The following is a 55,713-nucleotide window of genomic DNA, read 5'->3' as shown; positions in this document are numbered from 1 at the left end:
GCCGTGCACCGCCTCGGCGATGGCCACCACGTCGCGCTCGAACAGCCCGCAGGTGTTGGGATTGGTCAGCATCAGCGCCGCCACCTCCGGGCCGAGCGCGGATTTCACCGCCTCCGGATCCACCGTGCCGTCGGCGCGGGCGGGGATGGAGCGCACCTGATAGCCGATGAGGGCGGCGGTGGCGGGATTGGTACCGTGGGCGCTCTCCGGCACCAGCACCACGTGACGGGTGGCGCCATCGCCGCGGGCGGCATGGGCGGCCTTGATGGCCATCATGCCGCACAGTTCGCCGTGGGCGCCGGCCTTGGGAGTGAGCGCCACCGCCTGCATGCCGGTCAATTCCAGCAGATAGCGCGACAGCTCCGCCATCAGGCCCAGCGCGCCCTTCACCGTGGATTGCGGCTGCAGCGGATGGATGTCGGCAAAGCCCGGCAGCCGCGCCATCTTCTCGTTGAGGCGCGGATTGTGCTTCATGGTGCACGAGCCGAGCGGGAACAGGCCGCTGTCGATGCCGTAGTTCATGCGCGACAGGCGCACGTAATGGCGCATAGCCTCCGGCTCGCTGAGGCCGGGCAGGTCCAGCGGCGCGGTACGCGCCTGTGTGCCGAGGCGCTCGCGGAACGGCGCGGGCTCGGGAATGTCGACGCCTGTCACCTCGGTGCGGCCGATCTCGAAGATCAGCCCTTCCTCCAGGTCGAGCGCGCGGTTGCCGGTGAAGGTCTGCGGGCCGGTGAGGGCAATGGAATGCGGCGTGGTGGCGCCGCGGCCTTCGCGGTTCATCACAGCACCTCCTTCAGGGCGGCGGCATAGGCGGCGCGGTCGTCCTCGGTGGTCGTCTCGGTGGCGGCGACGAGGATGAGGTCGTCGAGGCCCGATTTCGGCGCGAGGCGGGAATAGGGCACGCCGGCGAGGATGCCTTTCGCCGCCAGCTTCTCCACCACGTCCGCCGCCGGGCCGGGCACGCGCAGGGTGAATTCGTTGAAGAAGGTGTCGTTGACGACGCTCGCCCCCTTCACCGCCGCCAGCCGGTCCGCGAGGTCACAGGCGGCCGCATGGTTGGCGCGGGCGAGGCGGGTGAGACCGGTCTTGCCCAGCAGGCTCATGTGGATGGTGAAGGCCAGCGCGCAGAGGCCAGAATTGGTGCAGATGTTGGAGGTGGCCTTCTCGCGGCGGATGTGCTGCTCGCGGGTGGAGAGGGTCAGCACGAAGCCGCGCCGGCCTTCCGCGTCCACCGTCTCGCCGGCAAGGCGCCCCGGCATCTGGCGCACGAATTTCTGCCGCGTGGCGAACAGGCCCACATAAGGCCCGCCGAAATTCAGCGCATTGCCGATGGACTGGCCCTCGCCCACCACGATGTCGGCGCCCTGCGCCCCCGGCGGCTCGATGAGGCCCAGCGCCACCGCTTCCGTGAACACCGCCACCAGCAGCGCGCCGGCCTTGTGGGCGGCCTCGGCGATGGGCTTCAGGTCGACGAGATTGCCGAACACGTCCGGCGACTGCACCACCACGCAGGACACCGTGTCGTCGATGGGGGTGATGAGGTCTTCCTCGCCGAACGGGGCGGGAGGCAGCGCCACTACCTCGTCGGCGGCATAGCGCGAGACGGTCTCGATGGTCGAGCGATAGTGCGGATGCAGGTTGCCCGCCAGCACCGCCTTGCGGCGCCTGGTGACGCGATGGGCCATCAGCACCGCCTCGGCGGCGGCGGTGGAGCCGTCATACATGGAGGCGTTGGCCACCTCCATGGCGGTGAGCTCGGCCACCTGGGTCTGGAACTCGAACAGATATTGCAGCGTGCCCTGGGCGATCTCGGGCTGGTACGGCGTGTAGGAGGTGAGGAATTCCGAGCGCTGGATCAGATGGTCGACGGTGGCCGGCACATGGTGGCGATAGGCCCCGGCGCCCACGAAGAAGGGCACCGAGCCCGCCGGCACGTTCTGCCCGGCGAGGCGGGCAAGCGTGCGCTCCACCTCCAGCTCGCTCTTGTGGAGGGCGAGGCGCGGCAGCGCGGTCTCGCGCTTGTCGGCGGGGATGTCGACGAACAGCTCATCCACGCTGGCTACGCCGATCCGCGCCAGCATCTCGGCGCGGTCCTCGGGGGTGAGGGGGAGATAGCGCATGGGAATCCCGGGTCAGGCGGTGGTGAAGCGCGGCGTGATGACGATCTCCGCGCGCACGGAATGGGCGATGAAGCACTCCTCGTGCGCCCGGTGGTGGATGGCCTCCACATCCGCCTCGGAGGGCAGCTTGTCGCCGGAGAAGACCATTACGGGCGTGAGGGTGATGCGGGAGATGAAGAGCTTGCCCTTCTCGTTGGGCGTCATCTCGCCCACGGCCGCATCCTCGTAGCTGTCCACGCGGAAGCCGCCGCGGCGGGCAAAATCCAGCGCGAACAGCATGTGGCAGCTGGCGGCCGAGGCCACCAGCGCCTCTTCCGGGTCCACCGCGTCCTCGCGGGAGAGCGGCACGCGCACGGAGGACGGCGCCGACGAGCCGGGCACTTCGAGGCCGTCGAACGCCCAGACATGGGCGCGGGCGTAGCGCCCATCGGTGAAGACGGCGTCGCCCCGCGCCCAGCGGATGGTGGCCTTGTGGTCGCTTGCCATGGTCAGGCCAACGTGTCCAGAAAGTCCTTGTAGGCGTGCTCATTCAAAAGCTCGTCCAGCTCGGCGGGGTTGGAGAGCTTCAGCTTCATGAACCAGCCCTTGCCTTCCGGAGCCTCGTTGACGAGGCCGGGGGCGCCTTCCAGCTCGCTGTTCACCTCCACCACCTCGCCGGAGAGCGGGGCGTAGACCTCGCTCGCCGCCTTCACGCTCTCCACCACGGCGGCCTCGCCGCCCTTGGTCACGACCTTGCCGATCTCCGGCAGCTCGACGAACACCACGTCACCCAGCTGCTGCTGGGCATAGTCGGAGATGCCCACCACGGCCACGTCGCCTTCGACGCGCACATATTCGTGGTCCTTCGTGTAGCGCACGCTCGTCATGGATCAGGCCCCAGCTTTAGGTTTGCGCGCATAGCGCGTCGGCACGAACGGGAGGGATGCGACAGTGGCCGCCAAAGCCTTGCCGCGCACCAGAACGTCGAGGCGGGTGCCGGGCGCCGACAGGGCCGGCGGTACGTAGCCCATGGCGATGGGGGCACCGAGCGTCGGCGCGAAGCCGCCGGAGGTGACGCGCCCCACCACGGCGCCATCGGATGCGATCTCGGCCCCCTCGCGGGCCGGCGCGCGGCCTTCCAGCCTCAGTCCTACCCGGACGCGGGCCGGGCCTTGCGCCAGCTCGTCCCGAATGCGCGCGGCGCCGGGAAAGCCGCCCTCCGTCCGCCGCCGCTTCTGGATGGACCAGTTGAGCGCCGCCTCGATGGGGGACGTGGACAGATCGATATCGTGGCCATAGAGGCAGAGCCCGGCCTCAAGGCGGAGGCTGTCGCGGGCGCCGAGGCCGATGGCCTTCACCTCCGGCTCGGCGAGCAGGGCGGCCCACAGAAGGGGCGCGCTTTCGTTCTCGACCGAGATTTCAAAGCCGTCCTCGCCGGTGTAGCCGGAGCGGGAGACCTCCACCGGGATGCCGTCGAATTCAGTCGGGATGGCCGCCATGAAGTCCAGCGTCGCCGCCTCAGGGCAATGGCGGGCCATGACGGCTGCGGCTTCCGGCCCCTGCAGGGCGAGCAGCGCGCGCTCCGGGCGCTCGACGAGGGCGACGCCCTCCGGTAGGTGGGCGGCGATGTGGGCGAAGTCGCGGGCCTTGCAGGCGGCGTTGACCACGAGGATGAGGGTGCCGTCCGCCTCCGGCGCCAGCGGCCGCGTCACCATGAAGTCGTCGATGATGCCGCCATCCTCGGCCAGCAGCTGGGAATAGCGCTGGCGGCCGGGCGCGAGATTCAGGAAATCCGCCGGGGCGAGGGCTTCGAGGGTGCGGGCGGTGGTGGCGTGGTCGGGCCCCTTCAGCAGGGCCTGGCCCATGTGGGAGACATCGAACAGGCCGGCACGGGTGCGGGTCCAGCCGTGCTCCGCGAGGATGCCTTCGGGATATTGCACCGGCATCTGGTAGCCGGCGAACGGCACCATGCGTGCGCCGAGGGCGCGATGGGCGGAGAACAGCGGGGTTTCGAGCAGAGGCTCGGAATGATCCAAGGGGGGGGCTCCCGGACGACAGCGCCAATTTCCGGACCTGTCCCTCGCGCGACGACACAAAAGGTCGTCACGACGCAAGACGCAGGTCCGCGCGGCGCCCCCTCTGTCTTAGGACCTGAGAGATTTCACCGCGCCTCGTGGAAGGGCACGGCTTACTCCTTCGGTGAGGGCCGAAGATGCGCGTTGCCGCGCAGCACCGGCGCTGCTTTCCAGAGATTCGTCCCCCTGCGGTCCTTGGGCCTGAGCGGTTCCGGGGCGGTTGCGCCTTCGGCGCCGGCGTACCTTGCGGCCGCCGGTCTCTCCCGCAGGGATCGTCCGATCACGCCCAAGCCGAGGCCTGGGCGCGCGTGCAGCATAAGCCAATGGCGCCGTGCGTCAACGCGGCCTGCTTCAACGGACCCTGCTTCAGCGCGGGGGCGGCGAGAAGGTGCTGGTGGACGGCGGCGCCTCGAAGCCGCCGGTGGAGGGCGCCGGCGTCAGGGTGCCGCTGCTGCCGGGCGGCGGGCCGAACACATCGCCCTGGGGCGCGCCGCCGCTGGAGGCCGGCTTCTGCGTCGCTGCCGGCTTCTTGGCGGCGGGAGCTTCAGAGGTGTCAGCCGCGGGCTTGGGCCTCGGCTTCGGCTTGGCGGCGGGGGCGGGCTTGCGCTCCTTCGCCTCGGTGCCTTGCGGGTCGAAGCCCACATAGATCACGTGGCGCTCCATCTCCGCCGGCTTCAGCAGGGGAAAGGCGATCTGCTCCTCCACCACGGTGAAGGCGGCGTGGCCCGGATCGGCAGGCACGTCCACGGCCACGTTGAAGAATTTGGTGGTGATGTTCTTGGGGGAAGGCCCCTCCTGCACCACAGCGATGCGGATCGGTACCTTGACCTGGCCGGGTGTGCCCTTCTCGCCCATCAGGATGCGGCCCTCGATGCCGACGCGGACCATCATGGTGCCGCCGGAGATGGAGCATTCCCGCGCGAGGCGGCCAAGCGTGCCCTGATAACGCAGGCCGCCGCCGGCGGTGACCTGCCAGGAGCCGGCGCCGGTGCGCACGGTGACCGGCGGGCAGTCATAGGTGACCGCGTCGGGGCCTGTGCCCACCACCAGGGCGCCGGTGGTGGCACTGTTGACCACGCCGGCGGAGGTGCCGCCGGTGCGGGCCACGCCGGTGTCCTGCGCGCCGAACGCGCCGTCCAGCCCTTCGCCCCCGGCGCAGCCGGCAAGCGCCATGGCGAGCAGTGCCGGCAGGGTGAGCCGAGGAACTGCGAGCAAAGGCAGGCGCGACAGGCGGCGGGCGCGCGTGCCATCCGCCGCGCGAGTATCCGCAGCCGTTCCAAATGCACCGGCCTGTTGTGCGCGCACCATGTCCATCAACTCCGTGAGCGCCCCCGATCCGAGTGCCTTATAGCAAAGGGGGCAAGGGCTCGGGAACCGCCCCCGGCGTTTGAAGGGGGCGAGACCGGTTCTCGTGCGGATTAAGGTTACCCAACGCAACCATGCGCCTCGGCCGAGGCCGGGGCTGTCTGGTCCGGGAGAGGCCTAGGTGCCAGGGCTAGCCGCCCAGGCCCGCCGGCTTGCCCACCACCACCACCAGGGCGTCGCGGGCGGTGGCGAGGCGCGCCGCCACGTGCTTCAGGTCGTCGAGGGTGACGGCGGCAATCAGCGCGTTGCGCCGGTCCACATAGTCGATGCCCAGCTCGTCCAGCTGGATCTGGAGCAGTTGGCCGGCGACCTTGGAGGAGGTGTCGAAGCGCAGGGCGTAGCTGCCCATGAGATAGCTCTTGGCTTCGTCCAGCTCGGTCTGGCTCGGCCCGTCCTTCAGGATCTTGCGGAACTCGTCGGTGATGATGGCGATGGATTCCCCCGCCCGCTCGTTCTTGGTGGCGGTGCCGGCGAACCACAGGCCGGTGTGGCCGAGGGCCACCTGGTAGGAATAGACCGAATAGGCCAGCCCGCGAGCCTCGCGCACTTCCTTGAACAGGCGCGAGGAAAACGCGCTGCCGCCGAGGATGTGGTTGAGCACGAAGGCGGGGATGAAGTCCGGATCACGCCGCTCCAGGCCGCCGGTGCCCATCACCACCACCGACTGGGGCACGTCGAGGGGAATGACATCCACGGTGCCGATCTTCTGCGGCTCCACATGGGGTACGGGGACCAGGGTGGCGGTGGCCGGCAGGATGCCGAACACGGCGTCGAGCCGTTTGCCCAGTTCCTCGGCGCTGATGTCGCCCACCACCGCCACCCGCAGGTTGGAGCGGGCGATGGCGCGCTTGGCGAAGCCGGCGATGTCGTCGCGGCTGATGCGGGCGACCGTCTCCAGCGTGCCGTCCACCGGCCGGCCATAGGGGTGGTTCGGGAAGGCGAGGGCGAACCAGCGGTCGTTGGCGAGGGCGTTGGGCTCGGTGGAGCGGCGGCGCAGCATGGCGAGCTGGGAGGCGCGGATGCGTTCCACCGCCTCGGTGTCGAAGCGTGGCTCGGTCACCGCGAGGCGCAACAGGTCGAACGCGGTCTCCCGGTTCTCCGAGAGGGTGCGCAGGGAGCCGCGGATCTCGTCGCGCCCGGCATCGAAATGCAGCTCCACCGCATGGTCGGCCAGCGCGCTTTGGAAGGCGTGGGCGTCCAGGCCGCCGGCCCCCTCGTCGAGCAGCGAGGCGGTGAGGTTGGCGAGGCCGGGCAGGTCCTTGCCGTCCTGGGAGGCGCCGCCGAGGAAGGCGAACTCCACGGCGATCAGGGGCAGGGTGGTGTCATGCACCAGCCACGCCTTGATGCCGCCGGGGCTGGTCACCTCGGTGATGCGGCTGGACTGGGACTGGGCCGCGGTTGCGGAAAGAAGGGAAAGGGCCATGGTTACCATCGCAAAGAGGAGACGACCGGCGCGCAGGGCGCTGCCGGTCTGGTCGAAAAGGGGGGCGGGGCCAGCCCTCACGAGCGGTCGTCCTTCTTGATTTCAGCTTTCGGAGCGGCGTCCTTTTTCGGCTCCGACTGCTTCAGGTAGCCGGTGACGGCGCGATTGGTGACAAGGTACCGGCGCGCCACGTCCTTCACCTGCTCGGCGGTCACCGCCTTGATGCGGTCAGGCCAGGCCCGCACATCGTCGGCCGACATGCCGGTGGCCCAGGAGGCGCCGTAGATGCGGGCGAGGGTGGCCTGGTTGTCCTGCGAATAGATGGTGTCGGCGGTAAGCCGGGTCTTGGCGCGGGCCAGCTCCAGGTCGTCCACGCCCTTTTCCTGCAGCTCGGCGATCACCGCGTCCACGGCCGCCTCAAGGTCCTCCAGGCTCACGCCCGGGCGGGGCGAAGCATAGGTGACGAAGCGGGTGGCATCATATGCGGTGCTCTGATACCAGGATCCGGAACCGGCGGCGATGCCCTTCTCGGCCACCAGGGTACGGTAGAGGCGGCTGGTCTGGCCGCCGCCGAGGATCTGGCCGAGCACTTCCAGCGCCTCGGCCTCGCCCGGCTGGGCGGTGCGGGAGGAGGGCACCAGATAGGAGCGCTGCAGGCTCGGCTGGGCCACGCGCGGGTCGGACAGCGCCACCCGGCGGTGGGCCTGGGGCTCGGGTTCCTGCGGGCGGTTGCGGGGCGGGGTGTCGGCGCGGGCCACCTTGCCGTAGGTCTTCTCGGCGAGGGTGCGGACCGTCTCCGGGTCCACGTCGCCGGCCACCACGAGCAGCGCGTTGTTGGGCGCGTAATAACGGCGGTAGAAGGCGAGGGCATCCTCGCGGTTCAGCCCCTTGATCTCGTGCTCCCAGCCGATGATGGGGTGCTGATAGGGGTGGTTGACGTAGGTCGTGGCCTGCAGCACCTCGGAGAGGCGCGCGCCGGGGTCGTTGTCGGTACGCATGCGGCGCTCTTCCAGCACCACGTCGCGCTCGGGCAGCACCACCTCGTCGGAGAGCTTGAGGCCGGTCATGCGGTCGGCTTCGAAGCCCATCACCTTTTCCAGGTGCTCCTTGGCGACGCGCTGGAAATAGGCGGTGTAGTCCTGCGAGGTGAAGGCGTTCTCCTGGCCGCCGAGACGCGCCACCTCGGCCGAGAACTGGCCCTGCGGGTGGGCGTCGGTGCCCTTGAACATCAGGTGCTCGAGGAAATGGGCAATGCCGGACTTGCCGGCCTGCTCGTCGGCCGATCCCACCTTGTACCACACCATGTGGGTGACCACCGGCGTGCGGTGGTCCGGGATGACCATGACCTGAAGGCCGTTGTCGAGCTGGAACTGGGTAACGTCCGGCCCCGCCGCGTCAGCAATGCGGGGGGCGGCTGTGGCCGCGGTGGCGGCGAGAATAGCAATCATGGTGAGGCGGCTCATGAACACGTGGCGATCTTCCGTCATTCGACGCGCCGAACGACGGGCACGTCAAGGAAAGATAGGAAGCCGGGCGCGGAAGCAAAGGTTGCGCCCGTCAACATCGCCCCGCCCGGTGGATTAACTTTTCGAAATGGAGGGGCCTGTCCGCTTCGAAAAATTAATCCACCGGATCAAAGAGTTCTGCTCCGCCCGTCACTGCCGGTCGAACAGGGTCGGGAACTTGAAGGTCTCTTTCTTCGGCTCCACCACGCCATAGGGGGCATTGGGGGCCGGGGTCTGGTAGCCCGGCGGGGGCTGGATCAGGTTCTCGCGCTCCGGCTCGCCGTTGAAGGAGAGCTGCTCCTGCTTGCCGGTCAGGCCGCTCATCCAGCTGGTGAAGCCGAGCTGGTCGGGCAGCAGCACGTCACGCTTGGATTCCGCGCCGACGGGCTCGGTGGGGGCGGTGGAGTTGCCGAGGTTCTTGCGCTTGCCGCCCTTGAGTTCCGAGGGTAGCAGCGGCCGGCCGGGATCGTCGCGCACGATGGGCGTCTTGGAGGCCTCCGCCTCGCGCTTGCGGCGCTGGATATCCGGGTCCTTTGGCCAGTTGGGATTGGCGTCCGCCGCGCTCGCCTGCGGCGGGGGCAGGGTCTCCGGCACCTTGGGAGGCACCACCAGCGGGGCGCGCTCGCGATAGTCGATCTCTGGCTTGGGTTCCTCGTCCTTCAGGCCCAGGAGCTGCATGGTGCTTTCCATGAGGCTCGAGGACCCGTCGAAGGTTTGCGCCGCCGCCGGGCGCGGGGCCGCTGTCGCGAGGAGGCCGGCGCCCACAAGGGCCGCAGCCAGAAGGCGGGAGTGCCGCAGCGTCATCGCGGAACCACCCGAAAGAGAGACGGCGGAAAGATCGTCTGCGGCCCGCTCGGCGGCGACGCCGCGTGAAAAGTTCGAGCTCACGCGCATGGTTCCTGTTTCCCCGACGTCTGGTTTCCCTGAGGCCTTTGGGCAGCCCTTCAGAGCTCGCGCTCAGCTTCGCTCACGCTCAGCTTCGGATTTCGCCGCCATTGGCGGGACCGAGGGCGGCAATTTTGAGGCGCGACCTAAAAACGCATCATAAAGAAGCAGCCCCACCCCCACAACCACGGCCACATCGGCCACGTTGAACACGTACCAGCGGTAGCCCATGGCGTGGAGCGAGACGAAGTCGAACACCGCGCCATAGACCACCCGGTCCACCGCATTGCCGATGGCGCCGCCGATGAGGAGGCCGAGGGAGAAGGCTTCCAGCCGCCCCCGCGATCGCGTCAGCCAGACGGTGAAGAGCAGGGCGGCGGCCACCTTGATGGCCACCAGCACCCAGCGCCCGGTCTCGCCCTGCGGGAACAGGCCATAGCTGATGCCACTGTTCCACAGCGCCACGAAATCCAGCCCCGGCGCCACGGTGTGAAGCGGATCCACCCACTGGCGCGACCATGCGAGGACGAGGCTCTTGGTCGCCTGGTCCGCCACCAGGACGAGGACCGCGACGAAAAGGCCGAAGAGGATGTGGCGTCGGCCCATCGTCACCTCACTGCGCCGCCGTCTGCGCGGCGAAAAATTCCCGCAAGGCGTCCGCGTCGCGCGGGGTCACGTCCGGGAACTGCGGATCGGTGCCTACCTCGGCGGAGATCTTCCAGGAGCGGGCGCATTTGCGGCCCTCGGCGCGCACCGGAACCACCGCCACGCCCGGCACGTCGGGCAGGCGGAAGGCCTCCGCCGGCCCCTCGGACCGGATGAGGGTGGCGGCGCTGGTGATGGTGATTTCCGCAAGGTCCAGCCCGTCGAGGGCATCGGCCAGCGCGCTTTCAGAGACATAGACCTCCGGCGCGGCCTCCAGGGAGGAGCCCATGCGCTTGGCGGCGCGCTCCACCTCCAGCGCCCCCAGGACCACCCTGCGGATGACGCGCACCTGGCGCCACTTCTCCGCCAGCGCATCGTCGCGCCAGTCGGCCGGGGTGTCCGGGAAGCCGAGGAGGTGCACGGAGCCTTCCTCATCGCCGGTGCGGGCGATGTAGGCCTCCTCGCAGGTGAAGGGCAGGATGGGCGCCAGCCACGTGATGAGCCGCGCGAACACCGCGTCCAGCACGGTGAGGCAGGCCCGCCGCGTCACCGAGGACAGGGGATCGCAATAGAGCGCGTCCTTGCGGATGTCGAAATAGAAGGCCGACAGCTCGATGTTCATGAACTGGGTGAGCGCCGCGTTGACCTTCTTGTAGTCGAAGGCGCGGTAGGCGGCGCGGATCTCGCCGTCCAGCTCGACGAGGCGGTGGAGGATGTAGCGCTCCAGCGCCGGCATGTCGGCGAAGGCCACGTGCTCTTCCGGCCGGTCGTGGTGCAGGGAGCCCAGCAGCCAGCGGATGGTGTTGCGCAGCTTGCGGTAGGTGTCGGCCGTCGTCTTCAGGATCTCCGGGCCGATGCGCAGGTCATCCGCATAGTCGGAGGCGCACACCCACAGGCGCAGGATATCGGCGCCGGACTGCTTGATTACGTCCTGCGGGGAGGTGACGTTGCCCAGCGACTTGGACATCTTGCGTCCGTCCTCGTCGAGGACGAAGCCGTGGGTCAAAACCACATCATAGGGCGGGCGGCCGCGCGTGCCGCAGCTTTCCAAAAGCGAGGAATGGAACCAGCCGCGATGCTGGTCCGAGCCTTCCAGATACATCACCCGGTCGTTGCCCTCGGGCGGGCGTGCCGCCTTCAGGTCCGGCCGCACCTCGAGGGTGAAGGCGTGGGTGGAACCACTGTCGAACCACACGTCGAGCACGTCCCGAACCATTTCCCAATGGTCGGGCTTCTCAACGAGGCCCGAGAGGAAGCGCTCCTTTGCGCCCTCCTTGAACCAGGCGTCTGCGCCCTCGGCGGCAAAGGCCTCGGCGATGCGCGCGTTGACTGCTGCGTCCTTGAGGATCTCGACGGTGCCGTCGCCCTTGTCCTTCACGAACACGGCGATGGGCACGCCCCAGGCGCGCTGGCGCGAGACCACCCAGTCCGGCCGATTGGCGATCATGCCGGTGATGCGGTTCTCGCCCGCCGCCGGCACCCATTCCACCGTCTTGATGCCGGCGAGCGCGCGCTCGCGCAGGGTGTCGGGCGCGTTGCCGGCGAGCGTCGCCGGGCGCGGCGCGGCGGTGCCGTCCGCAGTGCGGATGTCCTGGTCCATGGCGATGAACCATTGCGGCGTGTTGCGGAAGATGACCGGCTTCTTGGAGCGCCAGGAGTGCGGATACTGGTGCTTCACCCGGCCCCGGGCGAGCAGGTTGCCCGCCGCGATCAGCGCGTCGATGACAGCCGGGTTGGCGTCGCCCTTCTCGCCTTTCTCGGTGATGACGCGCCGGCCTTCGAAGCCGGGCGCCTGCGCGGTGTAGAACGAGTCCGCGTCCACCGTGTAGGGGATGGCGGGGCTGATGCCCCGCTCTTCCAGCCAGCGGCGGTGGTGGGTCCAGATCTCGAAATCCTCGCGGCCGTGGCCAGGCGCGGTATGCACGAAGCCGGTGCCGGCATCGTCGGTCACATGGTCGCCGTCGAGCAGGGGGACCTGGAAGCTGTAGCCGAGGGCGGCGAGAGGGTGGGCGGTGATGAGGCGCCCGAGCACGTCCGCCGGCACGTCGCCACGCCGCTCGAACGTGGTCACGCGGGCCTGCTTGAACACATCTTCCGCCAGCTTGTCGGCGAGGATGAGCTTGTCGCCGGCCTTGGCCCAGTTGTCGGCGGGAGCTTCCGTGACCTCGTAAAGACCATAGGAGATCTTGGACGAATAGGAGATGGCGCGGTTGCCAGGCAGCGTCCACGGGGTGGTGGTCCAGATGACGACCGTCGCACCCTTCAGCTCACCTTCAGAGGCCACCGGAAACTTCACCCACACCGTGTCGCTGGTGAAATCCTGATACTCCACCTCGGCTTCGGCCAGCGCCGTCTTCTCCACCACCGACCACATCACCGGCTTGGAGCCACGGTACAACAGCCCGTTCTCGGCGAACTTCATGATCTCGCGGGCGATCTGGGCTTCGGCGGCGAATGCCATGGTGGTGTAGGGGTGGTCCCAGTCGCCTTCCACGCCCAGGCGCTTGAATTCCTTGCGCTGCTCGGAAAGCCAGTGCTCGGCATAGGCGCGGCATTCCTGGCGGAAGGCCACCATGGCGGCGGCGTCGGTGAAGTCGGGCTTGGTCTTGCCCTTCTTGCGGTAATTGTCTTCCTCGATCTTCCACTCGATGGGCAGGCCGTGGCAGTCCCAGCCGGGCACGTAGTTCGAGTCATAGCCCAGCATCTGCTGGGAGCGCGTCACCACGTCCTTCAGGATCTTGTTGAGCGCGTGGCCGATATGGATGTTGCCGTTGGCATAGGGCGGGCCGTCGTGAAGCACGAAGCGGGCGCGGCCGCGACCCTGCTCGCGCAGGCGGCCGTAGAGGTCGGTGCGGGCCCAGCGGGCGAGCAGCTCCGGCTCCAGCTTCGGCAGGCCCGCGCGCATGGGGAACGCCGTCTGCGGCAGCAGCAGGGTCTTGGAATAGTCCGGGGTGGCGGACGCCTCAGCCGTGGCAGTGTCGGGTGCGGAAGAGTCAGGTGCGGTCATGGAATGCTCGGGGCATGAAATGTCGGATCAGGCGAAACAAACCCGGCGGCCCCCGCGCGCTCAGGCGCGCCGGCGGGGGGCCGGGCCGATAATTCGCGCCACGCGGGGCGTGCCGGGGCGGGGGAGCGCCCCACCGCACTGAAAAGATCCGCACATGGCCCGGCTTCTAGCAGGCGCCCCGCGCCGCGAAAAGCCCGCAGATGAGCGCAGCGGGAGCCGGCGAAGGGGCACGGCCTAAGTGGCACCCGGTCCGGTCCGCCTTTACGGCCAAGAAAAAAGCCCCGGCACCAAGGTGCCGAGGCTCTTCTTCGTTCCCCTCTTTTTATACCAGCGGGGCGGCGCAGCCGAAGGCGCGTCGCCCCGGAAAGATCACGAGTGGTAGGCGCGCTCGCCGTGCTCGTTGATGTCGAGGCCCTCGCGCTCCACGTCGGTGGTGGGACGCAGGCCGACGACCACGGAGATGATGAACAGGATCACCGCGGTGCCGACACCCGACCACACGACGGTGACGCCGACGGCCTTGAGCTGGGCAATGACCTGGGTGGCCATGTCGTAGGGGGCCACGGCGCCGGTGGTGTAGTCGAAGATGCCGGTGCCGCCGAGGGCCGGGCTCACCAGGACGCCGGTGGCGATGGCGCCGACGATGCCGCCCACGCCATGCACGCCGAACACGTCGAGCGCGTCGTCATAGCCGAACGCGTTCTTGATGGCCGTGCAGAAGATGAAGCAGATGGGGCTGACGATGAGGCCCAGCACCAGCGAGCCCATGATGCCGGCGAAGCCCGACGGCGGCGTGACGGCCACGAGGCCGGCGACGATGCCCGAGGCGAGGCCCAGCATGGAGGGCTTACCCTTCACCAGCCATTCCACGAACATCCAGGAGATGGCTGCGGCGCAGGTGGCGATGAAGGTGTTCATCATGGCGAGCGCGGTGACCGCATTGGCCTCGAGGTTGGAGCCGGCGTTGAAGCCGAACCAGCCGACCCACAGGAGGGAGGCGCCGACCATGGTGAGCGTCAGCGAGTGGGGCGAGAGCGCCTCCTTGCCGTAGCCCAGGCGCTTGCCGACCATGAGGCAGGCGACGAGGCCGGCGATACCGGCGTTGATGTGCACCACGGTGCCGCCGGCGAAGTCGATGGCGCCGAGCGAGAAGATGTAGCCGGCGTCGGCCAGCACGCTGTCGAGAGCGGCCTGGGCGGCGGTCTTGGCGGCGCCGTCAGCGGCGGCAGCCACGGCCTTGGCGGCGGCGTCGATGGCATCCGGGCCGGCCCAGTACCAGACCATGTGCGCGACCGGGAAGTACACGAAGGTCACCCACAGCGGCACGAACAGCACCACGGCGGTGAACTTGGTGCGCTCCGCGAACGCGCCGAAGATCAGCGCGGGGGTGATCATCGCGAAGGTCATCTGGAAGGCGATGTAGACCAGCTCGGGAATGGCCACGCCCACCGAGAAGGTGGCGGCCAGCGATTCGCCGGTCACGCCCGACAGGAACGCCTTGGAGAAGCCGCCGATGAAGGGCGAGCCGCCGGTAAAGGCGAGGGAGTAGCCGTACAGCACCCAGATGAGGCCGACGATGGCCACGCAGTAGCCGACCTGCATGAGCATGGACAGCATGTTCTTGGCGCGCAGGAGGCCGCCGTAGAACAGGAACAGGCCGGGCACCGACATCATGAGCACGAGCAGCGAGGACGTGAGCATCCACGCCACGTCGCCCTTGTTCACGGTGGGGGCCGCCGCGGCGGCTGCGGCGGTCGTGGTGGCATCGGCGGCAGGTGCGGCCGTCTGGGCCAGCACCGGCAAGGCGAACGCCGTTGCCAGGAGAAGCGCGGGAATCCCCACGCGGGACCACGTCTTGGACGTCATGGATGAAAGCTCCGTCGAATGAGAAAGGCTCAAAGCGCGTCGGCGTCGGTCTCGCCCGTGCGGATGCGCACGGCGTGCTCGATCGGAAGGACGAAAATCTTTCCGTCGCCGATCTGGCCGGTCTTGGCGGAAGCGGTGATGGCTTCCACCACCTTGGAGACCTGGTCGGCGGACACCGCGACCTCGATCTTCAGCTTCGGCAGGAAGCTCACGGCGTATTCCGCGCCGCGGTAGATCTCGGTGTGGCCCTTCTGACGGCCGTATCCCTTCACCTCGGTCACGGTCAGACCGTGCACACCGATACCGGTGAGGGCGTCGCGCACCTCCTCCAGCTTGAATGGCTTGATGATGGCCATGACGATCTTCATGGATCGGTCCCTGTTCCCTGTTGCCGATGCGCCGCAAATGACGCGTGTCGGCTGTTTTCTCGCGGCGGCTTCGCTGAGCGGGTCGGGTGGATCCACGCCGCGGCTGGCAAGCCTGCGCAGGAGGGAATCAAGTACCGTGCCAAGTCATAAGGATGGAGATTCGGCGTGCCTATTTTTAGGCCACGCAACGTAAGGCCGTCGCTTTGCCGCCGACTCGCCGCTTTTTTTGCCTATTTATTATCCATCACGCCCAATAGATCGGCACTACGACTTCGCAGTCGCGAGATGGAGTGTTGACGTACCTTTTCGGCCGCTTCAGCGGGGGGTAATCGGGCGCATCAGGCCCTCCTGTGCCGCCGAAGCCACCAGCGTGCCGTCGCGGGTGAAGATTTCACCCCGGCAGAATCCGCGTGCGCCAGCAGCCGTGGGGCTCTCCTGGGTGTAGAGCAGCCAGTCGTCGGACCGGAACGGGCGGTGGAACCACAGGGCATGGTCGAGGCTCGCCACCTGCATGTCGCGGTCGAAGACCGACTTGCCGTGCGGCAAAAGGGCCGCCTGGAGCAGCGCGAGGTCCGAAGCGTAGGCAAGCACCGCCTGATGTGTGGGCAGATCGTCCGGCAGCGGGCCGCGGGTGCGCAGCCACATGCTGGGCCGGGCGCCGGGCGCGCCGAGATAGGCGGGGTCGAGGCTGGTGGGCTTCACCTCCAACGGCCGCAGCGCCATCCAGTCGCGCTTGGCGGCGGCGGGAAAACGCGCCATCAGCTTTTCGCGCCAGGCATCGTCGGAGGGCAGGTCCTCCGGCGCCGGCACGTCCGGCATGGCGCCCTGGTGGTGCAGCCCTTCTTCCACCACCTGGAACGACACCGCCATGCTGAAGATGGCCTGGCCGTGCTGGATCGCCACCACGCGGCGGGTGGTGAAGGAGCGCCCATCGCGGATGCGGTCCACATCGTAGATGATGGGCACGCGGGGATCACCGCCCAGCAGGAAATAGCCGTGCAGCGAATGGGTGACGCGCTCGGCCTCCACCGTGCGCCGCGCCGCCACCAGCGCCTGCGCTACCACCTGCCCGCCGAACACCCGGCCCCCGTCCGGGGTGACGGTGCGACCGCGGAACAGGTTGATTTCAAGGGGTTCGAGGTCGAGGATGCCCAAAAGCGTATCCACGTCGGACGGTGATCCGGTCATAGGGCTTGGCTCGCTGAAAACGCCGGCGCGCAGTGCGCTCCGGAGGGAAGGGATGGGGTCCGAACACGCCATGCTCGCGCGGATTGCGTCAAGTCCCTTTGCGTCAGCCGCCTTCCCTTTAGGGCGGGACGAAGCGCGGCGGAACGGATACAGGATCGGCGCCGGCCGCCGGGCCCGCCGGGAAACAGGTTCGAGGGAGTGAAGCGATGACCGGGCTGACCATGTCCGAGCCTCAGGCCGAGATGCCGCACGCCGGAGTCGGCTTTGCCGCCACCGCGGCCGCGCCGCGTGCGGACGTGGCCATCGTCGGTGGCGGGCTCGCCGGCCTCAGCCTTGCGCTCGCCCTGCGCCAGGGGCTGGGACCTGATGCCGACATCGTGCTTTTCGACCCCTATTTGTCCCACGCCACGGTGGATGACGGCCGCTGCTCGGCCATCGCCGCCGGTGCGCGGCGCATGCTCACCACCCTCGGTGTGTGGCAGCACGTGGGTGCCAAGGCCCAGCCCATCCAGGCCATGGTGGTCACCGACAGCCGCACCAAGGACGTGGCGCGCCCCACCTTCCTGACGTTCGACGGCGATGTGGAGCCGGGCGAGGCCTTCGCCCACATGGTGCCCAACGCCGACCTGCAGTACGCCCTCATCGATGCAGCGCGCTCCGCCGGCATCGACCTGCGCGCCCAGTCCGTGGACGATTTCACCGCCGACCGTTCCGGCGTGAGCCTTTCCGCCGCCGGCGCGCCGGCGCTTCGGGCCCAGCTTCTGGTGGCCTGCGATGGCGCCAAGTCGCGCATCCGCGGCATGGCCGGCATCGCCAATGTGGCCTGGGGCTATGGCCAGAGCGGCATCACCTTCGCGGTGGAGCACGAACGGCCCCACGAGGGCCGGGCGGAAGAGCATTTTTTGCCCCCCGGCCCGTTCGCCATCCTGCCCTTGCCAGGCAACCGCTCCTCCATCGTGTGGACCGAGCGCACGGAGGATGCCGAGCGCATCGTGGGACTGCCGTCCATCGTCTTCCAGGAAGAGCTGGAGCAGCGATTCGGCCACCGGCTCGGCTGGGTGAAGCCGGTGACCAAGCCGCGTGCCTATCCTTTGGGCTTCGCCATGGCGCGCAGCTTCATCAGCGAGCGCCTCGCTTTGGTGGGGGATGCGGCCCATCTCATCCACCCCATTGCCGGGCAGGGGCTCAACATGGGCCTGCGCGACGTGGCGGCACTGGCCGAGGCGGTGACGGACGCCGCGCGGGTGGGCCTCGATTTCGCCGGCCCGGCGGTGCTGGAGCGCTATCAGCGCTGGCGGCGGTTCGACACCTTGGCCATGGGCGTCGCGACAGACGGGCTGAACCGGCTGTTCTCGAACCGCTCCGACGCCCTGCGCGCGGTGCGCGACCTCGGTCTCGGCCTCGTGGACCGGATGCCGCGCCTCAAGGGCCTGTTCATCCGCGACGCAGCGGGCCTCACCGGGCAGGTGCCGAAGCTGCTGCGGGGCGAGGCGCTTTAGAGAGCCGCTCCCCGCTCAGGGGGCAGGGCGCGGATGCCCTGTCCTCAGCGAGAGAGTTCGCTCTCGTCGAGCTTGCGGGCCTCGTCGGCCAGCATGATCGGGATGCCGTCGCGGATGGGATAGGCGAGGCGCGCGGCGCGGGAGACCAGCTCCTGGCGCTCGCGGTCATATTCCAGCGGCGCCTTGGTGAGAGGGCACACCAGGATTTCGAGCAGCTTGGGGTCCACGTCGTGGCCGGGGCGCTGGGCTTGGATCATCGCAACACTCGTCAGGGCGTTTTCAGGCGCGGCGCAGACCGGCTCGCGTGCTGAAAACGCATTGGACACCAGCCGGCGCGGGCCGGCGTCATGAAGAAACGCGAGGCTGCGCCGGATCGCCCCGCTGCGGGGCGGCGCCACCATAGCGGGGGCGGGCGGGCGTTTCACCCCCAATCTGGTTCGATCCATCAGGCCCGCTGATGCAGGCATCAGCCGGATTCGTTATCGCCGGGGCCGCCGGTCCCCTAAGCAGCGGGGGCCACCACCGGCAGCACGCGTTACAAGGCACCCATGGACCGCCGCCCGAATCGCCAATCGCCCCTTGGGCTTGTCCTCGGCCTCGTCGCCGTCGTCATGTTCGGCGCGACGCTGCCCATGACGCGGCTCGCCCTGCACGACCTCAGCCCCTGGTTCATCAGCTTCGGCCGCGCGGCGCTGGCCGGCTTCTGCGCGCTCGCGGTGGTGCTCGTGCTGCGCCGGCCGTGGCCGTTCGGCGCGCGCGAGACCCGGCGCGACTTGCTTCTGGCTACCCTAGCCCTGGTGTTCGGCTTTCCCATCCTCATCGGGGTCGCGACCCAGACTGTCCCGGCGGCCCATGGCGGCATCGTGCTCGGCCTCCTGCCGCTGTGCACCGCCATCGCCGCCACGGTGCTCGCGGGAGAGCGTCCCGGCCTCGGCCTGTTCGCGGCCAGCGCGGCGGGGGCGGGGCTGGTGGCCGCCTTCGCCCTGCGCAACGGCGCCACGGGCGGGTTCGGCTATGGCGACATGCTGCTCTTCCTCGCCGTGGTGATCTGCGCCGCCGGCTATGCCGTTTCCGGGCGTCTCGCCCGCCGCATGGCGGGTTGGGAGGTGATCGCCTTCATGCTCATCCTCGCCCTGCCGGTCACGGTACCGGCGGCGCTCCTGACCTTTCCGTGGGGGCGGGCGGTGACGGGCGAATCGTGGGCGGCGCTGGTCTATCTCGGCCTTTTCAGCCAGTTCATCGGCTTCTTCTTCTGGAATGCCGGGCTGGCGCTGGGCGGCATCGCGCGTGTGGGGCAGATGCAGTTGCTCCAGACCTTCGTCACGGTGGGCCTCGCTTGGCCCATCAACGGCGAGCGGCCCGATGCGGAGACCCTGCTGTTCGCCCTTGCCGTGGCCGTGGTGGTGGCGCTGGCCCAGCGGGCGGGGCGGCGGCGGCCGGTGGCCTCTGCCGTCGATCCGGCGGGACCTGCCTGAGGCCCCAAACGAAAACGGCCCTCCAAGAGGGCCGTTCACAGTCTTCAGGGAAAGCGCAGGCGCCCTCAGGCCGCCTTGCTGCGGGCAGTGATGAGCTTGCGGTTCACCAGCACCTCGGCGATCTGCACCGCGTTGAGGGCTGCGCCCTTGCGCAGGTTATCGGACACGCACCAGAAGTTGATGGCGTTGTCCACGGTCGGGTCATCGCGCAGGCGCGAGATGAAGGTGGCGTCCTCGCCGGCGGCCTCGTGCGGGGTGGCGTAGCCGCCCGGCTCGCGGGTGTCGATGACCAGGATGCCCGGGGCCTCGCGCAGGATCTTGCGCGCGTCCTCGGCGGACAGCTCCTTCTCGAACTCGACGTTCACCGATTCCGAGTGGGAGATGAACACCGGTACGCGCACGCAGGTGGCCGTGAGCTTGATCTTCGGATCGAGGATCTTCTTAGTCTCGGCCACCATCTTCCACTCTTCCTTGGTCGAGCCGTCGTCGAGGAAGACGTCGATCTGGGGAATGAGGTTGAAGGCGATGCGCTTGGGGAACTTCTTCGGCTCCACCGGATCGGAGACGAAGATCGCCCGGGTCTGGGTGAACAGCTCGTCCATGGCGTCCTTGCCGGCGCCGGAGACGGACTGGTAGGTGGAAACCACCACGCGCTTGATGGTGGCAGCATCGTGCAGCGGCTTCAGCGCCACCACCAACTGCGCCGTGGAGCAGTTGGGATTGGCGATGATGTTCTTCTTGGTGAAGTCGACGATGGCGTCCGCATTCACCTCGGGCACGATCAGCGGCACGTCCGGATCCATGCGCCACTGGGACGAATTGTCGATGACGACGCAGCCCTGCGCGCCGATCTTCGGCGACCATTCCTTCGACACGGCACCGCCCGCCGACATCAGGCAGATGTCGGTGTCGGAGAAGTCGTAGGTTTCGAGCGCCTTCACCTTGAGGGTTTTGTCACCGAAGGAGACTTCCACGCCCTGTGAGCGGCGCGAAGCAAGCGCCACAACCTCGTCCGCGGGAAAGCCCCGCTCGGCGAGGATCGAGAGGATCTCCCGGCCCACGTTGCCCGTGGCGCCGACGACGGCGACCTTGTAACCCATGATATTCCTCGGGATCTGCCGGCCCTGCTGGCCGGAACGGGGGTTTTAGGCCGAACGGCCCGCGCTTGCAAACTGAAGATTCCGCGAGCGCGCACGGCGACCTTGCGGAGAACTGTTGCGCCAGCGCAACGCGCCGCGCCGTCCGTTCGGGGAACATTGCCCTGGGCCCCTGCGTTTCCTTGCACGTGGGGCAAGAGTGTCCTAATTCAGGCAGGGGCGGCGGCTGTGCCGTTTCGGGAGGATGTCATGCGTGTCGCGCCGTACTTCACCATCGCCGCGGCGTTCCGGCTGGCGCTCGCGGTGACGTCCGCGGTGGCGCTGACGGGCGTCGCCTCTGTCGTTGCGGCGGATGACGCCTCGGCCCAGACCACCGTCAAGAAGCGCAGCCGCATCGAGATCACCCGCCGCTCCTATCTGGACGCCGGCACCGTGGTGAAGCCCGGGTCCAAGTCCTATCTGGACTATGCCCTGCCGCCCGGCTGGTTCTACCCGACCTACGACGGCGGCGGCGCCTCCGGCACCGGCCCCATTAGCGGCATCCGTTCTCCGCTGCCCGGCCCGTTCGATCTGCCGGGCTTCTGATCCGTCGAGGCTGGACGGCTGGGAAGAGGGCCGCACAACGCGGCCCTTTTTTGTGCCCAAAAAGCACACTCAATTTTCGTGAGATAATTTTTCTCCCGTAGCGGAATGACATTTGGTGCGCGCCACGCCATAACCACCGTTCGATTGCGGCGGTGCCGCGCTCTTCCAAGCCACACAGCCGACAGGGCCGCGTTCATGCCCCGCCTTCGTTTCGCGTTTCCGGCCGGGGCCGGCCGGGCCCCGCGCAGCGTCATTCCCGGCTTCCACCTCTCCTTGGGGCTGACGCTGCTCTATCTCGGACTGATCGTGCTTCTGCCTATCGGGGCGCTGCTGCTGAAGGCGGCGGATGTGGGGTTCTGGGGCTATATCGCCATCATCACCTCGCCACGCACCATTGCCTCGTTCCAGATCACCATCGCCACGGCGGCCGCGGCCGCCCTGTTCAATGCGGTCTACGGGCTGGGTCTCGCCTGGGTGCTGGTGCGCTACGAGTTTCCCGGCAAGCGCCTGCTGGACGCCATGGTGGACGTGCCCTTCGCCCTGCCCACGGCGGTGGCGGGCCTCGCGCTCACCACGCTGTTCGCAAAGAATGGCTGGTTCGGCGCGCCGCTGGCCCAATGGGGCATCCAGGTGGCCTATGCCCCGGCGGGCATCGTCTGCGCCATGGCCTTCACGTCCATTCCCTTCGTGGTGCGCACCGTGCAGCCGGTGCTGGAGGACATGGAGCCGGAGCTGGAGGAGGCGGCGGCGACGCTGGGCGCCTCGGACCTCACTACCTTCCGCAAGGTGATATTCCCGACCCTGTTTCCCGCTTTCCTCGCCGGCACGTCGCTCGCCTTCGCCCGCTCGCTGGGGGAATTCGGCGCGGTGGTGTTCATCGCCGGCAACCAGCCGTTCCGCACCGAGATCGTGGCCCTGCTCACCTTCATCCGGCTGGAGGAATATGACTATGCCGCCGCCGCCGCCATCGCCGTGACCATGCTGGGGCTCGCCTTCCTTATGCTGCTGGTGGTGAATGCGGTGCAGACCTGGCACCAGCGCAGCGCGCTGGGGGAGGGCTGAGATGGCGGCCCCGGTCAACCGCAACCGTCGCCGGGTGGGCGATGGTGCACGCTCGCGGGCGGTCCTGCTCACCCTGGTGCTCGGCACCACGGCGGTGGCCCTCATCGCGCCGCTCGCGGTCATCTTCTCCGAGGCCTTCGCGCGCGGCTTTTCCGCTTATGCCGAGGCGCTGGTGCGGCCGGACACGCTGCACGCCATCGGCCTCACGATCATCACCGCGCTCGTCTGCGTGCCGGTGAACGTCGGCTTCGGCATCGCCGCCGCCTGGGCGGTCACCAAGTTCAGCTTCCCCGGCCGCAACCTGCTGCTGGCGGTGGTGGAACTGCCCTTCTCCATCTCGCCCATCGTGGCCGGTGTCGCCTATCTGTTCGTCTATGGCGGGCAGGGGCTGTTCGGCCCGTTCCTGCAGGCCCACGACATCAAGATCGTGTTCGCCCTGCCGGCCATCATCCTCGCCAGCATGTTCGTCACCGCGCCGTTCGTGGTGCGCGAGCTGGTGCCGCTGATGATGGCGCAGGGGCGCGACGAGGAAGAGGCGGCGGTGAGCCTGGGCGCCAACGGCTTCGACGTGCTGCGGCTGGTCACCCTGCCCAACGTGCGCTTTGCCCTGCTCTATGGCGCAGCCTTGTGCAACGCGCGGGTGATGGGTGAGTTCGGCGCGGTGTCGGTGGTGTCGGGCAACATCCGCGGGCAGACCTCGACCTTGGCCCTGCAGATCGAGCTTTTGTACCAGGACAGCCACGTGCTGGCCGCCTTCGCCGCCGCGACCGTCCTGGCGGGCGTGGCGCTGTTCACCCTGGTGGCGAAATATCTCATCGAACGCGCTGAGCGCGCGCGCGAGGAGCAGGCTCCGCCCCGCCGGCCGGGGCATTGAGGCGGCCGTTTACGGGACTGCGCGCCGCCTCACAGTCAGCCGCGCGGGGCGGGCAGGCCGAGGGCGGTGGAGGAGGGCTGCTGGACGGGTGTCATCCGCTTCAGCTCGCGCTTGGCTTCGCGCGCCGCGCGGCGGAAGCGACCCTGCCGGGCCCACACCACGATGCCGCCGGCCAACACGCCCACGATCAGCGCGGCGAACACCAGCGCGAACAAAGGCAGCGTCACCGACAGCGCGGGCGCATCCGGCGAGAACGGGTCGAGGGACAGGGTGACGGGCTTGCGGTTCGCCACGGCGAGGGCCACCGCCACGATGGAGAGCGGCAGGCCGATGAGGATGGAGAGGATACGGGCCACGGGCGCCTACTTTCCGGTGTTGAGACGTTCGCGCATCTCTTTTCCGGTCTTGAAGTAAGGGACGGTCTTCTCGCTCACGTCCACCTGCTTGCCGGTGCGCGGGTTGCGGCCGACGCGGGCGTCGCGCTTCTTCACCGAGAAGGCGCCGAAGCCGCGCAGTTCCACCCGGTCGCCACGCTCGAGAGCGGAGGCCACCTGCTCCAGGATGGCGTTGACGATGTTCTCCACGTCCCGCTGGTAGAGGTGCGGGTTGGCCTCGGCGATCTTCTGGACGAGTTCGGACTTGATCATGATGGCCGCATGTCCCTTGAGAACGATCCGCTGGGTTTGGCGGACAGGCTGCTTTCCGGCGACGGATTGCCGCGTTTAATGCAGGAGCCTCAAGCCCTTGTCACCCGTCGGTGCGAGGGTGCCAGAGGGCCAGAAGACCGTCAAGCTGGGCGCGCTCCAGCGCCCCCCGGGCGGTCTGGGTGAGGAACTCGGCCGCCTGGGGGAAGCCCAGAGCCGCCACCGCGCCCCGCGCCGCGCCGAGCAGCCAGCCGAACTCCGAATCCACCTCCCGGGTGCGCCAGCTGCGGACCTTGAGGTTTTCCGGAATGCCCTTCTCGCGGGCGAGCCATGCCCGGGCGGTGCGCTCGTCGCCCAACTCGTCCACCAGCTGCAGTTCAAGGCCCTGATGGCCGGTGAAGACACGCCCGTCGGTGACGGTGGCGAGCTTGTCGTCGGACATCTTGCGCCGTTCGCTCACCAGGCCCTTGAACCAAGCGTAGCTGTCCTTCACCAGCGACTCCACCGCCGCCCGCGCTTCCGGCGTGGTGGGGGTGTAGGGATTGGGCGAGGCCTTGAGCGGCGAGGACTTGATGTCCTCCATGGCGACGCCCACGGTCTTCAGCAGCTCGGTGACATTGGGATACTGGTAGATCACGCCCACCGAGCCCACCAGCGCGTTGCGCCGGGCCACGATGTGGTCGGCACCCAGCGCCGCGATATAGGCCCCCGATGCGGCGATGCCTTCCACCACGGCGACCACCGGCTTCTTTTCGGAAAGGCGACGCAAAGAGTCGAACAATTGCTCGGAGCCGGTGACGGTGCCGCCGGGGCTGTCGATGGACAAGATCACCGCCCGCGCCCGCGAGCGGCCGATCTCCTCCAAGAGTTCGACCCGCGCGCGGTCGTTGCGGATGATGCCGCCGATGGTCACCCGCGCCACATGGGGCGAGGAGGCCGAAACGCCGTCGCCCGCCACGGAGGCCACACCCACCGCAAGGGCGGCGACAGCGGCGAGCACACCGAGGGTGCGCCAGAAAGTGACCTTCCGCCGCAGGCGGCGGCGTTCGACGATCTGGTCCGCGTCGAGCGACATGACTCAGCTCCTTCAGGGCACTCCGGCCGCCGGAGGCGGACAGGACCGATGGGCCGCACTTAAGCAGGTGGCCCGGGGTTGGCAAGGCACTCGTGGTCAAGGCACTCGTGGTCAAGGTGCCCCTTGGCGCCCCTACCGGAACCCCGCATTGGAAAAGCAGTTCCCGCGGCGTGGCGCCCCGCGCCCGTCGTCGGGAAGTTCACCAGCGGTCGCCCGCCGGTGCGCCGCGCCATTCGGCCACGCGCCGCCCGGTGGCGGGGGACATGTCCTGCGGCAAGGCATCGGGCGCAAAGAACTCGGCGGCAACGATCTCCATGTTGCGCTCCGGCCGGGGCCCGATGATGAGCCCGGACGTGCGGTACAGCACCACGTGGTCGCGTCCGCCCACACGGGGATTGAAGAAGACGCCGGCCAAGGCGAGCGGGCCGTCGGCCTCCACATTGGCTTCTTCCTTCAGCTCCCGCCGCGCCGCCGCCTCCGCGCTCTCACCCACGTCGACGCCGCCCCCCGGCAGGTGCCAGCCCGCCACGTAGGAATGGCGCACCAGCAGCACCCGCTGCGCATCGTCCACGGCGAGCACGCGCACCCCGAGCGTCATGCCGTGACGCAGGCGCCGGAGGAAGTGGAAGAGCGGAAGCATGATCCAAGCATAGCCGAAGCCGGCTCAGTGCGCCTCGCGATTCGCGCGCGGCATGCGGGCAGGGTTGCGGGGGGCGCGCGGGCCTATCCGGCCGCCGCCGCCCGGGCCGCCAGTTCCGCCGCCTCGATGGCCTCGGCGCGGTGGAAGGCGGGGCGGGCGGTGCAGCGCGCCACATAGGCTGCCACCCGCGGCGTGGGCGTGACCACCTTCAGCAGAGTGATAGCGTACCACAGGTCCATGGCCAGCATGATGTCGGCGGCGGAAAACGCCTCGCCCAGCAGATAGGGACCGTCCTTCAGCGCCTGTTCCACCACCTCCATGACAAGGTCGAAGCTGCCCCATCCGGCGGAGACCTTGGGCAGCTCGATGCCCTTCAGTTTCTGCAGGAAGGCCGGCTCCATGCAGCCGGCGGAAAAGAACATCCAGTAGAGGTAGCGCGCCCTCAGCGGATCGCCCACGGGCGGAGCGAGGCCGGCGGCCGGCACCTGCTCCGCCACATAGGCGCAGATGGCGCCGCTCTCGGCGAGATGGGCATCGCCATCGCTCAGCGCCGGCACCTTGCCCATGGGATTGATGCGGCGGAAGGCCGGATCGTCCTGCGCGCCGGTGCGGATATCCACCACCTCCCGCTCATAGGGCGCTCCAGCCTCCTCCATCAGCCAGAGGATGCGGAAGGCCCGCGTGTGGGGCGCCCAATAGAGTTTCATGCTGCTCCTCCCCGTTTGGTGGACCGGAACGTATAGAGAACAAATGGAGGCGTCGAGTCGGTTTTGGGGCCTTGCGATCCGGGCTCAGGCATGGATAATACCAGGACGGCCTGGGGTGCCACGCATCATGCGCGGCTGAGATCACACCCATCGAACCTGTCTGGGTCATTCCAGCGTAGGGAGACGCCGATGAGCGCCAGCTTGTCGACCTTCACGTCCAGTTCTTCTTCAGCCGGCTCGGCAACTTCCGGCGCTGCATCTGCGCGCCCGCGCGTCGCCATCGCGGGCGGTGGGGTCATCGGCCTCGCTCTTGCGTGGCGGCTTGCGCAGGCGGGCTGCCCGGTGGAGGTCTTCGAGGCGGGGGAAACCGGCCAGGGCGCGAGCCGCGCCGCCGCCGGCATGCTCGCCGCCTGCGCCGAGGCGGAGCCGGGGGAGGAGGTTCTCCTCGCCCTCAATCGCGCCAGCCAGGTCCTTTGGCCGGCGTTCGCCGCCGATCTGGAGCAGGCGGCGGGTTCGTCCGTGGACCTGCGCACCGAAGGCACCCTCACCATCGCCCTCACAGCCGACGATCTCGCGCGGCTGCGGCACCTTTATGCCCTCCAGCAGTCCCTTGGCCTGCCGGTGGAATGGCTCACGGCGGCGCAGGTGCGGCGGCGCGAGCCCTATCTCTCGCCCAAGCTGGCCGGCGGCATCCTCACCCTTGAGGACCATCAGGTGGACAACCGCAAGGTGGCCGCCGCGCTCAAGGTGGCGGCGCTGAAGGCCGGCGTGAATATCCACGAGCACACGCCCGTCGCGCGGGTGGAGACGGCCGGCGGCCGCGTCACCGGCCTGGTGGCGGGTGATACGCTCCATGCGGCCGACGTGGTGGTATTGGCCGCCGGGGCCTGGAGCCGGGGCATCGACATCACCCCCGCCGCGCCGTTGCCGGTGCGGCCCATCAAGGGCCAGATGCTGGCGCTGCGCATGGACCCCGCCGCGCCCATCCTCACCCATGTGCTGTGGGCGCCGGGGGCCTATCTCGTGCCGCGCCACGACGGCCGCCTTATCATCGGTGCCACCACCGAGGAGAAGGGCTTCGACACCGATCTCACCGCCGGCGGGCAGCTGGCGCTGCTCACCAATGCGTGGCGCGCCCTGCCGACGCTCGAGGAGCTGACCATACTCGAGCAATGGGTCGGCTTTCGCCCCGGCAGCCGGGACGATGCTCCCATCCTCGGCCCGAGCGAGGAGGTGGACGGCCTGATCTACGCCACCGGCCACCACCGCAACGGCATCCTGCTGCTGCCGGTGACCACGCAGGTGATCGCCGATTATGTCCTGTCGGGCCGCATGGCGGACGTGGCGGCGCCCTTTGGCGCGGCGCGCTTTGCCCCGCGCGCGGCGGCGGAGTGAGCGCGATGACGCTCGCCCTGAAGGTGAACGGAACGCCCGAGGACCATCAGGCGGCAACGGTCGCCGACCTGCTGCGCGCCAAGGGCCTCGATCCCGAGCGCAAAGGCATCGCGGTTGCGGTGAACGGCGCCGTGGTGCCGCGCCGCACCTGGGCCGAGGCAGCGCTTTCCGCCGGCGACGCGGTGGAGATCATCGAGGCCAAACAGGGCGGCTGAGCAGGGCGGCTGACGGCCGCGACCGCCCGGCCATAACAACAGGCGTCGCCCGACGGCGCCGGGACGAAACCCCAAGACGCGCGCCCGGAAGCGGCGCCGGGAAACACCACCATGAGCGCCTTTTCCGATCCCCATAAGGACCCGCTCGTCATTGCCGGGCGTACCTTCTCCTCGCGCCTGTTCCTCGGCACGGCGGGCTATCCCAACCAGAAGGTGTTTCTGGATGCGCTGGAGGCTTCGGGGTCCGAGATGGCCACCGCCTCCATCCGCCGCATCAGCCTCGCCGGCTATGAGGAGAGCCTGACCGACCTGCTCTCCGGCCGGGTCCATATCCTGCCCAATACCGCCGGCTGCCAGACCGCCAAGGACGCTGTGCTCACCGCGGAGCTGGCCCGCGAGGCGTTGGAGACGGACTGGGTGAAGCTGGAGGTGATCGGCGACCGCGAGCTGCTCTATCCCAATGTGGAGGAGCTGCTGAAGGCCACCGAGGAGCTGGTGTCGCGGGGCTTCGTGGTGCTGCCCTATTGCAACGACGATCCTGTCACCTGCCAGAAGCTGGCCGATCTCGGCGCTGCGACCGTGATGCCGCTGGGCTCCATGATCGGCACCGGCCTCGGCATTGCCAACCCGCACATGATCGAGCTGATCTGCGCCCGCTCGCCGGTGCCGGTGGTGCTGGATGCGGGCATCGGCACCGCCTCCGACGCGGCTTTGGCCATGGAGCTGGGTTGTTCTGCCGTGCTGCTCAACACCGCGGTGTCGAAGGCGCACGATCCGGTGCGCATGGCCACGGCCTTCCGCCATGCGGTGGAGGGCGGCCGCCTCGCCCGCCTGTCCGGCCGCATTCCGAAAAAGCTGCATGCGGAAGCGTCCAGCCCCGAGTTCGGGCTGGTGGGGAGCTGAGCGCCGCGTGCTGCCTGCCCCGCCGCTGTTGCTGATCACCGACCACACATTGGCGCGGGGGGATCTTGCGCAGGTGGCGATGGAGGCCTGTGTCGGCGGATGCCGCTGGATCAGCTTTCGGGAGAAGGACCTGCCGGCGGCAGAGCAGATCGCCCTGTTCGCCCATCTGCGTGAGGCGACACGCGCCTTCCGCCCCCGCCTGACATTGCACGGCCCGGCCGATCTGGCCGCCGCCGCCGGGGCGGACGGGGTTCACTTGTCCGGCGGCGGCCATGCGGGCGCGGCGCGGGCGCTGCTGGGGCCCGATGCGCTGGTGGGGCTCTCGGTCCACACTTTGGCCGAGGCGCAAGCCGCCGATGGGGCCAGCCTCGACTACATCACTGTAAGCCCGGTCTTTCTCACCGCCTCCAAGCCCGGCTACGGCCCGGCGCTGGGAACGGCGGGTGTTGCCGGCTTCGTCGCCGCCTCCCCGGTCCCGGTGATCACCCTTGGGGGCGTCGCGCCCGCCAACGCCGCCGCCTGCCGCGCCGCTGGCGCCGCGGGGCTCGCCGTCATGGGCTCGGTGATGCGGGCGGAGGATCCGACTGCGGAGTTCTCGGCCCTGCTTGCGGCGTGGGATGGCAAGGGTCCGAACAGCGCGCGTGCCTGATCCTGGCGCGGCCTTGCATGTGCGGGCCAAAAGCTGAACCCTGCCGCAAAAGGGGGAGACGGGCATGGGGCGGCAGGATTCGGGGCAGAATTCCGCGCAGACACCGGCGGATGTGATCGTGGTTGGCGCCGGGCCGGTGGGGATCACGCTGGCGGCGGAGCTGGCGCGCCACAAGGTGCGTTGCCGCATCCTGGAGAAGGCCGCGGCCCTGTCCATCTATTGCCGCGCGCTGGGCGTCACGCCCCGGACCCTGGAAGTCTATGAGGACATGGGCGTCGTTCGCGCCATGATCGACGCCGGCCTGTGGTTCGAGGGGCTGTGCCTCGCGGTGGATGGGGCGCCGACGCGGACCATCGCCCCCGACCTGTCGGACCTGCCTTACGGCATCATCGGCATCCCCCAGCCGGTGACCGAGCGCATCCTCACCGCGCATCTCGCCGGCTTCGGCATTGACGTGGAGCGGGGTGTCGCGGTGAACGGCCTCGTGCAGGCGGGGGAGAAGGTGCGGCTCGATCTTGTCGGACCGGACGGGCGGGAGGATTTCGCCCACGCCCGCTTTGTGGTGGGATGCGACGGCGCCCACAGTTTCGTCCGCCACGCCCTCGGCATCCCGTTCGAGGGCGATGCCTTTCCCTATCCCTTCATGCTGGGCGACGTGCATCTCGCTTTCCCGGGCGACCTGAAGCCGGCGCGCGGCATCGCTCTGCGCCTCATGCGCCTGCGTGAGGACACGGCGCCGGACATGTTCATCGCCATCCCGCTGCCGGAGCACGGGCGATACCGTGTCTCCATGCTGGCGCCGGAGTATCTGGCTGCGGCGGGATCGGGCGAGGCCCACGGCATCCAGTCCGAGCGGCCGGGGCCGTCGCTGGCGGACATCCAGGCGGTGGCCGACCGCATCGCGCCCGGGGAGATCGTCGTCGACGACCTGCGGTGGTCGTCCCAGTTCCGCATCTCAATGCGACTGGCGGCGCGCTATCGCGACGGCCAGGTGTTCCTGGCGGGGGATGCCTGCCACATCCATCCGCCCACCGGCGGGCAGGGGATGAACACCGGCATCCAGGATGCCTACAACCTCGCCTGGAAGCTGGCTCTGGTGATGCGGGGCAAGGCGCCCACATCGCTCCTCGACAGCTACGAGGCCGAGCGCCGGCCGGTGGCGGAAGACGTGATCGCCCGCACCGTCGCCGAAAGCGTGAACATCGGCGGCTCCGGTGGCGCCCGCGACCGGCTGGCCGACACTCAGATCCGGGTGTCCTATGCGGGCCTTGCCGGTGCCGCTCTGGTTGGCGGCGCGGCCGCGCCCGAAGGACTGCCGGGCGATAGGCTGCCGGTGGCTGGCGATCGGGCTCCGGATGCCTTGGGCCTGAGGCGGAGGGGTGTCGGGGCGCCGCTGAGGATGTTCCAGCTGCTGCGGGGCACGGATTTCGTGGTTGTCGTCGCGGTGGAGACGCCCGGCGCCCTTGCGGCGGCGGAGGCCCTCGGTGCGAGGTTGGCCGAAAGCGGCCTGCCGGTCCGGGTCGTGGCCGTCGCGCCGGCTGGGGCGAGCCTTGCCGATCCCTACAAGGTGAGCCTTGTGGCGGACGAGGCGGGGGCCTTTGCCGCCACCTATGGGCTTGGCGCGGGTGAGGCCGTGCTGGTTCGTCCCGATGGATATCTCGCCTGGCGAGGCCATGCAGAGCAGGTCGTCGCTGCGCTGCGGCAGGTGGCGGGAGCGGGGTAGGTTGTCGCAGGTGCTTCTGGCGCCATTTCAGGCTGCAACGAAACGTATCCGGCTTCAGGCCAAGATTTCGAGTGTGATATGCCGTCGAAATGGCACCAATACCATTTCATCCCTCCTTCTCGTGCTCTAGCTTTCGCACACCGATGGAATTCGGATGTCATAAAAGGGGAAACGCCATGGCCGTTACACGTCGTACTTTGCTTGCGGGCCTCATCGCGTGCCCGGTCTGTGCCAGCGCCGCGCACGCAGCCGGTGTGCACTGGACGTATGAGGGCCACGGCGGCCCGCAGGAATGGGGGTCGCTGGAAAGCGGCTTCCAGGCCTGCGCAGTTGGCAGCCAGCAGTCGCCCATCAACCTGGAAGGGGCCGTGCAGGCCGCCGGAGACGGGCCGACGTTGGCCTGGAAGCCCGACGCCTTCAAGATCGTCAACAACGGCCACACCATCCAGGCCGACGTGGTGGGGGATGCGGGAACGGCCACCATGGGCGGCAAGACCTACACCCTGCGCCAGTTCCACTTCCATGCACCGAGCGAACACGCCCTGAACGGCGAGCGGACCGCCATGGAGGCTCATTTCGTTCATGACGCGCCCGGAGGCGGCCTGCTGGTGGTGGGGGTGTTCATAAAGCCCGGCGCCACCAACGCCGCCTTCTCCGAGGTGATGGCGAGCGCCCCCCGCGCGGAAGGCTCGACCGCGCTCAAGGCCCCGCTCGATGCCACCGGGTTGCTGCCGGCGCAGCGGGCCACCTATCGCTACGAGGGCTCGCTGACCACGCCGCCCTGCTCGGAGGTGGTGGACTGGAACGTGTACGCCACGCCCATTTCGGTGGCGGAGGCCGACATCGCCGCCTTCCGCGCCATCTTCCCCATGAATGCGCGGCCGCTGCAGGCGGTGAACCGGCGCTTCCTGTTGCGGCTCAATTGATACCTGCGGGCGGGTGATATCTGGCGGTCGAGTGACCGGTGGGCGAGCCTGGCTCTCCCGCCGGTCAGGCCCGCGCGGCGTTCGAGCGTATCCCGTTCCGGGTCGGTGGTCTGATCGCTCCAAGGCAAAAGAAAAGGGCCGGCGCAGCGCGCCGGCCCTCTTTGTTTCTGCCGATCGCGAAGGATGCGATCAGTCTTCCTTCTCTTCGGTCTCGCCGCCGGCGGCACGCTGCTTGAGCGCGGCACCGAGGATGTCGCCGAGCGAGGCGCCGGAGTCCTGCGAGCCGTAGGTGGCCACGGCCTCCTTCTCCTCGGCGATCTCGAGCGCCTTGACGGAGACCTGCACCTTGCGCGCCTTGCGGTCGAACAGGGTGACGCGGGCGTCCAGCTTGTCGCCGACCGAGAAGCGCTCGGGGCGCTGGTCGTTGCGCTCGCGGGCGAGCTCCGACCGCTTGATGAAGGCGGACAGGTCGGTGCCGGTGAGCTTCACCTCGATGCCGCCGTCCTTCACGTCGGTGACTTCGCAGGTGACGATGGCACCCTTCTTCACCTCGCCAGCCTCGGCGAAGGGATCGCCGGCAAGCTGCTTGATGCCGAGGGAGATGCGCTCCTTCTCGACGTCCACGTCGAGCACCACGGCCTTGACCATGTCGCCCTTGCGGTATTCGTCGATCACCTGCTCGCCCGGACGGTTCCAGTCGAGGTCGGAGAGGTGGACCATGCCGTCCACGTCGCCGTCGAGGCCGAGGAACAGGCCGAACTCGGTCTTGTTCTTGACCTCGCCTTCCACCACCGCGCCGGGGGCATACTTCTCGGCGAAGGCCTCCCAGGGGTTCTGGAGGGTCTGCTTGAGACCGAGCGAGATGCGGCGCTTGGCGCTGTCCACTTCCAGCACCTGGACCTCGACCTCCTGGGAGGTGGAGACGATCTTGCCGGGGTGGACGTTCTTCTTGGTCCACGACATTTCGGAGACGTGGATCAGGCCTTCGATGCCCGGCTCCAGTTCCACGAACGCGCCGTAGTCGGTGATGTTGGTGACGCGACCCTTGAAGCGGGCCTCCACCGGATACTTGGCCTCGATGCCCTCCCAGGGATCGCCCAGAAGCTGCTTCATGCCGAGCGAGATGCGGTGGGTCTCGTGGTTGATCTTGATGATCTTGACCTTGACCGTCTGGCCGATGTTGAGCACCTCGGTCGGGTGGTTCACGCGGCGCCAGGCGATGTCGGTGACGTGCAGCAGGCCGTCGATGCCGCCGAGGTCAACGAACGCACCGTAGTCGGTGATGTTCTTCACCACGCCGTCGATGGCCTGGCCTTCCTCGAGGTTCTGGACCAGCTCGTGGCGCTGCTCGGCGCGGGTCTCTTCCAGCACGGTGCGGCGGGAGACCACGATGTTGCCGCGGCGGCGGTCCATCTTGAGGATCTGGAACGGCTGCTGGTTGTGCATCAGCGGGCCGACGTCGCGGATCGGGCGGATGTCCACCTGGGAGCGCGGCAGGAAGGCCACGGCGCCGTCGAGATCGACGGTGAAGCCGCCCTTCACCTGGTTGAAGATCACGCCGAAGACCTTCTCGTTGGCGGTGAACGCCTTCTCGAGCTTGATCCAGCTTTCCTCACGGCGCGCCTTGTCGCGCGAGAGGACGGCTTCGCCCATGGCGTTCTCGACGCGCTCGAGATAGACCTCGACCTCGTCGCCCACCTGGATGGGGTTCTCGCGGCCGGGGCCGGCGAATTCGCGCAGCGCCACGCGGCCTTCGGTCTTCAGACCGATGTCGATGATCGCCAGATCCTTCTCGATGGCGACCACGATGCCCTTGACGACGGCACCTTCCTGCATGTCGGCGCGGCCGAAGCTCTCGTCGAGCAGGGCGGCGAAATCGTCACGGGTGGTTTCTACGGCGGACATTCATGCTCCAGACTTCTTGCGCCGGCATCTCGCGTTGCGAGGTCCGAACCGCTCGGGTGTCCGCCTTTCCGTGAGGAAGGACGGACGGCCGCCGGCAAAGCGGCGGGCCGGCGCATGTGCCGGGCGGTACGGACGATGAATTGGGTGTCGCACTGTGCGCTCAGCGAAAGCCAGGGCGGGCTGCCTCCGACGATCAGGGCCGCGTATCCCGCGTACCCCTGCCCGCCCGGGCGGCTTCCTGCTTTTGAAGGAGCGCAGCCTCGGACCGGCGCTGAGATAGTCCAAAAGCCCCTTCAGCGCAAGGGCTGGTCCCGCATGCACGGGACCTGGGCGGCCCAGGCGGTAATCCCGCGCCGGATCCGGGCTTGGTCGCACCGGACTTGGTCGTAACGGACTTGGCCACACCGGACTTGGCCACACCGGATCTGGCCGCATCCCCTTCCCCACCGGCGGGGGCAGTGGGGAAGGGGAGGATCCCGATCCCCTTGAGGGATCGGGACGGCTCAGTCCCGCCGTGCCGAAAGGGCGGCGCCGGGAAAGGCGTGTCCGGCAGCGGCCACATGCTCGGCCGCTGCCGCTTCGGCCCGCACCACCAGCACCGGAATGGTCGAATGGGTGAGCACCTTGGTGGTCTGGCTGCCGAGCACCAGGGCGGAGAAGCCCCGGCGGCCGTGGGAGGCCATGACAATGAGGTCGCACTTCTCGCGCTCGGCGGTGGCGATGATGGCCTCATGGGGGTGGTCGTTCTCCACGTGCACCGTGGCGGCCTCCACCCCTTTGGCCGCAGCCTTCTCCGCCGCCGCGCCGAGGATGCGGTCGGCGCGATGCTGCATGGTGCGGCGGTAGATGTCTTCGGTGTCGGCGATCTGCTCGGCCTCGGTGGTGAGCAGGTGGAACGGTTCGCTGGCGGTGACGAGGACGAGGCGGGCGTGGAGCGCTGCGGCCAGGTCCACGGCCTGGGTGACGGCGAGATCGGAAAGGGCCGAGCCGTCGGTGGCGACGAGGATGTTCTTGTACATCGTCTTGTCCCCCTTTCGGGAGAAGCGATGATAGCAAACCTAGGATGGGCCGCGGCTTGAGGCTGATCAACTCGACGGGAGCGGGTGGCTTTGACGCGCCGCCCCGCCTCACTCGGAGATGATCTTCACCTTCTCGCCGTACTTGAGCTTGGCCGTCGCATCGAGCCCGTTGAGGATCAGGAAGCGTTCCATGGGCCGGTCCGGCACCTGCATGCGGGCGGCCACCTTCTCCAGATTGTCGCCCAGTCCGGCGGTGACGATGCGCACCCGCAGCGGTTTCACCGTCTCCGCCTCGCCGGAGGAGACGCGGCGGAAGGTGTCGGCGGCGGCGCGGAACTGCTTGTCCAGCTCCGGGGTCAGCTCCCGCGCCGCGAAGATGAGGCGGTACACGTCCGATCCGAAGCGGATGGCGAACATGCGGAACGACCACTGGTCGCCGCGGGCGATGGCGGTGGCGGCGGTGAAGCCGTTCACGGTGAGGCTTTCCACCGTGTTGATCTCCACCCCCTCGACCCAGCCGGAGGACAGATACTGCGCCAGCGACTGGTCCGGGGCGACCCGCACCGCGTCGAGGCGCAGCGCCTCCCGCCCGGTCTGGGTGGCGCCCAGCACCGCCTGGGAGGTGTTCTCCAGCGAGAAGCCCTCGGGCGCGGTGAAGGTGAAGCCGAGCTTGGGATGGAAGAACTTGCGCCCGCGCACGAAGCCTTCCTTGGGGTCGTCGCCATAGACCATGCCGTCGATGGCGGAGAAATAGGCGTTGCGATCGCGTTCGCCGTCGCCGGGCTTGGCGTTTTCGGCATATTGCCGGGCATTGGCGATGGCGATGGAGATGCGCTCGGGCGTCGCCGGATGGGAGGACAGGAAGTCCATGTCCGGCGTGGTGGAGGACGAGCCGGAGAAGGCGGCGCTCTTCAGGTCGCCGAAGCGGCCCATGTCGGTGAGGAAGCGAGAGGCGCCGTAGGGATCAAAGCCCGCGCGCGCGGCGATGCCCACCCCGATGGCGTCGGCCTCCAGCTCCTGCCCGCGGGAGAACGAGGCCAGCGTCCGCCGGCTCTTCTGCATGGCCAGGGCCCCCAGGTCGGGATCGTTGACCACGTCGGAGATGACGCGGCTGACCAGCACCGCCTGCTTCACCTGGTCCTCGCGGATGGTGGCGTGGCGGGCGATGACATGGGCCATCTCATGGGCCAGCACCGACGACAGCTCGGACGTGTCGTTGGCGAGCGAGAGCAGGCCGCGGGTGACGTAGAGCGAGCCGTCCGGCAGGGCAAAGGCGTTGATGGCAGGCGAGTTGAGCACGGTGACGCGATATTTCAGGTCCGGCCGCTCGGAAGCGGCCACAAGGCGCTCCACCACCTGCTGGATCAGGGCTTTCAGCTCGGGATCGTTGTAGGCGCCGCCATAGCTCGCCACCAGGCGCTCATGCTCACGGCGCTGGTTGGGCGACATGTCGGCGTATTCGGACGCCGAGGCGGGCGAGGTCAAAGGCACGCTCGCCTGCTCGAGGTCGAGGCCGGCGCAGGCCGACAGCAACAGCGGGAACAGCAGCGGCAGCGCACGGGCGAAGGCGCTCCAATGGCGCATGCCCCGGCGGCATGTGGCGCGCCCGGCCGCCGGCTGCGTCGCCCGCTCCGTCCTGTCGCCTGGCCGTTGTTGCCTCACGTCCCGCACCGAAACCTCATGCACTTGTGTCACTCGCCACCGCGCCTTGCGCGCGTTGCCGGCGCCTGCGCGCCGGCCAGAAGGGCGATCTCGCCCGGCCGCCGCAGCATGATGGCAGGCCCGCCTTCCGCGCGCACCACACCGCGCACCCGCACCATGGTGCCGCGCAACATGGCTGGTTCAAGGCTATCGCCCATGATTGTGGCGAAATCCTCCCTTTCCATCATCGCAGTGAAATCTTGCCGCCAGCTTGACCCGAAATTGATAAAAATCCGATCCCGCGTCCCGCCGGCGGCGAGCACACGCCCTTCTGCTACGGTGAACAGGCCCGAGCGGATGGCCATGGCCTCCTCGTTCGCGGCAGGCGCCACGGCCGACGGCTCGGCCCAGATGCCGCGCCGGGCTGTCCGTGCTTCCGTCTCCGCAGCCAGCCGCGGGGCCAGGCAACCGTTATCCTGTGCTGTTGGCTGGGCATAGCCGGCGCCTGCGCGCAGCAGCGCCGTGGCGAGGTCTTCCTCCACCGCACCGTTTCGCGCCGGACAGGCCAGCCAGCCGACCGCCGACAAGCGGCCATGCCTGTCCATGCGCCCGGCGCCGGGCCGCACGAGACAGGTATCGAGGGTGGTGCGCGCCGCGCGTTCGGCCGCGCTGGGGAGCGCCGCATCGCTGGCGAGCCGCGAGGGCAGGGCGATGCCTTCGGGCATGAACCGCCGTCCGTCGGCCAGCAGGAGCGCGCCTGTATCGGTCCATGCGGCGCCAAGGCCGGAAGCACCTTCCAGGCCGCCCGGCTCAGCCGGCACGCAGACGGTGACCGACGCGGCCGGCTCCGCTCCGGCGGCGCCCACGAGGGCGACCACGGTTGCTGCGATGGCGAGAAAAGCCGTCCCTGCGCTGCGCAAACCCCATCCCCGCCATGCGTCTGGTGCCTGCGCGCGGCTGCGGGCGCGGCGGGTGTCGTTGGTGCGCAACTGCATATCTCAACGATAGCCCATGGGGGCGAGCCCATGAAGGCACCCGCGATCAACTCTGCTTACACCCTCTTTCCACCGCCCCTTTTCCCCACCCTGCCGATGCTCTTTCCTCCCGCTGCGGCTCGTTCTAGAAGGAGGCTGTGTCCCGGTAGCTCAGCAGGATAGAGCAGCGGTTTCCTAAACCGCAGGTCAGGGGTTCGAATCCCTTCCGGGACACCAGCTTGTCATCCAGAGGCGTCTCGTAACGTCTAAAAGTCATTTAGAATCAAAGCGCTAATGACCTTAGATGGTCCATCGGGGTCCATTGAGATCCGGTTGTATCTCGCGCGCGTGTAGGCATTCTTGTAGGCATCGCGGTCGTGCCCACAGAGGGAGATGCCTACAGATGGCCCTTACCGACCTCGCTTTGCGCAACGCGAAGCCCAGGGACAAAGCCTATAAATTGTTCGACGGCGGCGGCCTCCACCTGCTCATCAATCCCAACGGAAGCCGAATCTGGCGCCTCGCCTATCGCTTCGCCGGCAAGCCGAAGCAGATTTCCTTCGGCCCCTATCCCACCGTTTCGTTGGCCGAGGCGCGGGAAAAGCGGGAAGACGCCAAGAGGCAGTTGCTGGAGAACAAGGACCCCACCACCGTCCGCAAGGTCGAGAAGGTGACGGCCGCCATTTCCGAAGGCAACACGTTCTCCCGTCTGGTCGGCGAGTACATCGAACGCCTCGAGATGCGGAACTCGGCCCCCGCGACGGTCACAAAGAACAGGTGGCTGCTGGAGAGTTTGGCGGGTCCCGCACTGGGCCGCCGGCCGATCAGCGAGATCACTCCCTTCGAGGTCCTGGCCGTGTTGCAGCAGGTGGAACGCAGCGGACGGCGCGAATCAGCCCGTCGCCTGCGCTCGGCCATCGGCAGCGTGTTCCGCTTCGCTATTGCCACGCTTCGCGCCCAGCATGATCCGACATCCGCGCTGAAGGACGCGCTCGAGCGCCCGAAAGTGAAGCACCGCTCTGCCCTCACCGATCCGAAGCAGCTCGGCGGCCTCATGCGCTCCATCGACGAGTATGACGGCTGGCCGACGCTGCGATCGGCGATGCTCTTCACAGCGCTGACCTTCGCTCGTCCCGGCGAGGTCCGTGGCGCACGATGGAGCGAGATCGACCTCGACAAGGCCGTGTGGAGTATCCCGGCGGAACGTATGAAGATGCGCCGGGCCCACGTCGTGCCGCTGTCCCGCCAGGCGCTGGCGGTGCTCAGGGAAATCAGGCCGCTGAGCGGCAGCAGTGAGCTGATCTTCCCCTCCATCCGCTCGAACAAGAAGATCCTGAGCGAGAACGCCATGAACTCGGCGCTGCGCCGCATGGGGTTCACGCAAGAGGAGATGACCGCCCACGGCTTCCGGGCCGCCGCCAGCTCGATCTTGAATGAGAAGGGCCATTCGCCTGACGTGATCGAGGCCGCCTTGGGCCATCTCGACCAGAACGAGGTGCGTCGGGCCTATAATAGAGCCACCTACTGGCCGGAGCGCGTCGTCCTCATGCAGGCATGGGCGGACATGCTGGACGCGTTTCGCGCTCTCAAGGGCTGATGCAGTCCCGAGCGAGAGCCAGAGCGGCTCCCTATTGTGAGTTTCGTAAAAAAAGCATACAAAAAAACGAATTAAATCAATCACTTATATACTTTCTATCTGCTCATAAATCGTTTTAAGGCGGATTTTATCGATATAGCGATTGCCATTCGGCGTTAGGCGTGCCATAACATCCCCACGTTCGGCGGCGCCGCCGAGCATCCTGGAAAGAGAGATGATGACTGACGAATTGGAAGAGAAGGAGGTGATCCGGTCGGTCCGCGAACTTTACCAGCGGCAGGAATGGGCAAAGAAGCTGTTCGAGAGCCTTTCGCAGCGCAAGAACAATCCGGCTACCACAAACATCGATCGGCTCATGCGGCTTCTCGATGTTCCGCTTTCCGAGGCGACAGCCATCGCTAAGGAGTTACAGGACGCGGGATGCGGCACCTACATCGTCGGACGCAAAGGCAACCCGAGCCGGTTCGCATGGGACTATAGCGCGATCACGCTCGGTCTCGTCGCCACCGGGAAGAGTGACGAAATCATCGGCATGACGGACGAGGCATCCGGGGACGAGCGAGAAGACATCATCAACCGACCTACCCTCGCGTCGACCATACAAGAAGCGAAGGAGGCGTTGGCCCGGAGCCTGGGCATCACGCCAGATCAGATCGAAATCATCATCAAGACGTAAGTCCGGCGCCGAAATTCCATTCAGACACGTTGTGAGTTGAAGCCAGGGAAGATTTCCTTGGACCGGCGGAGCTTTGCCCTCCGACCATCGACCGCATTTTTCGCAAACACAGGGCGATATGAGCGCTGCAGCATCCCTCGCAGCGAATGAAGAATTGCGTCGATTGGCGCAATAAACTCCACCACCACGAAGGCGGTGGAAGTACCAGAAGAAAGAAAGTGTACCAAATGATCACGACATATAACCTCACCTATAGAAATGGCTGTGAACATGAAGATCGAAAAAATAAAGCTCCACCATGATCTTGCGGCATGCGCAAATAGATCGGAGGCCGCAAACGATAACGACCGACTGATGCGGCTGCCGGAAATACTTCAACTGATCCCCATATCGCGCTCCGCGTTCTACGCCGGAATCAAGGCGGGTATATACCCGAAGCCTCTGAAACTCGGGGCGAGAACCTCTGCATGGAAGGTCTCGGACATCCTCGCACTCATTGAACGCGGAACCCCGCGCTGCTGAGCCAGCGCGTGCAAAAGCCCTTCCGGCCTCAGGGCCGGAAGGATCACCTCCGCCAACGATGGACACCGACATGCCAAAACTGAAGGCCAAGACGTCGACCTCATCTGAAATCGCTGATGACCTCGACAACATCCGACAGGAATACCAGGACGAATTCCAAGGCTTTAGAGAAGCGACATATCACATTATGGCAGAAGCGACGCGTGTGGTAATTCGCCTTCGGAACAGCAAAAAGGAGCGTGAACGCCTCTCGAAACAACTAGAATCGATAGAAAAGCCGAGACTCGCCTCATCTATCATGCGCTTTATCATGTCGGCGAAAAGCCGGTCAAAGAAAAAGCTTGCCGATAAGCGAGCCCGAGCAATGGTCCATCTGTACGATGATCTCAACGTCGATCCGTCCGATTTCGTCGAAGAGATTCGCGCGAAGGGCGGCATCGAGAAACTCGCACGGAAATCGGCTCAGGCTCGCAAAAAGGTAAAACACCGTGCGCCCACGCGCAGCGTCCCGGCCTCAACAATGGGTGGGAAGCCCAAGCAAGGAAAAGCGGCCTCCTTGCCGCGCAACATATCGCACGCGCCCAAGGGGCCGTCTGCTAACGACAATTGGCCTACGGTTACCCTGAAGATCGCCCCGGAACTGAGTGATGGTCTTCTAAGTGTGAAAGCCGGCGCTCGCCTCCGTCTCATCGCCGTGAAGAAGGACGATGGCTATGAGGTCCGAAAGGTGACCAAGCTGAAGAAAGCTTCGGCCGCGTAATCCAGCCTGAGCCGCTAACAACGACGACGGGCCTCGCATCGAAAGGTGCGAGGCCTGTACCAGTTGTGCCGAAGGGTTGAAAGAAGGCCCGGATTCAAAGACGCCCGCTTCGGGAATTAGGTGGCGCTTAAAGCGCCGACCTCAGATGTGCGTACTTTCAGTTGGTTCACGGCGCCATTGCATTGAGGTTTCTCGCGCGACGCGAGCCTCGCTCATGCGTGTCAGGTCCCAGGGAAGAGGCTGCGCTCTAATTTCAACTCAGATCGATGATTTTGCCGATTCTGTAAATTACTTCATCGACATCAGCTTGATCGCCTGCCGCTTGTGATTTTCCGACAGCAGGACATCTTGCCTTCGCCATCTGCGCTATGGACCCTCAAGAAGGGCCTGTATATGATGAGCTATGTCTAGATGAGATTTCAGATATCGATCTTGAGATTATATATATGAAATGTGGATTATATATTTCACATTACATTAATATTAGATAACTATTATAAATAATATAATCGATATATGGATATGTGTGCGAAGCACAATTATCTAAATATCAAAATTATGAACTATAATATAATTTTCACTTCAAACTATGTGTGATTTTATCGGATAATCACATTATTAAAACATGTTATTCGATGAATAATTTTTGTATTTAATGCCGGTATCAGTTAAATATCACTGAATTATGATAATTTGCATCGAAAACAGGCCTGATGATATGCAGCATAAACGTAGCGGGAATCACAAATAACCAATTCTGTAAATCACATGCGTACTCTCTTTCTGAGGTTTACGCATGTCTCGTCTTATCCCCTTCGCTTCTAGGTTCGATCAACAGGCCGCCAAACAGGTTCTTAGCGGCTACGGCAGCTGGGTCGAGGACCGCATCGCCAATGGCTACGCGGCCTATCTCGTGACTTTCATGTTTGATCGTCTGCCTGCTGCAACTCAAGCCGGGCGGATCGCCGGCATGCTTGATGCGGTGGAGATCGTGTACGCGCGGCTGATCCAGTGGTTCGCCAGCCACCCCAACAGGCCGTCCCAGCGCCGGTATCTGCCGCATCTCATTTGCTCGCCTGATCTGCCGGTGTTCAAGCACAACAAGATGGCCTTGGCCGATGTGCAATCCAACGATGGCCTGCACGTGCACGGCATGCTCATGACGCCGCCAGTGTCCCGCTTCAAGTTCGAACTGGTTTCGTGGATCAACGATAATCCGGGCCGCCTCATCCATGGCACGCCGATAACGCGCCTTCATATTATCGAGGTTGATCGCGCGCCGGGATACGCCGCAGAGTACGCCTTGAAGGCCAGCGGCACCCGGATCGATGCCGACACGCTACTGATCTTGCCGAAGGCCTTGTCCGAGCGCTCTGACAAAACAGCCAAGGGTTACGATGAGGCCGTGAGAACCGTGCAGGGCGCCTCATTGATGCGGAGCGGCCGGCGGCCGATCTGACGAAGCGAGCAGGTTTGCGGGTGACGCTTAAAGCTCCAAACCCGCCAACACACGAAAAAACGATCACCCGAAAATTCAAAGCAGCATCGTCCTTGCCAGATTGAATAATCTGCGCTCGAACGATGCTGCTTTTTCTTTTTCTGCGAGGTTGGCTGTGAGCCTGGAAGACAACGAAACAAGGACGTCCGTTCATCTCGATCTTGTCGTGGACATTGTGGCGGCCTTCGTCGGCAACAACACGGTGCCGCTCGGCGAACTCCCTGCGCTGATCGCCAGCGTGTACACGACCCTTGGCAAGCTCGATGCCCCGGCCGTAGCGCCGGTCGAAGAGCTCAAGCCTGCGGTGCCGGTGAAGAGGTCTGTAACGGCGGACTTCATCGTGTGCCTGGAGGATGGTAAGAAGTTCAAGTCGTTGAAGCGCCACCTGCGCACGGCCTACGACATGACGCCGGAGGCGTATCGCGAGAAGTGGGGCCTGCCCCATGATTACCCCATGGTCGCCCCGAGCTATGCCGCCGCCCGTTCCGAGCTTGCCAAGAACATGGGCCTCGGCCAGGCGCGCAAGCAGGCAGCCCCAGAGAAGAAGGCTCCGGGCCGCCGCAAGGCTGCTACCGCCTGATATCGTGGAAGCCATCACAGGACAAAAAAAGAGAAGGGCGGCCGAAGCCGCCCCTCTCTTCAGGTACTCTTTCTCCCAAGATCGGCGTTACGCCTCGACCTTGCACTCCGGGTGGATGGGCGCGATCTGTGTGATCGGACGCGTGAAGGTGGGGAAGTCGGCATAGTCGCGCCACTCGAGCGTGACATGGCTATCGCTGCGAGCCTGCACGACGGCTTCCCACCATCCGTTGTACTCGCCTTCGCCGAAGTCGGGGGCGAGCACGATGTCGCCCATCTTGAGCTGTGGCCAGTGCTTGGTGCCCTCCTTGACGACAACGCTGACGAGGGCCTCGCCGGTGGTCTTGTCCGTCGCCTTGGAGAGCATGGCAGCGGCCTTCTTGTGCGAAGGCGCGTTCGCCTTCACTTCAGCTTCATTGGCCTCAGCGGCCTTCGCTGGCGATTCTGTGGCCGGGGCAGTTTTGGCCTGCTGCTCGGCGATGGCTGCCAGGCGCTTGAAGATCTCGGTCTTGATGTTGCCGAGGACCGGCCGATCGCCTTCGCCGAACTTGCCGGCCGGGATAGCAGCGATGAGATCGGCGTCATCGTTTTCCGCGAAGGTCACAGCCGACGCCTCGTGCTTGAGAGCGGCCGCCGTGGCGCGTTCGACCTCTTCGGCAGAGAAGCGCCCGGCCTGGGCTTTGCCGGCCCAGTTCTTGGTGAAGAGGACGAGCGCGGTCGGAGTGTTGAAGGTAGACATCTCTGATGCTCCATAAATGCACGCAATAGGCTGTGCAAGTGCATTATATCATATATCATGTTTTTTGTCAAACATTATGCTAAGGTGCCTCGATGCGTCATTGAAAAAACGATGATCCTCATCGAAACCGGAAGCGCCGCCTATTGCCAAGCCTAAGATTCAAACATCTTTACATCTGCACCGCTCGCCGCTTACAAGTCCGTGAGGGAGGGGCGTTCTTTTGATCGAATTTGCTGTGATCGCGAAGGATGGTAACACTCCATCCCCGGCGCAAAATATCGTAACCCTGCGTATTGATCGCTGGAACGACTATTCGTTCGTCACAATGTTCCAAGTCACAGCCTATGACGAGAACGGTGTAGAGCACCGTCTCGGCAGCGTGAAAATCGGGTTCAGGGGTCAGACCGAAGAGGTGGATACCTATTCCACGCTTGGCGATGGGTTCACATCACTTCCTCCGAATTATTTCTCGGTCGGCATGGACATTGAATATTATTTCACCCTTCGTCAAAACGTTTCCGACTCATTTAGAGCCGAATATCTCGCTGCGATACGTGATATTGTGCATGATGAGGCGACGCTCACCCTCGCGCTCGATGAGCGGGTATTTCAAGTATCTCATCTCCGTACATTGAATATTTCAACTGTACGAAATCAATTTCGTCGCGTTTTAGGCGGCGGGGTCCCATTAACGAACTTCGCCTTTCGTTTCACCCAAGATTCCAATGAAAATAGGGCCGGATATCAGCTTGATTTCGATGTTATAGCCGACTCTACACCGACAACAAATATACACGCGATCATCGGCCGCAATGGCGTCGGAAAAACGACTATTTTGAACAACATGACTAAATCTATCGTGGAGAGAGAGCGCGGCGATAGTCGATTCGAAGAACGTAGATCCTTATTCGTCTCTCGGCCAATTGATAGTGGTTACTTCAGTGCTTTGGTATCCGTATCATTCAGCGCTTTCGATCCCTTTAATCCACCAAAAGAACAACCCGATCCTTCCCAAGGTACCTGCTACTTCTATGTCGGATTGAAAAGTTATGCTGACGATTCGGGGGCGCTCCTAAAATCTCAAAACGACCTTGCGGATGAGTTGATTGAGAGTCTGGCCCTCTGCCTCAGTGAGCAAGCTAGAGAAGCACGGTGGCTGGAAGCCATTAAAAACCTCGAATCTGACGACAATTTTGCGGAGATGAACCTTGCTCGGCTACACGAACTGAGGGACGAAGCGCTCGCTGTCCAAGTTCGAACTGTTCTGCGGCGAATGAGTTCTGGTCACGCGATCGTATTGTTGACCGTTACTAAACTAGTAGCGAGGGTTAACGAGAAAACGCTGGTCCTTTTTGATGAACCCGAAAGCCACCTTCATCCACCTCTGTTGTCCGCTCTGATCCGCAGCTTGAGCCAGTTGCTAACCCATAGAAACGCTATCGCAATCATTGCGACCCATTCTCCCGTGGTGCTTCAAGAAATTCCCCGCTCCTGCGTGTGGAAAATAACGCGTTCCGGCTTTTCGGCCCAATGCCAGCGGCCGGAGATCGAGACTTTCGGCGAAAATGTCGGCTTGCTCACACGTGAGGTATTCGGCCTCGAAGTTTCCAAATCCGGCTTCAATGCGTTGCTTTTATCCGAAGCTATTCGTGCTGAAAGCTACGAACGGGTTATCGCTGCCTTCGGAGGCCAACTGGGGTTTGAGGGACGTGCGATCTTGCGCTCGATTATGCATCGGGCTGAACGGCAGTAGTAGACAATGAAGAAATTAGCTTTGCCGCCCATAAGCTTCCCCGATGCTCTGGTTGTGACGATCTCCGGAATCGCAAGCGTGCCCACTCAAAACATGCACAAGAGCGCTTTTTTGGACTCGGTGAGTATCGAGGCGGGGTATGCCGACCGAGCCAGAGCCGCGACCTTATATCAGCTACCAAGGGTCAGCGGCAGCGATGATCCGGCAATTCATGGCGCGCTGCGCAGATCGCATTTGACGAATCTGTACACACAGTATTTTGTCCCCGCGAGTAAGCCGGGAAGGCGTATCTATGAAGCCATAAAAGTGACAGCAAATGGAAAGTGTCCGTTGTGTGGAGGCATTGGCCACGTACGAACATTGGACCACTATCTCCCCAAGGCGAATTTCCCGCTCTATTCCGTTCTGCCGATCAACCTTGTCCCTTGCTGCAGGGACTGCAACAGCGATAAACTCAACGCATTCTCTGTCGATCGAGAAGGGCAGACACTTCATCCATATTTCGACGACAGTAAGTTCTTCGACGAGAGATGGATACACGCTCGCGTACAACAAAGTGACCCGCCAGTCATTGAGTTCTTCGTCGAACCGCCTTCCAATTGGCCCGCCGATGATCGGGCTCGCGCTCAGGCTCACTTTAATGATTATCGCCTTAAGGACAAGTTTTCGATCGAGGCTGCGGCTGATTTACCCGAGACGATTCAGACTCGACGCACGACCATGTCCAACAATACCCCCAACGAGTTTTCAGACTATTTGGCTGAAAAGGGCCAGACGGAGACCCTGCCGATTAATAACTGGCGAAGGGTTATGTTCTCAGCGCTCGCGTTAGATTCTTGGTTTTGCAGCCACATATTCGTGTAGTCATGCTCCGCAGTAACATCTATTGCATGCGCCATTCGCCTTCCATATTCAAATCATAAATCAAAATATTTGAGACACTCGGCAGCACAAGTTAAATCAACGACTTGCGTGTCTCGAATTATAGTCTCATAATATGTGCATGATCATCGGCTATGCGCCCGTATCTACTGATGGACAGACGCTAGACAGCCAGATCGAACACCTCAAAACCTCGGGCTGCCAGAAAGTTTTTTCTGAGACGGCTAGCGGCGCGAAGACCGATCGGCGCGAATTGCGCCGCTGCATCGCCTCGCTCGCAGCCGGCGATGTTCTCGTCGTCGTTCGGCTCGACCGCCTCGCGAGGTCCACGCGGGATCTCCTGAACGTGCTCGCTGAGGTCACTGAACGCCACGCCGCCTTCCGCTCACTCTCCGACGCGTGGGCTGATACCACCACGCCCCACGGGCGCCTCATGCTAACGGTGCTCGGCGGCCTGGCTGAATTCGAGCGCGAACTCATCAAGACGCGAACGGGGGAAGGACGGGCACGGGCCCAAGCGCGAGGCGTGAAGTTCGGCCGCAAGAGCGTGCTCACGGTCGATCAGCGCGCCTATGTCGCCAAGTTGCGCGCCGAAGGCGAAAGCGTGCGGCATATCGCCCGCATCATGGGCGTCAGCAAGGCAACCATTAGCCGGATTGCTCCAATCTCCTAAGGGAATGGTGGCGCCAAGAGCAGAAATCGGCTTGCCGTCGGATAGCAGACGTTCGTGTTCATGCCCAATCGGTCGCAGGCCATCGAAATCGGGAAGATTGAACCTGCCGTTGACAGCAACTTTGCCGGCTGCTCCTTATAATACCATGGCCAGCGATTCAGGCACCGTGACAGCGAAAGGCGACACTGCCACACCTTCGACGGATGGTGTGATCTCGGATTTTGCTGAAGTAGCGGCGCCGGCGCCGAGCCCGACCATGCTCTCGTCGACGCAGGTACAGAGCGGGCCGCCGATCGAACCGCTCGTCCGTGTCATGACCTACGATCCGGGCCAGTGGGAGGCCTTCGTCGATGAGTGGGTCTCTTCGCTCAAGACAAAGTATCACAAGGTCCTGCGATATACCGGTGCAAATGATCGCGGCATCGATGTCGCCGGATTCGTGGACAAGAATTATCTACAGGGCGTTTGGGATAACTACCAGTGCAAGCACTACCGTGATGCCATCGCCCCAGGCACAGCGTGGCCTGAGATCGGCAAGATGCTCTGGCATTCATTTCAGGGCGAATTTGTGCCGCCGCGCGCATATTACTTCGTCGCCCCGCGCGGGACCGGAACGACGCTCGCCCAATACCTCACGAACGCTCTCGCGTTAAAGGTAGCCTTAATCGAGGCCTGGCCGAAATCCGTCGCCGGCAAGATCACCTCAACGCAGCTTGTGAAGCTGGAGGGCGAGTTTGCTGAGTATGTCGACGCCTTCGACTATTCGATCTTCCAACCCATGTCGCCGCGCGAGGTTATCGAACAACACCGCGCCACTCCCTACTTCATCGCGCGCTTTGGCGGCGGCCTGCCGCCGCGCCCCACCGTTGCTGCGCCGCCTTCCGAACTCGCGGACCATGAGAGCGTCTACGTCGCGCGTCTCCTGGCGGCCTATGCCGATCACACCAAGGCAGACGTCCCCGACCTCAACACCTTGAAGGCGTGGAGGCCGCTGGAAGATCATTTCAAACGGCAGCGCGAGTGCTTCTATCACGCAGAAGCGTTGCGCGTTTTTGTTCGGGACAAGGTGGAGCCCGGCACGTTCGAGGGGTTGCAGGATGAAATCTACCATGGTGTAGCCGACACCGCCGACGGCGGCCATGCTGACGGGTTCGAGCGCGTTAAGGCGGTCACGCAGGCAGCGCAGGATGTTCCGCTCGACGCCCATCCGCTGGGCGCGAGCGCACTGGTTAAAGATAAGCGCGGCATCTGCCATCAGCTTGCCAATGAGGACCGTCTCAAATGGACGAAGTAGCGCGTGACCGATTTTCGTTGACGTTCAACGGTCCCCTTGAGGCCGGTGTTCGCGCAGTCGCCGTTCTCGGCTCTGCATTTCCGCGCGCCTACGATATCCAGCGGCTGACGGCGTTCGACTATCTTCTCGTGCGGACGCATCAATTGGGCGGCCCCGACGATCTCCATCCGGCGACGCCGATCCGCACGCCAGCCACGGAAGTCCGCCGCCGCGTGGTTCAGGATGCACTGCATCTGATGATGACGCGCGATTTGGTAGTGCGCGTCGTCAATGAGGACGGAATTTCCTACCGAGCCGGCGAGACCGCCGCGATGTTCCTCGACTCTTTGCGCACGCCCTACGTCGCAGCGCTGAAGGACCGGGCAGACTGGTTAGTCTATCATCTAGCGGACTACACAGATACCGCACTCGATTCGTTGATGCGCAAGTTCTTTGATACCTGGGTCGTCGAGTTCCAGAATGCCGAGCGCAGCCTCGGAGCACCCGCATGACAAGAGGTCTGCGCCTGCGGCATCTCAGCTTCCACGGACCGGCGCGCAAGTTCGCGACGATGTCCTTCGGCCCCGGCCTCAATGTCGTCCATGGCGCTTCGAATACAGGAAAATCCTTCATCGTCGATTCGATCGATTTCATGCTCGGTGGCAAAGGGCCGCTGCGCGATATCCCGGAGCGGGTTGGCTACGACCAGATCCTGCTTGCAATGGAGACGCTGGACGGAGAACAGTTCACGTTCGTGCGCAGCACCGAAGGCAATGCGTTTCGTCTCTACGACGGGCTTTATTCCGACGTGCTGCCGGAAGGCAAAGGCATAACGCTTGCCGATGTTCACAGCGACCGAAACGAGGACAACCTCTCCGCCTATCTGCTGGCCAAGCTCGACCTCGCCCACAAGCGAGTGAGACGGAACAAGCGCGGCGATACGAACAGCCTCAGCTTCCGGAATCTTGCCCGCCTTGTGATTATCAACGAGGAGGAGATTATCCAGCAGCGTTCGCCGCTGTCCGACGGCAACTATACGGCCGACACAACGAACACCGCGGTCTTCAAGCTGCTGCTGACCGGCGTTGATGATTCCGCCCTTGCCGCAGCGCAGCCGCGCAGCCCGGAAGAGCAAAGCCGCAGCGCCCAGCTCGACCTGCTTGATCAGTTGATAGAAAGCCACCGTCGCCAAATCAAAGAACTGGCCGGGCCGCCGGACGAACTCGAAGCCCAGCGCGAACGGCTTGATGAGTCCATGCGCTCGCAGGGGGAGCTTCTCACTGTCTCCGAAACCGCGTTCAAGGACGCAGCCGCGCGCCGCAGGGATGTCGCGCGCCGCGTCGAGGAAGGCAGAGAACGGCTGACGGAGATCACCGCCCTTCTTGAGCGCTTCACCTTGCTTGACGCGCATTATCGCTCGGATACCGAGAGGCTACGCGGCATTGAAGAAGCGGGGAGCCTTTTTGGCGCTCTCGGTGCCGTCGTCTGCCCTTTCTGTGGCTCGGCGCCCGAGCATCATCGCAAGACCGAATGCGATTTCGATGCCGACAAGGCTGTCGCCGCCGCCCAGTCCGAAATACACAAGATCGGAGTGCGCCGAAGCGAACTGACGCAGACGATCGCTATGCTGCGGAAGGAGGCGATGAGTTTCGAGCGACGTCTTCCCGGCCTTGAGGAACAGCTCGCAGCTATATCCGGCGAAATAGACCGGGTGGTCTCCCCCAATCTTCGCCAGCTCAGAACGGCCTACAGACAGTTGGCTGACAAGGATGGCGAGGTACGCGAAGCGCTTGCGATCTATCGCGGTCTATCAGATCTGGAGCAGCGCAAGGCCGCGCTGGAACGGGAAAGCGGCGCATCAAGCGATGGCGGCAACAGTCTCAGCGATGGCGACCTGCCCAGCACGACCGCCGACAAGTTCTCTGGAATCGTGCTCTCAACCCTGAAAGACTGGCATTTCCCCGAGATCGGCCGCGTCCATTTCGAAGCCAAGACGCGAGACCTGGTCATCAACGGCAAGCACCGGACGTCCTTCGGCAAAGGGCTCCGCGCCATTACGCAGGCGGCGTTCACGGTCAGCCTGCTCCAATATTGCAGGCAATTCGAAACCCCGCATCCAGGCTTCGTCGTTCTTGACTCGCCGCTGCTTTCCTACCGGGAACCAGAAGGAGACGGCGACGATCTCAGCGGCACGGACCTGAATTCGCATTTCTATGAATTTCTTGGGAAGCTGCCAGATGATCGGCAGGTGCTGGTCATCGAAAACACTGATCCTCCGACCGATATCCAGACCTCTATCCAAACCGTCAAATTCACGAAGATTGAAGGTGTCGGGCGCTATGGATTCTTTCCGGTCGATCAGGCACCTTCAACTACTTCGTCAGGGCTCGACTTCTAGTAGCAACGCAATAATATGCCGAACTTCCGAGTCCGGACGTTGCAGGATCCGCGTCAAAGCGCCACTTCCTGGCAATGGTGCTCTGCCGGGAAGCAGAACTTACTTCGGGTTTGGTTCTGGATGTACCGTCATCATTGTGCTCCCTCACGCGCTGCGATTTGATGGTCGACATAGCTCGGAGGACGAATCGTGGATCTTACAACCCTCAAGGGCCGCCTGTTTGAGGCGTTCGGCGGTTTTGCTGACAAGCGCATTAAGAACCTTGCGAAGGCCGACTACTTCCTATGCTATGACCACGATGCAGCGCCGAAAGATGCCCAGGGCAAGCTGTTTCTATGGTTCTGCACGGTTGGCCTACGCGCCGTTGAAAGCGACTTGGTGCATATCCACATAGGTAGCGCTATGCCTCGCAACGCCAAGGTGGATGCTTGGTGGGATGCAAACACCGCCAGCGGCCAATACGGCCAGAAGGTCTTACCGATCACACCTGAGACAATCGGCAAGCTCGGAGAATTGGCCAACCTTATCGCCGCGATTGCCAAGAAACCGTACTCCGTGAAGGCTTATAAGTACGTCTGCCCCGAGGTGGCGGAGGTGCTTCGAATGACTGAACAGCGTCTAAAGAAGATCTGGATGGCCGCCTAATCGGGCTCAGTCCGCAGGGGATTGTGCGCCTCGTAGCTGGCTGCTCTGTGGTCGTGGTATGGAGACTTTCTGTGCGTTGCATTTTCTGCAAGAGACCATCCTCTGCATCGAGAAGCGTCGAGCACATCATCCCTGAATCATTGGGAAACAAGCGGCACGTTTTACCGAGAGGCATCGTATGCGACGGCTGTAACAACTACTTTTCCAGAAAGGTCGAAAAGCCGTTCCTGGATCTGCCAGCCGTTCGGCAACTGCGTTTCCAGCAAGACCTTGAAAGCAAGCGCGGCAATATCCCGTCGATAAGCGGATTGATAACTCCCGACATACCGGCGCTGCTTACCCGATATCCGAAGTATGATTTTACGTCGGTCCAGGTGTCCGAGCCGGACCTCGCGAGAATTCTCCAGGCTAAGGAAGTAACCATGCTTTTTCCGCTGGCCGGAGACCTTCCTGCCACGCCCGTTGTCTCTCGGTTCCTAGCAAAGATCGCGTTGGAAGCGATGGCCTTGCGTCTTGTCGAGTTTTCAGAAGGTATCGCCTATCTCTGTGAGGAGGCGCAGCTTGACGTCCTACGTGATCATGCCAGGAAGGGCTATGTCAGTCCTTGGCCCGTTCACATCAGGACCATTTATCATCAAGACGGAAAGACGTTCGGACCCGATGGCAATGCAGAACAGATCGTCCACGAATTCGATTTTCTTGTAACCGATCAAAACGAGTGGTTCTTTGTCCTCGCGATATTCGGGGTGGAGTTTGCGATCAACCTAGGAGGACCTGAAATTTCCGGCTATCGGCGTTGGCTTGAGCAGACCGGCGGCCTTAGTCCACTGTACACCGATAGGCATGGCGGCCTTGCAGCGATGCCAAAATAGCAACGACGCCGCTGCTGGTGGGCTTAACTACTGATCGAGAAACACTGCGATATCGCGGCGTTCGTTCAAGGGAACAATGAACAGAGGCACACGGAGAGCCAGCGCCGCACGATAGGCCGCGAGCACGGACCGCTCCTGATGTTCAGCGAGTTCTTGAGGCGATCGGGAGGGTCTCGTTCTCCGTGTATCCGACAAACGTCGCAACGCGATCTTTTCAGCGTCGTCGACCAGGACAACGAAGCGGGAAACATCGATTGCCGAAAAAACCGAAGGCGAAATTTCCACTAGACCATCAGGGGTATCTATGATGGTGTGACCGTCGAGAACGATCAATCCTTTTTCCGGCGCGCTTCTCATGAAGCCGGATATCAGAAGGGCTTGATTGTCGTCGATATTTCCCTCGCGCAGAAGATCTTGTGCGACATATTGACCTTGGCGCTCCTGCCTCTCCGCCTTAATGAGATCACCGGCCTGCAAGAGCTCGAAAATAAGTGTTCGCCGTGCATATTCGAGAAGTGTCGATTTCCCGACGCCTGACAAACCTGTCAAGGCAACAACCTTCCGCCTACTCATGGCTGAAACCCAAGGTCGATTTGCGAAAGCAGGTCATCCAAACGAGGACGCGGTATGCGAAAGATCGATTGAGGCGGATGCTCCGCGATAACCTTGCTCTCTTGAAGCTGCTTCAGCCCGATAGCCGGATCAATATAGGCGGCAAGCAGATAGTTGATGACTTTGACAGGCGATTCGGCAGATGCTTGCCAGCCCTCAAGGTCCTTTTCACTATACACCGATCTTCCTCCTGTCATCTGGAGCAGCTCCCGGGTGGATCGCGCAAAACGAACGTCCTCGAGTATTCCGATTGCCGACATGGCCTGAGACGGTGAGGACGACGATTTGCCCTTGTAAAAGAACAGGATTGAACCTGGTGGGCCCAGATTGGATGGCGCCCGGCACAGATACACCTTTCGGATCGTGTTGCCAGGTCGCCGCGGACCTCCTCCTAACCCGAGCGCTCCGAAGAGATCTAACTGGTTCTGCTGCTTGAGATCCGGATAGAGGATATCATGGTAGCCCTCTTTGATTGGGATTCCGAACGCCGCAGTGTCCGGCACGATAGCGAAGCGCGGATAATTCAGCCGATGGACATCAAAATGATTATCGCCATCTATCGGCGTAGGTGCACGAGTGTCCATACGTTTTTCATAGATCCTCTCATCGTCTTCTTTTGTCGCGGTATGGGCGAACCCGAAATACTCAAGGAGGTCGATAAGAGAAGTCTGACCTTCATATGTGGTAATATAGATGAGATCATATTTGTTCTTTTGAGCGAACCAGAAGACCTTCTTCAAAAGTAGCTCACCGAGCTTAAGGCCGCGTCTCTCCGGCCGAACCTTGAACGTACAGATTTTCAGTATCTTGTTGGGTTTTTGAGTTGCGTCGGTGTCCAAGCCGGTCTCATCCTTTCTGACGAGAAGGCCGGAAATTCCGTCGTCTTCGATGATCCAGCAAAGGCGCCGCTGCTTCACGCATTTTTCCGTCCACCATTTATCGAAGCCGGGATAGTCCTCGCGGAGACTGTCAAAAATAGTATCCGTCAGAGGTATCGCGTGAGCGACGACCTCATCGATGAAACGCACCGGCGCTTCGATCGGTTCATAGGTCGTTCGAAGGAGCTGAACAGCGTCCGCTACATAGAGCACCCGGCGACCGAGTTCTGGAGAATGGCGCCTGGCCCGCTCGTGGAGGCCTCTGTCCTGGCTGACAAGAAAGTCCGCGGCGCCGATGTGAAGCGCATGCAGCAGGGTCGCGTCGACTATGTCGTTGTGCTTCGGAAGAGGACCGAATGCGTTCGAAAGCTCCGCGGCGGTCAAGCCGCGGACTTTTGATAGGGTTTGAAATTTACCGAGCTTACTCAGAGATATTGCTCGGCGGGCCGTATCCTTGTCGCGGCCGACATCGTCGCGCGCCGCCTCGTGCACGAAAATATCAACCTTGTGCTTAGCGGCAAGGCTTGTAAGTGCGGAAAAGGCCGGCTCCACGGTTTTATTGTCTTCCAGATGAATAATTACATTCGTATCAATCAGATATGTTTGTGTGCCCATTCCGGAGCGCCTTTTGAAGGTCGGGCTTCGCGTAGAGGAAAGACTGCGGAGCCTTAAAGCCAAATCGCTCCTTCAATTCAGGCAAGGTCAGCGGCCTCGCAAATCGGCGTGGCATCGACAGTTTTAGTGCAAAGCCTTTTTCCAGGCCGCTAAAGTAATCGTCAAAATCGGCTTTCTTGATCGATGCAGATCGACCGTGCTTTTTCCAGAGGACAGAGAGTTCGAGGCGTTCAACGTTCTCAATTTTAATAGCGCCCACCAAAGCCATTTCTGGCGACGTAGAATAGATATAGGCAGTAGCGCCGGGAGCTACCGACAACGGGAAACGCCTTCTCAGTTCGATGGTCTTAACGCCATCAAATATCTTGCCAGAATAGTTCGGCCTTATGCTGATAACGATGTCCCGTTTTGCAGGGCGGGCATCGTCGCGATCGCCAAAAATCGGAAGGACATACTGATCGTCGTCGCCAACGGTCCCGCCAAGCTCGGCCTGGATCCGCACTCCGAACTCCGAATGAACGGGAAATGCTGCATCGATGCGCAAGCTGGCACCGAGAGCCTCGACATAGCGCTGCAACGAAGAGATCTGGACATCGCCTCGTTGTTCGATCTTGGAGATCGCCGCTTGGCCGACGCCCAAACGCTTGGCCATCTCAAGTTGGGTAAAGCCCGCAGCCTGCCTCAACGCCCTGAGAGATTGACCTACTACGCGTCCCGCGTCGCCATCGCCAACCCGGACGGCATCAACAAATTCGCGCTCACCCGACATCATTCCACACCAACGCTCTCCGAATCACTCCACCTCAATATTCCCTTAAGGGAATATTGAGGTGCGCACAAGCATCGTGCGCGTTGAGGCAAGTGATCAAATCAGTTGCTACCACCACCCCGCCCCAGGCTCAACGAGCCCGTACGGACCTACCCTAAAACGGACCTCCTGAGCGTCGGCAAAGGGTCAACACGAGCAGTGTGCAACAGCCTGGTGATTCGACCGCCCATTGCGCCGACCGTCGCGCAACGCCTCACCTTCGCCTGTCAATGGCCTTGAGGCGCGGCCCCACGCTCAACGTTGATCCGGACTCGCTGTGAGTCCGCACCGCCTGAACGTGTAGCCTTCACGGGTGAGAAAGGCCTGGCGCAGGTCCCAACCGCCGATGCGCCGCGTCACGGCCTCGCCGGACCAGCGCTCGGTGACAGTCCACGTCTCTCCCTCGCCAGAGCAAGCGAAAGAGAGCACCCGACCTGCCCGCCGCGTGGAGGACGCAACAGGCCCGACTGACGTAAGGCGGCAGTTGCTCTCGTGCCCT

At 64.7% G+C, this 55,713-nt stretch carries 54 protein-coding genes, 1 tRNA gene and 3 riboswitches (1 of these 58 only partly in view); of the genes, 26 read left to right on the top strand and 29 right to left on the bottom strand.

What is annotated here, in order from left to right; translation table 11 throughout:
* The 14 genes from gcvPB to tesB form a co-directional block, all read right to left on the bottom strand.
* On the bottom strand, positions 1-780 hold the start of the coding sequence (gcvPB, locus tag V5F66_RS11555) for an aminomethyl-transferring glycine dehydrogenase subunit GcvPB (RefSeq protein WP_394007247.1). It extends 792 nt beyond the left edge of the window; the window shows 780 of its 1,572 coding nt (coding positions 1-780); its start codon is at positions 778-780; its stop codon lies beyond the left edge, outside the window.
* Positions 780-2,120, bottom strand: a complete 1,341-nt coding sequence (gene gcvPA / locus V5F66_RS11550) for an aminomethyl-transferring glycine dehydrogenase subunit GcvPA (RefSeq protein ID WP_012114226.1) — start codon at positions 2,118-2,120, stop codon at positions 780-782. Before gcvPA ends, gcvPB begins: the two co-directional genes overlap by 1 nt.
* Before the next feature lie 12 nt (positions 2,121-2,132).
* Positions 2,133-2,606: an OsmC family protein gene (locus tag V5F66_RS11545; RefSeq protein WP_012114227.1), complete on the bottom strand. Its 474-nt coding sequence runs from the start codon at positions 2,604-2,606 to the stop codon at positions 2,133-2,135.
* 2 nt (positions 2,607-2,608) lie between these two features.
* Positions 2,609-2,986 carry a glycine cleavage system protein GcvH gene (gene gcvH, locus V5F66_RS11540; RefSeq protein ID WP_012114228.1) on the bottom strand — a complete coding sequence of 126 codons (378 nt, stop codon included), beginning with the start codon at positions 2,984-2,986 and terminating at the stop codon, positions 2,609-2,611.
* 3 nt (positions 2,987-2,989) lie between these two features.
* Complete coding sequence (gene gcvT / locus V5F66_RS11535) at positions 2,990-4,135, bottom strand: glycine cleavage system aminomethyltransferase GcvT (RefSeq protein ID WP_393999435.1); 1,146 nt, start codon at positions 4,133-4,135, stop codon at positions 2,990-2,992.
* Between the two features lie 101 nt (positions 4,136-4,236).
* Positions 4,237-4,350: riboswitch (glycine riboswitch) on the bottom strand.
* 3 nt (positions 4,351-4,353) lie between these two features.
* Positions 4,354-4,450: riboswitch (glycine riboswitch) on the bottom strand.
* Positions 4,451-4,540: 90 nt separating this feature from the next.
* Entirely contained in the window at positions 4,541-5,482 is a 942-nt protein-coding gene (locus V5F66_RS11530) for a hypothetical protein (RefSeq protein WP_012114230.1), read from the bottom strand.
* 187 nt (positions 5,483-5,669) lie between these two features.
* The gene (locus tag V5F66_RS11525; protein ID WP_081437164.1) at positions 5,670-6,962 is read right to left on the bottom strand and encodes a M16 family metallopeptidase; all 1,293 of its coding nucleotides are present in this window, start codon (positions 6,960-6,962) and stop codon (positions 5,670-5,672) included.
* A gap of 77 nt (positions 6,963-7,039) precedes the next feature.
* Positions 7,040-8,449 carry a M16 family metallopeptidase gene (locus V5F66_RS11520; RefSeq protein ID WP_393999437.1) on the bottom strand — a complete coding sequence of 470 codons (1,410 nt, stop codon included), beginning with the start codon at positions 8,447-8,449 and terminating at the stop codon, positions 7,040-7,042.
* A 168-nt stretch (positions 8,450-8,617) separates the two neighbouring features.
* Positions 8,618-9,361: a hypothetical protein gene (locus V5F66_RS11515; RefSeq protein WP_394052335.1), complete on the bottom strand. Its 744-nt coding sequence runs from the start codon at positions 9,359-9,361 to the stop codon at positions 8,618-8,620.
* A gap of 63 nt (positions 9,362-9,424) precedes the next feature.
* Entirely contained in the window at positions 9,425-9,958 is a 534-nt protein-coding gene (gene lspA / locus V5F66_RS11510) for a signal peptidase II (protein ID WP_394052337.1), read from the bottom strand.
* Positions 9,959-9,965: 7 nt separating this feature from the next.
* Entirely contained in the window at positions 9,966-13,004 is a 3,039-nt protein-coding gene (gene ileS / locus V5F66_RS11505; protein ID WP_394093901.1) for an isoleucine--tRNA ligase, read from the bottom strand.
* 369 nt (positions 13,005-13,373) lie between these two features.
* On the bottom strand, positions 13,374-14,870 hold the full coding sequence (locus V5F66_RS11500) for an ammonium transporter (RefSeq protein WP_393999441.1): 1,497 nt from the start codon (positions 14,868-14,870) through the stop codon (positions 13,374-13,376).
* A 29-nt stretch (positions 14,871-14,899) separates the two neighbouring features.
* Positions 14,900-15,238, bottom strand: coding sequence for a P-II family nitrogen regulator (locus tag V5F66_RS11495; protein WP_012114237.1), 339 nt, complete (start codon positions 15,236-15,238; stop codon positions 14,900-14,902).
* Positions 15,239-15,553: 315 nt separating this feature from the next.
* Positions 15,554-16,426 (bottom strand): acyl-CoA thioesterase II, encoded by an 873-nt coding sequence (gene tesB / locus V5F66_RS11490; RefSeq protein ID WP_394007259.1) that lies wholly within the window; start codon positions 16,424-16,426, stop codon positions 15,554-15,556.
* A 242-nt stretch (positions 16,427-16,668) separates the two neighbouring features.
* Between tesB and V5F66_RS11485 the strand changes: the two genes are divergently transcribed.
* Positions 16,669-17,925 (top strand): ubiquinone biosynthesis hydroxylase, encoded by a 1,257-nt coding sequence (locus V5F66_RS11485; RefSeq protein WP_394094004.1) that lies wholly within the window; start codon positions 16,669-16,671, stop codon positions 17,923-17,925.
* Between the two features lie 44 nt (positions 17,926-17,969).
* Here the strand turns inward: V5F66_RS11485 and V5F66_RS11480 are convergent, their stop codons facing one another.
* Positions 17,970-18,182 (bottom strand): Trm112 family protein, encoded by a 213-nt coding sequence (locus V5F66_RS11480; protein WP_041576750.1) that lies wholly within the window; start codon positions 18,180-18,182, stop codon positions 17,970-17,972.
* Between the two features lie 291 nt (positions 18,183-18,473).
* On the opposite strand from V5F66_RS11480, the gene V5F66_RS11475 reads away from it, so the two are divergent.
* Positions 18,474-19,400 carry a DMT family transporter gene (locus tag V5F66_RS11475; RefSeq protein WP_394093900.1) on the top strand — a complete coding sequence of 309 codons (927 nt, stop codon included), beginning with the start codon at positions 18,474-18,476 and terminating at the stop codon, positions 19,398-19,400.
* 65 nt (positions 19,401-19,465) lie between these two features.
* On the opposite strand, the gene V5F66_RS11470 is transcribed toward V5F66_RS11475, so the two are convergent.
* A complete protein-coding gene (locus V5F66_RS11470) occupies positions 19,466-20,500 on the bottom strand; it encodes an aspartate-semialdehyde dehydrogenase (RefSeq protein WP_012114242.1) in 1,035 nt (344 codons plus the stop codon).
* A gap of 246 nt (positions 20,501-20,746) precedes the next feature.
* On the opposite strand from V5F66_RS11470, the gene V5F66_RS11465 reads away from it, so the two are divergent.
* From V5F66_RS11465 to cysW, 3 genes are all read left to right on the top strand, one after another.
* Positions 20,747-21,082, top strand: coding sequence for a hypothetical protein (locus tag V5F66_RS11465; RefSeq protein ID WP_393999444.1), 336 nt, complete (start codon positions 20,747-20,749; stop codon positions 21,080-21,082).
* Positions 21,083-21,277: 195 nt separating this feature from the next.
* Complete coding sequence (gene cysT / locus V5F66_RS11460) at positions 21,278-22,144, top strand: sulfate ABC transporter permease subunit CysT (RefSeq protein ID WP_394093899.1); 867 nt, start codon at positions 21,278-21,280, stop codon at positions 22,142-22,144.
* Position 22,145: 1 nt separating this feature from the next.
* Complete coding sequence (gene cysW / locus V5F66_RS11455) at positions 22,146-23,018, top strand: sulfate ABC transporter permease subunit CysW (protein ID WP_394093898.1); 873 nt, start codon at positions 22,146-22,148, stop codon at positions 23,016-23,018.
* Positions 23,019-23,053: 35 nt separating this feature from the next.
* Here the strand turns inward: cysW and V5F66_RS11450 are convergent, their stop codons facing one another.
* The 5 genes from V5F66_RS11450 to V5F66_RS11430 form a co-directional block, all read right to left on the bottom strand.
* Complete coding sequence (locus V5F66_RS11450) at positions 23,054-23,374, bottom strand: lipopolysaccharide assembly protein LapA domain-containing protein (RefSeq protein WP_393999447.1); 321 nt, start codon at positions 23,372-23,374, stop codon at positions 23,054-23,056.
* A gap of 6 nt (positions 23,375-23,380) precedes the next feature.
* On the bottom strand, positions 23,381-23,665 hold the full coding sequence (gene ihfB / locus V5F66_RS11445) for an integration host factor subunit beta (protein ID WP_012114247.1): 285 nt from the start codon (positions 23,663-23,665) through the stop codon (positions 23,381-23,383).
* A 100-nt stretch (positions 23,666-23,765) separates the two neighbouring features.
* Positions 23,766-24,737, bottom strand: a complete 972-nt coding sequence (gene sppA / locus V5F66_RS11440; protein ID WP_394052344.1) for a signal peptide peptidase SppA — start codon at positions 24,735-24,737, stop codon at positions 23,766-23,768.
* 199 nt (positions 24,738-24,936) lie between these two features.
* Complete coding sequence (locus V5F66_RS11435) at positions 24,937-25,377, bottom strand: NUDIX domain-containing protein (protein WP_012114249.1); 441 nt, start codon at positions 25,375-25,377, stop codon at positions 24,937-24,939.
* An 83-nt stretch (positions 25,378-25,460) separates the two neighbouring features.
* Entirely contained in the window at positions 25,461-26,084 is a 624-nt protein-coding gene (locus V5F66_RS11430) for a glutathione S-transferase family protein (protein ID WP_394052346.1), read from the bottom strand.
* A 101-nt stretch (positions 26,085-26,185) separates the two neighbouring features.
* A riboswitch (TPP riboswitch) is annotated at positions 26,186-26,285 on the top strand.
* Here V5F66_RS11430 and thiO point away from each other — a divergent pair.
* From thiO to V5F66_RS11400, 6 genes are all read left to right on the top strand, one after another.
* Positions 26,274-27,479, top strand: a complete 1,206-nt coding sequence (thiO, locus tag V5F66_RS11425) for a glycine oxidase ThiO (RefSeq protein WP_394052348.1) — start codon at positions 26,274-26,276, stop codon at positions 27,477-27,479. It overlaps the preceding riboswitch by 12 nt.
* Before the next feature lie 5 nt (positions 27,480-27,484).
* Complete coding sequence (gene thiS, locus V5F66_RS11420; protein ID WP_012114252.1) at positions 27,485-27,694, top strand: sulfur carrier protein ThiS; 210 nt, start codon at positions 27,485-27,487, stop codon at positions 27,692-27,694.
* A gap of 111 nt (positions 27,695-27,805) precedes the next feature.
* The gene (thiG, locus tag V5F66_RS11415; RefSeq protein ID WP_012114253.1) at positions 27,806-28,597 is read left to right on the top strand and encodes a thiazole synthase; all 792 of its coding nucleotides are present in this window, start codon (positions 27,806-27,808) and stop codon (positions 28,595-28,597) included.
* 7 nt (positions 28,598-28,604) lie between these two features.
* On the top strand, positions 28,605-29,246 hold the full coding sequence (locus V5F66_RS11410; protein WP_394093897.1) for a thiamine phosphate synthase: 642 nt from the start codon (positions 28,605-28,607) through the stop codon (positions 29,244-29,246).
* A 64-nt stretch (positions 29,247-29,310) separates the two neighbouring features.
* Positions 29,311-30,969: an FAD-dependent monooxygenase gene (locus tag V5F66_RS11405; protein WP_394093896.1), complete on the top strand. Its 1,659-nt coding sequence runs from the start codon at positions 29,311-29,313 to the stop codon at positions 30,967-30,969.
* A 176-nt stretch (positions 30,970-31,145) separates the two neighbouring features.
* Positions 31,146-31,895 (top strand): carbonic anhydrase, encoded by a 750-nt coding sequence (locus tag V5F66_RS11400; protein WP_012114256.1) that lies wholly within the window; start codon positions 31,146-31,148, stop codon positions 31,893-31,895.
* Between the two features lie 189 nt (positions 31,896-32,084).
* On the opposite strand, the gene rpsA is transcribed toward V5F66_RS11400, so the two are convergent.
* The 4 genes from rpsA to V5F66_RS11380 all read right to left on the bottom strand — a co-directional run bounded on the left by rpsA (position 32,085) and on the right by V5F66_RS11380 (position 37,449).
* Positions 32,085-33,800, bottom strand: a complete 1,716-nt coding sequence (rpsA, locus tag V5F66_RS11395) for a 30S ribosomal protein S1 (protein ID WP_012114257.1) — start codon at positions 33,798-33,800, stop codon at positions 32,085-32,087.
* A gap of 503 nt (positions 33,801-34,303) precedes the next feature.
* A complete protein-coding gene (locus V5F66_RS11390; RefSeq protein ID WP_012114258.1) occupies positions 34,304-34,819 on the bottom strand; it encodes a universal stress protein in 516 nt (171 codons plus the stop codon).
* Positions 34,820-34,927: 108 nt separating this feature from the next.
* Positions 34,928-36,403 (bottom strand): M48 family metalloprotease, encoded by a 1,476-nt coding sequence (locus V5F66_RS11385; RefSeq protein ID WP_041575426.1) that lies wholly within the window; start codon positions 36,401-36,403, stop codon positions 34,928-34,930.
* A 107-nt stretch (positions 36,404-36,510) separates the two neighbouring features.
* A complete protein-coding gene (locus V5F66_RS11380) occupies positions 36,511-37,449 on the bottom strand; it encodes a hypothetical protein (RefSeq protein WP_394093895.1) in 939 nt (312 codons plus the stop codon).
* 145 nt (positions 37,450-37,594) lie between these two features.
* Between V5F66_RS11380 and V5F66_RS11375 the strand changes: the two genes are divergently transcribed.
* The 7 genes from V5F66_RS11375 to V5F66_RS11345 all read left to right on the top strand — a co-directional run bounded on the left by V5F66_RS11375 (position 37,595) and on the right by V5F66_RS11345 (position 43,067).
* Positions 37,595-37,671, top strand: a tRNA-Arg gene (locus V5F66_RS11375).
* Positions 37,672-37,837: 166 nt separating this feature from the next.
* Positions 37,838-39,031, top strand: coding sequence for a tyrosine-type recombinase/integrase (locus V5F66_RS11370; RefSeq protein WP_394093894.1), 1,194 nt, complete (start codon positions 37,838-37,840; stop codon positions 39,029-39,031).
* Between the two features lie 214 nt (positions 39,032-39,245).
* On the top strand, positions 39,246-39,707 hold the full coding sequence (locus V5F66_RS11365) for a hypothetical protein (protein WP_394093893.1): 462 nt from the start codon (positions 39,246-39,248) through the stop codon (positions 39,705-39,707).
* Positions 39,708-39,965: 258 nt separating this feature from the next.
* Entirely contained in the window at positions 39,966-40,229 is a 264-nt protein-coding gene (locus V5F66_RS11360) for a helix-turn-helix transcriptional regulator (RefSeq protein WP_394093892.1), read from the top strand.
* A gap of 70 nt (positions 40,230-40,299) precedes the next feature.
* Positions 40,300-40,989: a hypothetical protein gene (locus V5F66_RS11355; protein ID WP_394093891.1), complete on the top strand. Its 690-nt coding sequence runs from the start codon at positions 40,300-40,302 to the stop codon at positions 40,987-40,989.
* A gap of 796 nt (positions 40,990-41,785) precedes the next feature.
* Positions 41,786-42,448 carry a hypothetical protein gene (locus tag V5F66_RS11350; RefSeq protein WP_394093890.1) on the top strand — a complete coding sequence of 221 codons (663 nt, stop codon included), beginning with the start codon at positions 41,786-41,788 and terminating at the stop codon, positions 42,446-42,448.
* A 154-nt stretch (positions 42,449-42,602) separates the two neighbouring features.
* Positions 42,603-43,067, top strand: a complete 465-nt coding sequence (locus V5F66_RS11345) for a Ros/MucR family transcriptional regulator (protein WP_394093889.1) — start codon at positions 42,603-42,605, stop codon at positions 43,065-43,067.
* 87 nt (positions 43,068-43,154) lie between these two features.
* On the opposite strand, the gene V5F66_RS11340 is transcribed toward V5F66_RS11345, so the two are convergent.
* The gene (locus tag V5F66_RS11340) at positions 43,155-43,805 is read right to left on the bottom strand and encodes a hypothetical protein (RefSeq protein WP_394093888.1); all 651 of its coding nucleotides are present in this window, start codon (positions 43,803-43,805) and stop codon (positions 43,155-43,157) included.
* Between the two features lie 220 nt (positions 43,806-44,025).
* Here V5F66_RS11340 and V5F66_RS11335 point away from each other — a divergent pair, with 220 nt between their 5' ends.
* The 8 genes from V5F66_RS11335 to V5F66_RS11300 all read left to right on the top strand — a co-directional run bounded on the left by V5F66_RS11335 (position 44,026) and on the right by V5F66_RS11300 (position 52,301).
* Positions 44,026-45,558 carry an AAA family ATPase gene (locus V5F66_RS11335; RefSeq protein WP_394093887.1) on the top strand — a complete coding sequence of 511 codons (1,533 nt, stop codon included), beginning with the start codon at positions 44,026-44,028 and terminating at the stop codon, positions 45,556-45,558.
* Between the two features lie 6 nt (positions 45,559-45,564).
* Complete coding sequence (locus tag V5F66_RS11330; protein WP_394093886.1) at positions 45,565-46,422, top strand: HNH endonuclease; 858 nt, start codon at positions 45,565-45,567, stop codon at positions 46,420-46,422.
* A 139-nt stretch (positions 46,423-46,561) separates the two neighbouring features.
* A complete protein-coding gene (locus tag V5F66_RS11325) occupies positions 46,562-47,113 on the top strand; it encodes a recombinase family protein (RefSeq protein ID WP_394093885.1) in 552 nt (183 codons plus the stop codon).
* A gap of 97 nt (positions 47,114-47,210) precedes the next feature.
* Positions 47,211-48,407, top strand: a complete 1,197-nt coding sequence (locus tag V5F66_RS11320) for an ABC-three component system protein (RefSeq protein WP_394093884.1) — start codon at positions 47,211-47,213, stop codon at positions 48,405-48,407.
* A complete protein-coding gene (locus tag V5F66_RS11315) occupies positions 48,395-48,898 on the top strand; it encodes an ABC-three component system middle component 2 (protein ID WP_394093883.1) in 504 nt (167 codons plus the stop codon). Before V5F66_RS11320 ends, V5F66_RS11315 begins: the two co-directional genes overlap by 13 nt.
* On the top strand, positions 48,895-50,784 hold the full coding sequence (locus tag V5F66_RS11310; RefSeq protein ID WP_394093882.1) for a hypothetical protein: 1,890 nt from the start codon (positions 48,895-48,897) through the stop codon (positions 50,782-50,784). Before V5F66_RS11315 ends, V5F66_RS11310 begins: the two co-directional genes overlap by 4 nt.
* 189 nt (positions 50,785-50,973) lie before the next feature.
* Complete coding sequence (locus V5F66_RS11305; protein WP_394093881.1) at positions 50,974-51,429, top strand: hypothetical protein; 456 nt, start codon at positions 50,974-50,976, stop codon at positions 51,427-51,429.
* Between the two features lie 71 nt (positions 51,430-51,500).
* On the top strand, positions 51,501-52,301 hold the full coding sequence (locus V5F66_RS11300; RefSeq protein WP_394093880.1) for an HNH endonuclease: 801 nt from the start codon (positions 51,501-51,503) through the stop codon (positions 52,299-52,301).
* A gap of 27 nt (positions 52,302-52,328) precedes the next feature.
* Here the strand turns inward: V5F66_RS11300 and V5F66_RS11295 are convergent, their stop codons facing one another.
* From V5F66_RS11295 to V5F66_RS11285, 3 genes are read right to left on the bottom strand one after another with little or no spacing between them, the layout of a single operon-like run.
* Positions 52,329-52,874 (bottom strand): ATP-binding protein, encoded by a 546-nt coding sequence (locus V5F66_RS11295; RefSeq protein WP_394093879.1) that lies wholly within the window; start codon positions 52,872-52,874, stop codon positions 52,329-52,331.
* Positions 52,871-54,406: a GNAT family N-acetyltransferase gene (locus V5F66_RS11290; protein WP_394093878.1), complete on the bottom strand. Its 1,536-nt coding sequence runs from the start codon at positions 54,404-54,406 to the stop codon at positions 52,871-52,873. The genes V5F66_RS11295 and V5F66_RS11290 overlap by 4 nt, the downstream gene beginning before the upstream one ends.
* A complete protein-coding gene (locus V5F66_RS11285; protein ID WP_394094003.1) occupies positions 54,381-55,175 on the bottom strand; it encodes a helix-turn-helix domain-containing protein in 795 nt (264 codons plus the stop codon). The genes V5F66_RS11290 and V5F66_RS11285 overlap by 26 nt, the downstream gene beginning before the upstream one ends.
* Positions 55,176-55,713 lie beyond the last annotated feature (538 nt).

The organism is Xanthobacter versatilis, assembly GCF_043193975.1.
GTDB classification, from domain to species: Bacteria; Pseudomonadota; Alphaproteobacteria; order Rhizobiales; family Xanthobacteraceae; genus Xanthobacter; species Xanthobacter autotrophicus_E.
The sequence above is the reverse complement of the archived record's forward strand: the minus strand, read 5'-3'. Positions and strand labels throughout refer to the sequence as shown.

What these genes read in the sequence shown, in the direction of transcription:
- gcvPA (WP_012114226.1), bottom strand. Translation starts at nt 2,120, where the DNA reads ATGCGCTATCTCCCCCTCACCCCCGAGGACCGCGCCGAGATGCTGGCG.
- V5F66_RS11545 (WP_012114227.1), bottom strand. Translation starts at nt 2,606, where the DNA reads ATGGCAAGCGACCACAAGGCCACCATCCGCTGGGCGCGGGGCGACGCC.
- gcvH (WP_012114228.1), bottom strand. Translation starts at nt 2,986, where the DNA reads ATGACGAGCGTGCGCTACACGAAGGACCACGAATATGTGCGCGTCGAA.
- V5F66_RS11530 (WP_012114230.1), bottom strand. Translation starts at nt 5,482, where the DNA reads ATGGTGCGCGCACAACAGGCCGGTGCATTTGGAACGGCTGCGGATACT.
- V5F66_RS11525 (WP_081437164.1), bottom strand. Translation starts at nt 6,962, where the DNA reads ATGGCCCTTTCCCTTCTTTCCGCAACCGCGGCCCAGTCCCAGTCCAGC.
- V5F66_RS11520 (WP_393999437.1), bottom strand. Translation starts at nt 8,449, where the DNA reads ATGACGGAAGATCGCCACGTGTTCATGAGCCGCCTCACCATGATTGCT.
- V5F66_RS11515 (WP_394052335.1), bottom strand. Translation starts at nt 9,361, where the DNA reads ATGCGCGTGAGCTCGAACTTTTCACGCGGCGTCGCCGCCGAGCGGGCC.
- lspA (WP_394052337.1), bottom strand. Translation starts at nt 9,958, where the DNA reads ATGGGCCGACGCCACATCCTCTTCGGCCTTTTCGTCGCGGTCCTCGTC.
- ileS (WP_394093901.1), bottom strand. Translation starts at nt 13,004, where the DNA reads ATGACCGCACCTGACTCTTCCGCACCCGACACTGCCACGGCTGAGGCG.
- V5F66_RS11500 (WP_393999441.1), bottom strand. Translation starts at nt 14,870, where the DNA reads ATGACGTCCAAGACGTGGTCCCGCGTGGGGATTCCCGCGCTTCTCCTG.
- V5F66_RS11495 (WP_012114237.1), bottom strand. Translation starts at nt 15,238, where the DNA reads ATGAAGATCGTCATGGCCATCATCAAGCCATTCAAGCTGGAGGAGGTG.
- tesB (WP_394007259.1), bottom strand. Translation starts at nt 16,426, where the DNA reads ATGACCGGATCACCGTCCGACGTGGATACGCTTTTGGGCATCCTCGAC.
- V5F66_RS11485 (WP_394094004.1), top strand. Translation starts at nt 16,669, where the DNA reads ATGCCGCACGCCGGAGTCGGCTTTGCCGCCACCGCGGCCGCGCCGCGT.
- V5F66_RS11480 (WP_041576750.1), bottom strand. Translation starts at nt 18,182, where the DNA reads ATGATCCAAGCCCAGCGCCCCGGCCACGACGTGGACCCCAAGCTGCTC.
- V5F66_RS11475 (WP_394093900.1), top strand. Translation starts at nt 18,474, where the DNA reads ATGGACCGCCGCCCGAATCGCCAATCGCCCCTTGGGCTTGTCCTCGGC.
- V5F66_RS11470 (WP_012114242.1), bottom strand. Translation starts at nt 20,500, where the DNA reads ATGGGTTACAAGGTCGCCGTCGTCGGCGCCACGGGCAACGTGGGCCGG.
- V5F66_RS11465 (WP_393999444.1), top strand. Translation starts at nt 20,747, where the DNA reads ATGCGTGTCGCGCCGTACTTCACCATCGCCGCGGCGTTCCGGCTGGCG.
- cysT (WP_394093899.1), top strand. Translation starts at nt 21,278, where the DNA reads ATGCCCCGCCTTCGTTTCGCGTTTCCGGCCGGGGCCGGCCGGGCCCCG.
- cysW (WP_394093898.1), top strand. Translation starts at nt 22,146, where the DNA reads ATGGCGGCCCCGGTCAACCGCAACCGTCGCCGGGTGGGCGATGGTGCA.
- ihfB (WP_012114247.1), bottom strand. Translation starts at nt 23,665, where the DNA reads ATGATCAAGTCCGAACTCGTCCAGAAGATCGCCGAGGCCAACCCGCAC.
- sppA (WP_394052344.1), bottom strand. Translation starts at nt 24,737, where the DNA reads ATGTCGCTCGACGCGGACCAGATCGTCGAACGCCGCCGCCTGCGGCGG.
- V5F66_RS11435 (WP_012114249.1), bottom strand. Translation starts at nt 25,377, where the DNA reads ATGCTTCCGCTCTTCCACTTCCTCCGGCGCCTGCGTCACGGCATGACG.
- V5F66_RS11430 (WP_394052346.1), bottom strand. Translation starts at nt 26,084, where the DNA reads ATGAAACTCTATTGGGCGCCCCACACGCGGGCCTTCCGCATCCTCTGG.
- thiO (WP_394052348.1), top strand. Translation starts at nt 26,274, where the DNA reads ATGAGCGCCAGCTTGTCGACCTTCACGTCCAGTTCTTCTTCAGCCGGC.
- thiS (WP_012114252.1), top strand. Translation starts at nt 27,485, where the DNA reads ATGACGCTCGCCCTGAAGGTGAACGGAACGCCCGAGGACCATCAGGCG.
- thiG (WP_012114253.1), top strand. Translation starts at nt 27,806, where the DNA reads ATGAGCGCCTTTTCCGATCCCCATAAGGACCCGCTCGTCATTGCCGGG.
- V5F66_RS11405 (WP_394093896.1), top strand. Translation starts at nt 29,311, where the DNA reads ATGGGGCGGCAGGATTCGGGGCAGAATTCCGCGCAGACACCGGCGGAT.
- V5F66_RS11400 (WP_012114256.1), top strand. Translation starts at nt 31,146, where the DNA reads ATGGCCGTTACACGTCGTACTTTGCTTGCGGGCCTCATCGCGTGCCCG.
- rpsA (WP_012114257.1), bottom strand. Translation starts at nt 33,800, where the DNA reads ATGTCCGCCGTAGAAACCACCCGTGACGATTTCGCCGCCCTGCTCGAC.
- V5F66_RS11390 (WP_012114258.1), bottom strand. Translation starts at nt 34,819, where the DNA reads ATGTACAAGAACATCCTCGTCGCCACCGACGGCTCGGCCCTTTCCGAT.
- V5F66_RS11385 (WP_041575426.1), bottom strand. Translation starts at nt 36,403, where the DNA reads ATGCGCCATTGGAGCGCCTTCGCCCGTGCGCTGCCGCTGCTGTTCCCG.
- V5F66_RS11370 (WP_394093894.1), top strand. Translation starts at nt 37,838, where the DNA reads ATGGCCCTTACCGACCTCGCTTTGCGCAACGCGAAGCCCAGGGACAAA.
- V5F66_RS11365 (WP_394093893.1), top strand. Translation starts at nt 39,246, where the DNA reads ATGATGACTGACGAATTGGAAGAGAAGGAGGTGATCCGGTCGGTCCGC.
- V5F66_RS11360 (WP_394093892.1), top strand. Translation starts at nt 39,966, where the DNA reads ATGGCTGTGAACATGAAGATCGAAAAAATAAAGCTCCACCATGATCTT.
- V5F66_RS11355 (WP_394093891.1), top strand. Translation starts at nt 40,300, where the DNA reads ATGCCAAAACTGAAGGCCAAGACGTCGACCTCATCTGAAATCGCTGAT.
- V5F66_RS11350 (WP_394093890.1), top strand. Translation starts at nt 41,786, where the DNA reads ATGTCTCGTCTTATCCCCTTCGCTTCTAGGTTCGATCAACAGGCCGCC.
- V5F66_RS11340 (WP_394093888.1), bottom strand. Translation starts at nt 43,805, where the DNA reads ATGTCTACCTTCAACACTCCGACCGCGCTCGTCCTCTTCACCAAGAAC.
- V5F66_RS11330 (WP_394093886.1), top strand. Translation starts at nt 45,565, where the DNA reads ATGAAGAAATTAGCTTTGCCGCCCATAAGCTTCCCCGATGCTCTGGTT.
- V5F66_RS11325 (WP_394093885.1), top strand. Translation starts at nt 46,562, where the DNA reads ATGATCATCGGCTATGCGCCCGTATCTACTGATGGACAGACGCTAGAC.
- V5F66_RS11315 (WP_394093883.1), top strand. Translation starts at nt 48,395, where the DNA reads ATGGACGAAGTAGCGCGTGACCGATTTTCGTTGACGTTCAACGGTCCC.
- V5F66_RS11310 (WP_394093882.1), top strand. Translation starts at nt 48,895, where the DNA reads ATGACAAGAGGTCTGCGCCTGCGGCATCTCAGCTTCCACGGACCGGCG.
- V5F66_RS11295 (WP_394093879.1), bottom strand. Translation starts at nt 52,874, where the DNA reads ATGAGTAGGCGGAAGGTTGTTGCCTTGACAGGTTTGTCAGGCGTCGGG.
- V5F66_RS11290 (WP_394093878.1), bottom strand. Translation starts at nt 54,406, where the DNA reads ATGGGCACACAAACATATCTGATTGATACGAATGTAATTATTCATCTG.
- V5F66_RS11285 (WP_394094003.1), bottom strand. Translation starts at nt 55,175, where the DNA reads ATGTCGGGTGAGCGCGAATTTGTTGATGCCGTCCGGGTTGGCGATGGC.